The following is a 56,606-nucleotide window of genomic DNA, read 5'->3' on the forward strand; positions in this document are numbered from 1 at the left end:
ACCATCTCCTTTAGATGTGACTCACCTCACAATAGCGAGTCCCGGACCGTGCGTGAAGTGCCGGTTCAGAAGCGGATCAGACCGCGCAGGTTCAGTCCGGCGTGCATGTCGGCGTATCCGTGGTTGATGTCCTCGAGTGAGTACTCGCGAGTGACCAGTTCGTCGAGTTTCAGTTGTCCCGTGCGGTGCAGTTCGAGCAGCCGGGGGATGTCGCGGCGAGGGTTCGACGAGCCGAAAAGCGATCCGCGGACCTGCTTTTCGTACAGCGTCAGGTCGAACAACGACAGGTCGACGCTGGTGTCGGTCGGGTGGGGGATGGCTGTCATCACCACTCTGCCGCGTTTGCCGACCAGGCTCAGGGCCTGGGCGACATAAGCGCCTTCGGCGACATCGGTGCTGACAACGCAGACGTCGGCCATCGCGCCGTGGGTGATGTCGGCGATCAGTGCCTGCGCCTCCTCGACATTCGCGGCGGTGTGGGTGGCGCCGAACTCCAACGACCGCGTGCGTTTGTACTCGATCGGATCGAGCGCCACGATCATCCGCGCGCCGGCAATGCGCGCGCCCTGGACCGCGTTGATGCCGATCCCGCCGACGCCCATCACCACCACGACGTCGCCGTCCCGGGTTTCACCGGTACGCACTGCACTCCCATAACCGGTGGTGACACCGCAGCCGACAAGTGCGGCGGTGTCCAGCGCGACCGACGGATCGACTGTGACCACCGACGACGCCGGCACCACCGTGTACTCCGAAAACGTTCCGAGCACACACATCTGGCCCAGTTCCCGACCCCGGGCATGGAAGCGGAAGGTGCCGTCGAGTTGTGGCCCGGCGATGATCGCGGCGCCCAGTACGCACAGATTGCTCATTCCGCGGGCGCAGGGGTCGCAACGGCCGCACGCCGGAATGAAGCTCAGTACCACCGGGTCGCCCTCGGCGACGTCGTGGACGCCGGGACCGACGTCCACCACCACGCCTGCGCCTTCGTGTCCGCCGACCACCGGAAGCTGCATCGGCATGTCTCCGGTGACCAGATGGTCGTCGGAGTGGCACAGTCCGCTGGCGGTGAGCCGGACCAATACCTCGTCCTGCTTGGGCCCGTCGAGTTCGACCTCTTCGACCTCCCATTTATGGTGCAGACCCCACAGCACTGCGGCTCTGGTCTTCATGCGATCTCCTTGCTTTCAGCGCTTCTCGGGTGTCCAGGTGGCGGGCAGACGGTTGATGCCGTTGATGAAGTTGGCGATCTGAAACTCGGGCTGCGGCGCGCAGATGTCCGGGATGCGGGTGTAGACCTCGGTGAGCAGTGACCGCAGCATCGTCCTGGCAAGTGCTCCGCCGAGGCAGAAATGTGGACCGCCGCCACCGAATGCGATGTGTGGGTTGGGGTTTCGCGCGATATCGAAGGTGAACGGATCGGTGAAGACGTCCTCATCGCGATTGCCGGAGATGTACCACAACACGACCTTGTCGCCGGCCTTGATCTCCGAGCCCCGCACCGTGACGTCCTGGGTTGCGGTGCGGCGCATGTGCAGCAGCGGCGACGACCATCGCAGCACCTCCTCGACCGCGGGGTCGATCCGCCCCTCGATGTCCTCGACAAGAAGCGCCTTCTGATCCGGGAACCGCGAGAACGCGTAGATCGCCTGGGCGGAGGCGTGCCGGGTGGTGTCGTTGGAGGCGACGGCCAACAGCACGAAGAACGCCTTGAGTTCGTCGTCGGTCATCTTCTTGCCGTCGAACTCGGCCTGCACCATCCAGGTGAGGAGGTCTTCCCCGGGCTCGGCTCGACGTTGCGGGATCAGCTGCGCCGCAACCGCATGCAGGTCCATGACTGCGCCCATGAACAGTTCGAGCTCGCTCTGGTCACCACGGACTCGTGGATCGGTCCAGCCGAGCAACCGCTGGGCGGCGTTGGTCGCCTGATCGCGGATCTCTCCTTCGGGCAGACCGAAGAAACTCCCGAAGATGCGCGCGGGCAGCTTCACCGACACGAGTTCGACGAAGTCGCCCTCGCCGAGATGCGACATCTCGGTGACAAGGTCGCGTGCGTGCCCGCGAATCCAGCTTTCCAGCCGGCGCATGTTCTTGGGTTTGAACGCGTCCATCGTGATGCCGCGCAGCTGGGCGTGCCTCGGTGCGTCCATCGCGATGAACGACTGGGCGACCTCTCTGGCTTCGGGGGCGAAGTCCTCCATCGTGATGCCTTGGGCCGACGAGAATATCTCCGGATGGCGGCTCGCCATCCGAATGTCCTCCTGCTTGGTCAACGACCAGAACCCGTGAGTGTTGAGTTCCGGGGGCAGCAGGTCGGATTCCGCGGGACGGCTCCACGGCACCGGGTTCTCCCTGCGCAGGACGGCGAAGGCTTGATCGCGTTCGTCGGGGTGTTTGGCCCAGAACGACCGGGCGCTCAGGTCGATGTCACCGTGGGTGGGCGCGGTGGTGGGGGCGGTCATCGGCGTCCTCTCGTCACCGCCGCGTGCGTCGGTGTGGTTCGCGTCACGTCGGCGTCGCACCCATGGTCACCATCGCCGGGCCCACACGGGACCGGCGCGCGTGCCAATCGCTGGCCTGCGGGGGCCAGTGTCAGGACTCGATGGGCGCCCGGAAAGTCACGGACAGGCCGCCGCCGTCGCGCGTGGCGAAGTCGACGCGACCGCCCATCGCTTCGACGATCTGCTGCACGATCCACAGACCCAAGCCGGCGGTGCCGCGTTGGCCGCCGGCGCTGACGTACTTTGCCGTCAGTTCGCCGAGGTTTTCGGGGGGAATGCCCGGCCCGCGGTCGAGCACCGCAATCACCAGTTCGTTGCCGTCGCGGGCGCAGGTGACGTCGACCGGGGCGTCTCGGCTGTGCCGGGATGCGTTCTCCAACAAGTTGGTCAGCACCCGCCGGAGTCCCTGGGCGTTGATGACGACTGCGTCGAGGTCACCGATCGACGTCACCCGCAGCCGAGGAGCAGTGAGGCCGACAGCATCGCCTGCCGAGGTGACGACATCGCGGACGTCCACGCGCCGGATCCGGCCGGAGGAGAACGTGGGCCGCCGGCTCAACGCGACGTCGGAGAGCGCCTCGATCATGTCGGCCAGATGATGCACGTGGCGCTCCGCCAGCTGCAGACCGGCGTCGCGGTCGGCGGGCGACATCGGCGACGCCGAGGTGAGAGCGCTCATCAGCGCCTCGAGCGAGGCGATCGGGGTGCGGAACTCGTGAACGAGGACCTGAAGGCCGTCCTGCTGGGACTGATAGGACCGCAGCAGCCTTGCGCGCAGGTCCCGTTCTTCTTCGGCGGCGGCGTGCTCGGCCTCGGCCTCCACCAGTGCGTGTACCCGGGAGCGGTGCTCGCGCTCGGCCAGCGCCGAAAGCCCCGCGGTAATGATCGCGATACAGACGACGAAGAACGCCCACCAGCCGGTCTGCACCCCCGGAGCTACCGAGAACGGGTCCTGGGGTGAGGCTTTCAGCGCGATAGGGATGAACGCGGCGCTGAACAGGACTGCCGCCGTGAGTGCCTCGGCGAACGAGAGCCGGGCCGCCGAGGCGACGATGACGGCGACCGGCACCGCCACGACCGGGCTGTACGCACCGCCGGTGAGTGCGACAACGGCCAGGGTGAAACCCGAGTCCAGGATGGTGATCAGCCAGGAATAGCGGGTGCGCCGCACTTCCAACTGGGCATTGGCCAGCAGTACCGCGGCATACACGAGTGCGGCGCCCAGGACCGCGAACGTCGCCTGCGCATGCTCGCGGGCCCAGGCCGGGCCGATGAGCAGGACGACCCCGATCGACACGACGATCGCGGTTCGCACCGCGACCACGATGCGGGCCAGGGCGTAGCCGTCGTCGGTATTGGTCAATCGATCGAGCGGTCTCACCCGGCTGACCCTAAGGTTGGGTCTAGCATCGCGGCAATGAATGGCAGGGCCGGGGGAGCGAAGATCGTCGTGGTCATCGTCGATGACCACGAGCTGTTCGCCCAGGGCCTGGCCTTGCTGCTCACCCGCGAGTGGGGCGAGTTGTTCACCGTCGGCGGCCAGACCACGTATGTCGAAGAAGCCGCCGACCTGGTGGTCGGTTGCCAGGCGGACGTCGCCATCATCGACCTCACGATGCCGCCACTCGGCGGAGTGGCCGCGATCCGGCACATCAAGGCGCGCCATCCTACGACCCGGATCCTGGCGTTGTCGGGCACCGACGACATGGGCCTGGCCGAAGAGGCGTTACGTGCCGGCGCCGACGGTTTCCTTCCGAAGACCGCACGGCCGGAAGCACTGGCCGGGCCGTTGTGGACGATCGCCGAAGGTCTGTGCGTGCTGGACCGGACACTTCTCGATGCGCTGCTGACCACCACCCGTAGGCCGCCGTCGGCGCTGTTGGACGGTCTCTCCGACCAGGACCTGCGGTTGTGGACTCTGCTGGCCACCGGGATGGAGACCACCGACATCGCGGCCCGGCTGCTGGTCTCGGAGCGCACCGCCAAGCGCATGGTCGCTGCGCTGCTGCACAAGCTGGGAGTGACCAACCGGATCGCCGCGGCGGCCATGGCAGGTCGCTACCGCCTGCTCGACGACCTCGCCGACGCCGAGCGGCTCAGCTGACGCTGATCGCCAGGGCCGGGCACATCGCGGCAGCCCGGATCGCGCGATCACGTTCGCAGTCAGGCGGATTGGGGTCCAGCACGACGACCTGATCGGCCCCGTCGGGAAGATCGAACAGATCCGGTGCGGCCATCAGGCATTGCCCGTGGCCTTCACACAGCCGGTAATCGACGGTGATGTGCATGGCGTCAGTATCGGCTTGACGCCAGGGGTGCGGGCGGTCCGCGCGCGCCAGATCTGGCCTGGCCGGGCCACTCTCACTGCTCGAAGCGGTAACCCATGCCGGCCTCGGTCAGCAGGTGCCGCGGGTGCGACGGGTCGTCCTCGAGCTTGCGGCGCAGCTGCGCCAGATACACCCGCAGATAATGGGTCTCCTTGGCATACGCCTGGCCCCACACCTCTTTGAGCAACTCCTCGCGGCCCACCAGCTTGCCGCGGTTGCGCACCAGCATCTCGAGCATGCCCCATTCGGTGGGGGTCAGGTGAACCTCGGCGCCGTTCTTGATCACCTTCTTGGCGGCCAGATCGACTGTGAACGAATCGGTTTCGATCACCGGCTCGTCGGTCTCAGACGCCGCCGCGCCCCGGCGCACCGCCGCGCGCAACCGGGCCAGGAACTCGTCCATCCCGAACGGCTTGGTCACGTAGTCGTCGGCGCCGGCGTCGAGCGCGTCCACTTTTTCCGCGGAGTCGGTGCGGGCCGACAGCACGATCACCGGTGCGGTCAGCCAGCCACGTAGCCCACCGAGCACCTCGATGCCGTCCATATCGGGCAGTCCGAGGTCCAGCACGATCACGTCGGGCCGCTGCTCGGCAGCGGCCTTCAGCGCCGCCGCGCCGGTGGCGGCGGTGATCACCTCATATCCGCGCACGCTCAGGTTGATCCGCAACGCCCGCAGGATCTGCGGCTCGTCGTCGATCACCAGCACCTTGATCTTGCTCACGGCCGGTCTCCCGGCGGCGCGGCGAGGTCGACGATCACGGTCAGGCCGCCGCCGGGGGTGTCGGTGGCCGATATCGTGCCGCCCATTGCTTCGACGAATCCGCGAGCCACCGAAAGGCCCAGTCCGACACCGTATTTGTTGTTCCGGTCGCCGAGGCGCTGGAACGGCTCGAACAACTGCTCCTCGCTGCCGCGGGGGACGCCGGGCCCTTCGTCGATCACGTTGATGAGCATTCGCACCCCGACACGGCCCGCGTTGATCCGCACGATCGACTCGGGGGCGTACCGCAGAGCGTTGTCGACCAGGTTCGCCAGCACCCGCTCCAGCAGTCCGGCATCGGCCAGGGCCACCGCATCGCCGACGTCGACCTTCACCCGGTCCAGCCCTTTGGCGCCGAATCCGGTGGAGCCGCGGCCGATGCTCAGCAGTGCACGCTGGACCACCTCTTCGAGATACACCCGCTTGAGTTCGGGACGGACAACGCCTGCCGCCAGTCGCGACGAATCGAGCAGGTTGTCCACCAGAGCGGTCAGCTGGTCCACCGACTCCTCCACGGTGGCCAGCAGTTCGGCGGTGTCCTCTTCGGAGAAGCCGATGTCGTCGGAGCGCAGGCTCGACACCGCGGCCTTGGCCCCGGCCAGCGGAGTGCGCAGGTCGTGGCTGACCGCCGACAGCAGTGAGCGGCGCAGTTCGTCGGCCTTCTCGATCGCCTCGGCCTTGCTGGCTTCCTCGGTGAGTTCGCGCTGGCGGACCAGTCCGGCGGCCTGCTTGGCGACGGCGGTGAGAACTCGCCGGTCGCGGGCGGGCAGACTGCGCCCGGACATCAGCATCCAGAACTCGTCGTCACCGACCTCGATGGCGGTGTCGGCGGAATCGACTGTGACACAGGGGTCTTTGCCGACACACGCGACGATCTGCTCATCCCCATCGCGCACCCGCAGGATGCTCACCGCCCGCTGCGAGTAGGTTTCCCGGACCCGTTCGAGCAGTGTCGCCAGGTCCGCGCCGCGCAGCACCGAGCCGGCGAACAACGTCAGCAGCTCGGCTTCCTGAGAAGCGTGCCTGGCTTCGCGTTGTCTGCTGGCGGCTCGGTCGACCAACACCGCGACCGCGACGCCGAGCATCAACAGCACGAGTTCGGTGATCGCCGCGTCCGGTTCGGCGATCGTGAAGGTGTAGCGCGGCTCGGTGAGGAAGTAATTGAGCAGCAGACCCGACAGCATCGCCGACAGCACCGCCGGCGCCACCCCGCCGAGGAGTGCGACGATCAGCACACCGACCACGAACAGCGCGCTCTCGCCACCGATGGTCAGGTACTTGTCGAGGAACAACGCGGTCAGTGCACAGATGACCGAGGGCACGATGACGGCGGCGAGCCAGGAGATCACCCGGCGCTCACGCGGCGACGCCGAGCGCACCGAAAGTCCGCGTTTGGACTCCTCGTGGGTGACCATGTGAACGTCGATCTTGCCGGAATCCTGGACGATCGCCGCGCCGATGCCCTCGTCGAAGACGCGGGCCCACCGCGACCGGCGCGACGTGCCGATCACCAGCTGGGTGGCGTTCATCTCACGGGCGAAGTCCAGCAACGCCTTTCCCACGTCGTCGCCGACGACGGTGTGCACGGTGGCGCCCAGGCTCGCGGCCAGCTCGCGGACCTTGCCCATCTGCGGCGCGGACACCCCTGACAACCCGTCGCCGCGCACCACGTGCACGATCATCAGCTCGGCGCTGGACTTGGAGGCGATCCGGGACGCCCTGCGCACCAACGTTTCCGACTCCGGTCCACCGGTGACGGCGACGACGACGCGTTCCCGGGCTTCCCAGGTGGCGGTGATCTTGTTGTCGGCCCGGTACTTGGCCAGGGCGGCGTCGACCTGATCGGCCAGCCACAGCAGGGCCAGCTCGCGCAGCGCGGTCAGGTTGCCCCGGCGGAAGTAGTTCGACAGCGCGGCGTCGACCTTCTCCGGTGCGTAGACGTTGCCGTGAGAAAGCCTGCGCCGCAAAGCCTCCGGAGTGATATCTACCAACTCGATCTGCGAGGCGGCGCGGACGATCTCGTCGGGCACGGTCTCCTGCTGCTCGATGCCGGTGATCTGCGCGACGACGTCGTTGAGGCTCTCCAGGTGTTGGACGTTGACCGTCGAGATCACGGAGATGCCGGCCTCGAGCAGCTCCTCGACGTCCTGCCAGCGTTTGGGATTCTTGCTGCCCGGGGTGTTGGTATGCGCCAGTTCGTCGACCAGCACGACCTGCGGCTTGCGGGCGAGTACGGCGGGCACATCGAGTTCGGGGAACCTGGTGCCGCGATAGTCGATGTAGCGCGGCGCGATGACCTCGATGCCGCTCAGCAGTTCGGCAGTCTTCTTCCGGCCGTGCGTCTCGACCACGGCGGCCACCAGATCGGTGCCGCGCTCCAGACGGCGGTGCGCCTCGCCGAGCATCGCGAACGTCTTGCCCACGCCCGGGGCGGCACCGAGGTAGATGCGCAACTCGCCTCGCTTCGGCCGGGGGCCGGGCGAGGCGGGCTGCGAGTCGCTCTCGGACGACGTGTCCGGCGGCGGCTCGCCGCCGGACGTCACGCGTGGCGGTTGGAGGGAGTCCACGCCTCTATTATTCGCAGATCGATCCACCGCTCGATCAGCTCTTCATCGGGAACTTCTCGTCCAGCGCAACGTTGAGCTCGAGGACGTTGACACGTGGCTCACCGAAGACACCGAGTGTGCGCCCGTCGGTGTGGTCGGCGACAAGACCCCGAACCTCATCGGCGCTGACACCGCGGGCCTTGGCGACGCGCGCGATCTGCAGATCGGCGTAGGCGGGCGAGATGTTCGGGTCGAGGCCGCTGCCGCTGGCGGTGACCGCGTCGGCGGGTACCGCGGGCGCACCGGCCGCACCCTTGATCGGGACGATCTGGCCGGTCGAGTAGTCCTCGCCGAACTTGGCGCATTCCACCCGCACGCCCTCGTAGGTCGCGAGGAACGGCGTTGTCGTGCTCTGGCACGGCTCGTTGACGCTGACGACCTTGGTGGGGGCCGCGACGTTTCCGCGGGCGTCGCGCGGCCCGATCACCGACAACACCGCGCCGACACCGTCGCCGGTGCAGAACGGGCGCATGCCGTCGACGCCCTCGAGGTCGCCGATCGCCTTGCTGCGCGAGCAGACCAGGGACAGCAGGCTGGCCTTGTAGCCGTTGGAATCCGCGGGAGCGGTGGGATCACCAGGGGTGTCCACGATGCTCTCCGGGCCCAGGTTCGACGCGCTGGTGGCCAGCGGGTCGTATCCGTTGCCGGCCGCCGACGGACGGCTCTGGAAATACTGCGGCAGCGGGTTGCCCTTCTCGTCGGCGAACGATTGGCCGATCAGGCTGGAGCCCAACAGCTTTCCGTTCACCTCGATGATCGAACCGTCGGCCTTGTCCTTGAGTCCGGGGATCTGAGCCACCAGCCAGATGAACAGCGGATAGCCGACTCCGACGATGACGGTGAGTACCAGCAGCGCGCGTAGCGCCGCCCAGTGTTGACGAACGAGAGTGGAGAAGTTCATGTCACATCCCTGGCAAGAATTGGACGACGAGGTCGATCAGTTTGATCCCGATGAAGGGAGCGATGATCCCGCCGAGGCCGTAGATGTAGAGGTTGCGGCTCAGCAGCTTGGAGGCGCTGCTCGGCGTGTATTGAACGCCCCTCAGCGACAACGGAATCAGCGCGATGATGACGAGTGCGTTGAAGATGACCGCGGACAGGATGGCCGACTGCGGGCTGTGCAGCCGCATGATGTTCAGCAGGTCCAGGCCGGGGAACAGCGCGACGAACATCGCCGGAATGATCGCGAAGTACTTGGCGATGTCGTTGGCGATCGAGAACGTGGTCAGCGCGCCGCGGGTGATCAACAGCTGCTTGCCGATCTCGACGATCTCGATGAGCTTCGTCGGGTCGGAGTCCAGATCGACCATGTTGCCGGCCTCTTTGGCCGCCGACGTGCCGGTGTTCATCGCCACCCCCACGTCGGCCTGTGCGAGCGCGGGCGCGTCGTTGGTGCCGTCGCCGGTCATCGCGACGAGCTTGCCGCCCTCCTGCTCCTGCTTGATCAGCGCGAGCTTGTCCTCCGGGGTGGCCTCGGCAAGAAAGTCGTCCACCCCGGCCTCATCGGCGATCGCCTTGGCGGTCAACGGATTATCGCCGGTGATCATCACCGTGCGGATGCCCATCTTGCGCATCTCGTCGAAGCGCTCCCGCATGCCCTGCTTGACGACATCCTTGAGATGGATGACACCCAGGACCTCCGCCTTCTCGTCGACCACCTGTCCGACGACCAGCGGAGTACCACCGGCCGCGGAGATGCCGTCGACGATGTCGCCGAGCTGGGCCGGTACGGAACCGCCCTGGTCGCGTACCCACTGCGCGACGGTACTGGCCGCACCCTTGCGCAGCAGGTGCCCGTTCTCCAGGTCGACACCGGACATCCTTGTGGCGGCCGAGAATTCGACCCAGCTCGCATTGACGAGTTCGCCGGGGGTGCGCGCCCGCAGGCCGAAATTCGACTTGGCGAACACCACGATGGACCGTCCCTCGGGGGTTTCGTCGGCCAGGCTGGACAACTGTGCCGCGTCGGCGAGTTGCTCCGGGGTGACGCCGTCCAGCGGAACGAAGTCCGCCGCCTGCCGGTTGCCGAGTGTGATCGTGCCGGTCTTGTCCAGCAGCAGGGTGTTGACATCGCCGGCGGCTTCGACCGCGCGGCCGGACATGGCCAGGACGTTGCGTTGCACCAACCGGTCCATGCCTGCGATACCGATGGCCGACAGCAGCGCGCCGATGGTCGTCGGGATCAGGCACACCAGCAGTGAGACCATGACGATGCCGGACACACCGTCGGCTGTCAGGGACAGCGAGTCGGGCACACCGGGATTGTTGGCCTTGGAGAAGATCGCCAACGGCTGCAATGTCGCCACCGCGAAGATGAAGATCATCGTCAGCGCGGCGAGCAGGATGTTCAGCGCTATCTCGTTGGGCGTTTTCTGCCGGTTGGCGCCCTCGACGAGCGCGATCATCCGGTCGATGAAGCTCTCGCCGGGCTTCTGGGTGATCTTGACGACGATGCGGTCACTCAACACGGTGGTGCCGCCGGTCACCGCGGAGCGATCGCCGCCGGACTCGCGGATTACCGGCGCGGATTCTCCGGTGATAGCCGACTCGTCCACCGAGGCAATGCCTTCCAGCACATCGCCGTCGCCGGGTATCACCTGGCCGGCTTCAACCACCACGGTGTCACCCTGGCGAAGCAACGGCGCCGCGACTTCTTCTTCACGCCCAGGCTGACCCGGCTCCCATCCGATGAGTCGGCGAGCCATGGTGTCGGCCTTGGTCTTTCGCAGCGACTCGGCCTGCGCCTTGCCGCGGCCTTCGGCCACCGCCTCAGCCAGGTTGGCGAAGATCACGGTCAGCCACAGCCAGAACACGATGAGCCAGCCGAACCAGTTCGGGTCGACGATCGCGAGGATGGTGCTCCAGACCGCGCCGATCTCCACGATCAGCATGACTGGGTTGCGCCACAGCGTGCGCGGGTCGAGCTTGCGGAGCGCGTCGGGCAACGACGTCAGGAGCATCCTGGGGTCGAGAAGTCCGCCCTGCACCTGTTTCTTCTTGGCGCCCGTATCGAGACGGGGCTCAACTGCGGTAACGGTCATGGTCAGTGAATTCCTTCAGCAAGGGGCCCGAGCGCAAGCATGGGCAGGAAGGTCAGGGCCACCAGGATGAGTGTCACGCCGGCGACCATGCCGACGAACTGGGGCCGATGCGTGGGCAGGGTGCCGATCGACTCGGGGGTGTGGCCCTGTCTGGCAAGGGCCCCGGCGAGTGCGAGCACCAGGATGATCGGCAGGAATCGGCCGAACACCATCGCCAACCCCAGAGCCGTGTTGTACCACTCGGTGTTGACGCTGATGCCGGCGAACGCCGAACCGTTGTTGTTGGCCGCGGAAGTGAAGGCGTACAACACTTCCGACAAACCGTGCGGCCCGGTGTTCAACATTCCTGCTCGCTGGCCGGGCATGGCCATCGCGATCGCGGTACCGGTCAGCACGATCAACGGCGTCACAAGGAAATAGCTTGCGGCCAGCTTGATTTCGCGAGGGGTGATCTTCTTGCCCAGGTACTCCGGGGTGCGTCCGACCATCAGGCCGGCAACGAAGACGGTGATGACAGCCAGGATCAGCATGCCGTACAGGCCCGACCCGGTACCACCGGGCGCGACCTCACCGAGCTGCATGTTGAACAATGTCATCATGCCGCCGAGGCTGGTGTAGGAGTCGTGGAACGAATCCACGGCGCCGGTCGAGGTGAGTGTGGTGGCGTCGGCGAAGACGGCCGAGTTCGCAACTCCGAACCGCTGTTCGACACCTTCCATGGCCGACCCGACGGCGGTGGGCACGGTGCCGTGGCCCTGTAACTGGAACTGGAGCATCAGCGTGACACTGATCAGTGCGAGCAAGCCCATCACCGCGGCGATCGCGTAGCCCTGCTTGCGGCTGTCGACCATGCGTCCGAAGGTGCGCGGCAGCGAGAAGCTGATCACCAGCAGCAGAAAGATCTCCACCCAGTTGGTCCAGGTGGTGGGGTTCTCGAACGGATGCGACGAGTTGGCGTTATAGAACCCACCGCCGTTGGTGCCCAGCTCTTTGATGGCCTCCTGGCTGGCCACCGGGCCGCCGGTGATGGTCTGTTGCGCGCCGGCCAGGGTGTTGACCACCTGGTCGTGCAGATGGAAGTTCTGGATCGCACCGCCGGCGATCAGAATGATCGCGGCTACAACTGAAATCGGGAGCAGGATCCGCAGGGTGCCGCGAACGAGGTCGACCCAGAAGTTGCCCAGTTCGGTGGCGTTGCGGCGGGCGAAGCCGCGCACCAGCGCGACCGCGACGGCCATCCCGACTGCGGCGGAGACGAAGTTCTGCACTGCCAGGCCGGCCATCTGAACGAGGTGGCCCTGGGTGGATTCACCCGAGTACGCCTGCCAGTTGGTGTTGGTGACGAAGCTGACCGCGGTGTTCCACGCCAGCGCGGGCGTCATCGGGGTGCCGGGGTCGTTGAGATGCAGTGGCAGCTTGCCCTGCACCAGTTGGAAGACGAACAGGAACAGGATGCTGATCGCCGAGAACGCCAGCACACTGCGGGCGTAGGCGCCCCAGGTCTGCTCCGAGCGCGGGTCGGCGCCGATCAGTCGGTAGATGACCCGTTCGACGCGGTTGTTCTTCTCCGACGAGTAGACGCGGTACATGTAGTCGCCCAGCGGCACGTGCACGGCCGCCAGCGCGAGGATCAGCAGGACGAGGAATACGATCCCCGCCGACGTGGTCGTCACTAGAACCTCTCGGGGAACAACAGGGCCGCGGCGACGAACAGCGCCAGCAGCACGGACAAGATCAAGCCGACGACGTTCTCGTAGCTCACAGTCGCTCGACCAGCTTCTGAACCAGGCCGAGCAGAGCGAAGATCGCCACCGTCAGCACGATGTATATGACGACACCCATGTGTCTTCTCCTGTCAGGACAAACCCGCTAGACCCCGCCGCCTGCGTGCAGGGCCTTCACGAAGTTAGATCGCGAATTCACCGGTCACTGCGGCTGTTGACGGTTTCTTTACGGTGCGGTGCGGCACCTTAACGACGTTGTTCCGGCCTCCGTTCCTACCGGGTCCGCCCCGCGGAAATGGTGTAAGGATTCTCGATGCCGGATCAGGTGCTGCAGCAGAGGCCAAAGTCCCTTGAGGCCGTCGGCGCGGTCGCTTCAACGATTCCGGTCGCCGGACTCAGCGAGCCCACAGCGCGATCGGAGCCGTCCCCACGATTGACGGCGCAACGTCGAGGAGAGGGGAAGGAAGAAGGTTTGCGGTGACACTGTCGACAAGTTTTCGGTCCTGGGTCCGGGCCTGTCCGCCGGTCGAGCATCCGGAGATACGCCGGATGATCGGTTGCCGGGACGCATGCGCGCCCGCCGAGGTGTCGTACCCGGCCGGTGCGTTGCGCGACGCGCTGGTGGCACGGTGGGTGCGTGAGCACAGGTGGGCCGTCGATGTCCGCTCTGTCGCGGAGTTGCATTCGGCCATCTCGGTCGGCATCCATCCGGTGCGGATGACCGTCCACGCCGACCGGTTGGGTAGCGGTGGGATTCGCCGGGCGAGTGCTGCCGGTGTGGGCGGGCTGGTGCTCAGCCGTCGCGAGCAGATCGCGACATTGCGCGCCGACCACATTCATCATGTCCTGTTGCGCATGTCCGACGCGACGGTGCGCATCTCCGACAATGTAACGGACGCGGTGATCGGCTGCCGGTCAACGGTTTTGGTCGGACTGCTGTGTGAGATCGGTGCGGCCGGCGGCTGCTCCGCCGCGGTCGGCGGCACGCTCGCCGAGATGGATCACATCCGTCGTCGGCACAATGTCGTGCTGACCCGACTCGTCGTCGGACTCGGCGATGCCCTCCCGGCCGCCGGTAGTTCAGTGGTTCGCCGTGACCTTGCCGAAGAGATCGGTGAATCTGTCGACGACGCCTGCGCAGCGTTGCGTTTCCCGCGTCCCGTGGTTGTCATGGCGGCGTGATCAGGCGTGAAAACCGTTGTCACTGGCCACGTTCGGCGTAGCCGTCCTCGACTTGCTCTTTGAGCGGACCCCACCACCACTCGTTGTCGCGGTACCACGCGATCGTGCTCGTCAGTCCCTCGGTCAGGTCGGTGTGCGCCGGGGTCCAGCCGAGTTCGGTGCGCAGCGCACTGGCGTCGATCGCATAGCGCAGATCGTGGCCGGCCCGGTCGGGGACATGGTCGAAATCGTCGGCGTCACGGTCCATCAGCTGCAGGATGAGCCGTAGCACCGACAGGTTGTCCCGCTCGCCGTCGGCGCCGATCAGGTAACTGGATCCGCTCACGCCGTCTTCCAGGATGCGCCACACCGCGCTGTTGTGGTCCTCGACATGGATCCAATCGCGGACGTTGGCGCCCGTGCCGTACAGCTTGGGCCTGCGGCCGGTCAGGATGTTGGTGATCTGGCGCGGGATGAACTTCTCGATGTGCTGATACGGCCCATAGTTGTTGGAGCAGTTGGAGATTGTCGCGCGCACCCCGTACGACCGCACCCAGGCGCGCACCAGTAGGTCAGCCGAGGCCTTGGTCGCCGAATACGGGCTCGACGGGTTGAACGGAGTCTGCGCGGTGAACCGCTCGTCGCCGTGCAGCGGCAGATCGCCGTACACCTCGTCGGTGGAGACGTGGTGCAACCGCACCTTATGCCTGCGAATGGCTTCCAACACCGAGAACGTGCCGACGACGTTGCTCCGGACGAACGGCGCGGGACCGGCCAGCGCGTTGTCCACATGGGTTTCGGCGGCGAAATGCACCACGGCATCGGACTCGGCGACCAGCGTGTTCACCAACGACTCGTCGACCAGGTCGCCTTCGACCAGCCGGATCTGATCGTCGACGGAGCGCAGCGAGTCGCGGCTGCCGGCATAGGTGAGGGCATCCAGGACGGTCACCGACACCTCGGGCCGCTCCTGCACGGTGCTGTGGACGAAGTTCGCGCCGATGAAACCGGCGCCGCCGGTCACCAACAGCCGCATGACGCCACCCTAACGGGCCGGCGGAACGCTCACCCCTTCGCGGTCAGCCCCAGCGGCCCGGCCAACTCGGTCAATGTCGGCAGCAGCTTGTCCCAGCCGCCGAGCACCTGGATGGTCACGTGGTCGGCGCCGTTGTCGAGGTGTTCGGCCAGCCGCGCGGCGATGGCGTCGGCCGTTCCGTGGGCGACCACGGCGTCGATCAACTTGTCGCTGGCCGGCGGTGCGACGTCGGCGTCGGTGAATCCCAGTCGTTTCCAGTTGTTGACGTAGTTGCTGAGCCCCAGATAGAAGCCGACGCTGTCACGGCCGAGCTCGCGGGCTTCCTCGGCCCCTTGTGCGTCCGGGGTGCTCAGCACCACCTTGTGTTCGGGTGCCAGGAACACCGTCGGACCGACCAGATTGCGCGCCTGCCCGGTGTGCTCGGGGGTGGTCAGGTAGGGATGCGCACCGGCACTGCGTTGTGCGGCCAGATGCAGCACCTTCGGGCCGAGCGCGGCGATCACCCGGCGGCTGGTCGGCACATGCTTGTCGTCGAGTTTGTCGAGATAGTTCACCAGCGCCTCGTAAGGCTTGGTGTACTCCTGGGTGTGCTCCGGGTGCCCGACGCCCACCCCGAGCAGAAACCGCCCCGGATAAGCCTTTTCGATACGGTGGTAGGACTCGGCGACCTCATCGGCCGGTGCGCTCCAGATGTTGACGATCCCGGTGGCGACCGACAGGTCCTCGGTCTGCTCGAGGATCGGCTCGACGAACGACAGGTCGGCGGCCGGTGAACCGCCGACCCACACCGCGCCGTAGCCCAGCCGCTCGATCTCGACTGCCTGGTCCGGTGTGACCGGGCCACCGGTCCACACCCCGTAGCGGCCGAGATCTGGTTTGAGCAGCGACGGATTGGTCACGAGTCCCCCTCGTTACGGTTGGTTGAGTCCCTACGGTTGTTTGAGACCCAGGGGCACGGCCAACGCGGCCAGTGCATCCACCAGCTTGTCAGACGAGGTGAGCACCTGGACGGGCACGTGGTCGGCACCTGCCTCGAGATGCTGGGTGAGCCGGGCCGCGATCGCCTCGGGGGTGCCGTAGGCCACGACGGCGTCGACCAGCCGGTCGCTGCCGGGCTTGGCGACGTCGTCGTCGTTGAATCCCAACCGTTTCCAGCTGTTGAGGTAGTTCTGCAGGTTGAGATAGATGTCCAGGGCCTGCCTGCCGACTGCGCGCGCCTGGTCTGCGTCAGTGGTCAGCACCGCTTTGTGCTCGGGCGCCAGGAACGCCTCAGGTCCGATCAGCTGCCGCGCCTCGGCGGTGTGCTCCGGCGTGGTCAGGTAGGGGTGCGCACCGGCCGCACGGGCGGCCGACAGCTTGAGTACCTGCGGGCCCAGCGCCGCGACAACGCGCCGATTCTCCGGCACCCCGTACTCGTCGAGTTTGTCGAGGTAGCCCCGTAGCGCGTCGATCGGCTTCTGGTATTGCTGGTGCGCCTCGGGATGTCCGACGCCGATGCCGAGGATGAATCGGCCGGGGTATGCCTTCTCGATACGGTGGAACGACTCGGCGACCGGGCCGGCCCCGGCGGTCCAGATGTTGACGATGCCGGTGGCCACCTTGAGTGTGGTGGTGTTCTCCAGAATCGGCTCCACCCAATCCAATTCGGCAGGTGGTGAGCCGCCCACCCACACCGCGCCGTAGCCGAGGGCCTCGATCTCTTTGGCTTGCTGCGGGGTGACCCCGCGACCGAACGACCCGAACCTGCCCAGATCCGGCTTGGTGTCTGTCATCGATCTGTCCTTCCGGTCAGCCCAGCCCGAGCGGGCCTGCGAGATCGGCCAAAGTCGGGACGACCTTGGCCTGCGAGGTGAGCAATTGGATCGGGACGTGGTCGGCGCCGGCCTCGAGGTGCTCGGTGAGCCGCGACGCGATCGTGTCGGGGGTGCCGTAGACGATCAGCGCATCCACGAGCCGGTCGCTGCCGGGGCGGGTGATGTCGTCATCGGTGAAGCCAAGCCGCTTCCAGTTGTTGAGGTAATTGCTCAGCCCGAGATAAAGCTCGAGCGTCTTGCGGCCGACAGCTCGGGCGTGCTCGACGTCGGTGGTCGGGACGACGGGTACCGCGGGCGCCAGGAACGCATCGGGACCGATCAGTTCGCGTGCTCGCGCGGTGTGCTCGGGGGTGACGAGGACAGGGTGGGCGCCGGCGCTGCGCCGGGCCGACAGCTTCAGGACCTGCGGACCCAGCGCGGCCAATGCGCGGTGCTCTCGCGGTACGCCCCGCTCGTCCAGCACGTCGAGGTAGGCGTTGAGGGCGGTGATCGGTTTGGTGAACTCGGCGTCGGCCTCGGGATGGCCGACACCGAGGCCAAGCAGGAATCGCCCCGGGTGCGCGTTCTCGATGCGATGGAACGAGGCGGCGACCGCCTCGGGCTTGGCGGTCCAGATGTTGACGATGCCGGTGGCCAGCTTCAGAGTTCTGGTCGCGGCGAGTGCGGGCTCCACCCAGTCGAGCTCGGCGGGCGGCGAGCCCGCCACCCACACCGCGCCGTAACCGAGCGCTTCGATTGCCGAGGCGTCTTCGGGCGTGACGCCCATGCCGAAGGACGCGAACCTACCGAGATCGGGTTTGGCGCTCATGGCCGCTACAACCCGGGCCCGAGTGTGAGCTATTCCGCCGCCGTGGAAAGTTCACCCGGAGTTACCGCGACGGGCGCGGACGCCACCAGCGGCAGCAGGATGGTGAAGCGGGTGTTGCCCGGTTCGGAGTCGACCCGGATATCGCCCTGATGCTTCTCGACGATGATCCGTCGCGCCAAATCCAGGCCGAGGCCGTCGCCCTCACCGAAGGGTTTGGTGGTGAAGAACGCGGTGAAGATCCGGTCGATGATCTCCTCCGGGATGCCCGGGCCGTCGTCACAGATCTCCACCCGGATCCGGTCGTCGCCCTGGCGGGCGGTCCGGATCGTCAGGGTGCCCCGGCCCTTCATCGCCTGGATGGCGTTGTTGATGATGACGTCCCATACCTCATTCAAACCGCCTGGGTAACAAGCGATCTCGGGAATCGACTTGTCCCACTCCTTGACCAGTTTGATGGGCTTGTCGGCGCCGACCTTGTCGCCGAACAGCGTCTTGAGCGTGCTGTGCAGCAGCTCGTGGACATTCGCGACCTGGTATTCGGCGCGGTCCATCTGCGAGTACTTCTTGGCCCCGGCCAGCAGACCCGAGATGCGCTCGCTGGCGTCGGCGATCTCGTTCATCCGCAGCTCGGTGTCGATCGTGTACTTCAGCCAGCCGATCGCGCTCTGCAGCGTGGCCGAGCAGTCCACCGAGTCGATGGACGCCTCGATGCGTTCCAGCCAGTCCACGTCGAGACCGGCTTCGACGAAGGTCGGGGCGTAATCCCAGGCACTGGCGATGCCGTGGTCCTCGAGCCAATCGCCGACCTGGTCTTCGCGGTCGGAGGTCTCGAGCGCGGACAGTTCCTGAACCTTGGACTTGGCGACCTGCTCGGCCACCTCGTCCTGGATCCGGACCAGGGTGCGCAATGCCTCGGGGCTGAACTTGCCGTCGGCGAGCATGGAGAGTTTGTGACGCATCTTGCCGACGCCTTCGCGGAGGTCGGCCACGGCCCGGGCGGTGGCCGCCGCGGGGTTGTTGAGCTGATGGGTGAGGCCGGCCGTGATGGTGCCCAGCGCCAGCAGCTTCTGGCGTTGGCCGATGATCTGACTCTGCCGCCTGCCGCCGACCATATGTCCCTCGAGCAGGTGCACGGCCATCGGGAACTCGGTCTTCATGAACTGCGCGAAGGCTTCGGCATCGAGCACGAAGAACCGCGACGGTTTCGTCACGCGTACCGAGGCCTGATAGACCTGCTCCTCGTTGGGGATGTAGGCCGACCATGCGCCGCAGTAGACGCCGCGCTGCGAGGTGCGAGTGGTCTCGACGTCGACCCCGCCCGAGCGTTTCGACATCACCAGTTCGCCGTCGAGCAGGACGTAGAAGCAGGTGGCCGGTTCGCCCTCGATGACCACCGGGCCGGCCTCGAACGTCGCGATGTGCCCGTTGTCGCACAGCGTCTGCAGCTGTTCGTCGGAGAGCTTCTCGAATAGGAACAGCGTCTTGAGCTCGTCCGGCATGCAGTGTTGACCCATATCCCTATGCCTCCGCCAGGTACCGGTGCACCAACATCACCGCCATCGACCCTTCGCCGACGGCGGCCGCCACCCGTTTTGCGGACTCGGAGCGCACGTCTCCTGCAACAAACACACCGGGCACACTTGTTTCCAGGTGGTGCGGCGGGCGGTCCAGCGTCCATCCGGCCACGTTGAGCAGGTCGGGTCCGGCGAGGACGAAGCCGTGGTCGTCGACGGCGACGACCTCTTTGAGCCAGTCGGTGCGGGGCTCGGCGCCGATGAAGCAGCACATCCGGCTGGCTTCGACGGTCTCGCGCTGACCGGTCTGCCGGTTCTCCAGGATCAGGCCGGTCAGATGGTCGTCCTCGCCGAGGGTGTCCACCACCTCGGTGCAGGTGCGCACGGTGATCGTCGGGTTCTTCTCGATCTGCTGGATCAGGTAGTGCGACATCGACGCTTCCAGCGAGGGCCCGCGCACCAGCATGGTGACCGAGCGCGCCTCGCGAGACATGAACATCGCGGCCTGCCCGGCCGAGTTGGCGCCGCCCACGATGTAGACATCCTCGCCCTTGCACTCGGACGCATCGGACACCGAGGCGCCGTAGTAGACGCCGCGCCCGACGTAGTTGCATGCCGGATCGTCGGGGTTGTCCCAGCAGCCGGTGACCTGCAGCTGGCGGTAGGCCACCCCGGTCGCCAGGATGACGGCGCGGGCGGCGATGGTGCTGCCGTCCTCGAACTCGATGGTGCGTGCGGTGCCCGCTTCACCGGCGGAGAGCTTGATCGCCTTGCGGGTGGTGATCACCTCGGCGCCGAAGCGCTCCGCCTGCCTGCGGGCCGACGTGGTGAGTTCGGCGCCGGAGACGCCGGTGGGGAAGCCGAGGTAGTTCTCGATCCGGGAGCTGCGGCCGGCTTGGCCGCCGGTGGTGGTCTCCTCGATCAGGACCGTCTTGAGTCCTTCGGAGGCGCCGTAGACCGCCGCCGCCAGCCCGGCCGGCCCGCCGCCGATGACGGCGAGGTCGTACATCTCCAGCGACGGGCTGGTGGACAGTCCCAGCATCGCGGCCAGCTCGGCATCGGTCGGGTCGACCAGGATCTGACCCTGTTCGCTGATGACCACCGGCAGCTGGAACTCGTCCAGGCCGCCCGCGTCCAGCAGCTGCTTGCCCTTGGGCTCGTCGGCGTTGAACGCCCGGAACGAATGCAGGTTGCGGGCCAGGAACTGGCGCACCTCCCACGAACGTTCGCTCCACCGGTGCCCGATCACCTTGGTGTGCGGGATGGCCCGGTCACCCGTGGCGTGCCAGGCCTCCAGCAGCGCGTCGATCACCGGGTAGAGCTTTTCCTCCGGCGGATCCCACGGCTTGAGCAGGTAGTGGTCGAGGTCGACGACGTTGATCGCGTCGATCGCGGCGTGGGTGTCGGCGTAGGCCGTCAGCAAAACCCGACGAGCCATCGGGTAGACGTCCATCGCCTCTTCGAGGAACTGGATGCCGCTCATCTGCGGCATCCGGTAGTCCGCGACGAACACCGCGACGGTTTCACCGCGCAGCTTCAATTCGTTGATCGTTTCCAGCGCGTCGAGCCCGGATTCTGCGCGGACGATCCGATACCGCTCGCCGTAGTGACGGCGGAGGTCACGTGCCACGGCACGCGAGACGGCGGGGTCGTCGTCCACGGTGAGAATCACCGGTTTGCGGGGCTGGGGGGCGGGTCCAGTCATCACCGTCAAGTATGCGCCTGGTGTCCAGTGCTTATTAGGGTGGGCTTTGCAGGCTCGGGGTTCCCGCCGCACAGTGTTCGCTTGCAGGTGAAGCTGAGGTCAGAGCCGCTCCGACGCGTTTTGGAGTAGCGCGCCCGAGCGGGTATCGTTGACCAACGGTGCGGATTCCGCGCCGACTCTTGCGTGCCCTGTCTGGGGAAATCCTGGAATTTCCCGCTCCCGGCTCACGTTTTGCAGTCGGGGCGAATGCTGCCCCAAACCGAGAAAGCAGGATCGAAGAGGACATGGCCAAGAAAGACGGTGCCATCGAGGTCGAGGGCCGCGTGGTCGAGCCCCTGCCCAATGCGATGTTTCGCATTGAGCTGGAGAACGGACACAAGGTACTCGCTCACATCAGCGGCAAGATGCGGCAGCACTACATCCGCATCCTTCCCGAGGACCGGGTGGTGGTGGAGTTGTCTCCCTACGACCTGACCCGCGGGCGCATTGTGTACCGGTACAAGTAAGCCCGACCCGATCGCCAGCACTCAAAGACAAACCGACCGAGAACTAGAAGGATCGAACAGCCGTGAAGGTGAACCCGAGCGTCAAGCCGATCTGCGACAAGTGCAGGGTGATCCGCCGGCATGGGCGGGTCATGGTGATCTGCTCTGATCCGCGCCACAAGCAGCGGCAGGGTTAAGCCCTCGACGCACAGCACCACCCACAACTGAATGCAGACCTCCCAGTACCACTGATCGGAACGCCGATCATCCACGTCCGGCACGGAGGCCGGACCCCGAAAGACGGGGAACGGACTGGGATCAGACCTCCGCATAGAGAAGGAATCACTGCCTGATGGCACGTCTCATGGGCGTTGATCTCCCGCGCGACAAGCGCATGGAGATCGCGCTGACCTATATCTACGGCATCGGCCGTACCCGTAGCCAGGAAATCCTGGACGGCACCGGCATCGACCGGGACCTGCGCACCAAGGACCTCACCGATGATCAGGTGACCCAGCTGCGCGACTACATCGAAGGCAACCTCAAGGTCGAGGGCGACCTGCGCCGCGAGGTTCAGGCCGACATTCGCCGCAAGATCGAGATCGGCTGCTACCAGGGCCTGCGGCACCGCCGTGGCCTGCCGGTGCGTGGCCAGCGAACCAAGACCAATGCGCGTACCCGCAAGGGCCCCAAGCGCACCATCGCCGGCAAGAAGAAGGCCAGGTAACCCCGGATGGCACAGGCAAAGAAGGGCACCGGCGCGAAGAAGGGTCAGAAGACCCGTCGCAGGGAAAAGAAGAACATCCCGCTCGGCGCCGCTCACATCAAGAGCACGTTCAACAACACGATCGTCTCGATCACCGATCCCCAGGGCAACGTCATCGCCTGGGCCTCGTCGGGTCACGTCGGCTTCAAGGGGTCGCGTAAGTCCACCCCGTTCGCCGCGCAGCTCGCCGCCGAGAACGCTGCCCGCAAGGCGCAGGAGCACGGCGTGAAGAAGGTCGACGTGTTCGTGAAGGGCCCGGGTTCGGGCCGCGAAACGGCGATCCGCTCGCTGCAGGCTGCCGGCCTCGAGGTCGGCGCCATCTCCGACGTCACTCCGCAGCCGCACAACGGCTGCCGTCCGCCCAAGCGGCGCCGGGTCTAGGGAGGATAAAGAAAAATGGCTCGTTATACCGGACCCGCCACCCGCAAGTCGCGCCGCCTCGGCGTCGACCTGGTCGGTGGAGATCAGTCGTTCGAGAAGCGCCCCTACCCGCCCGGCCAGCACGGCCGCGCGCGGATCAAGGAGAGCGAATACCGTCAGCAGCTGCAGGAGAAGCAGAAGGCTCGCTTCACCTACGGCGTGATGGAGAAGCAGTTCCGCAAGTACTACGAAGAGGCCAACCGGTCCACCGGCAAGACCGGTGAGAACCTGCTCCAGATCCTGGAGACCCGGCTGGACAACGTCGTGTACCGCGCCGGACTGGCCCGTACCCGCCGGATGGCTCGCCAGCTGGTCAGCCACGGCCACTTCACCGTCAACGGTGTCAAGGTGAACATCCCGAGCTACCGGGTGTCGCAGTACGACATCATCGACATCAAGGACAAGTCGCTGAACACCTTCCCGTTCGAGCTGTCCCGGCAGACCGCCGGCGAGCGCCCGATCCCGTCCTGGCTGCAGGTCGTCGGGGAGCGTCAGCGAATCCTCGTCCACCAGTTGCCGACTCGCGAGCAGATCCAGGTTCCGCTCGCCGAGCAGCTGATCGTCGAGTTCTACTCGAAGTAAAGAAGACGACGCAGTCCTCTGCGGGGCCAACCGGTCCCTGTGGATCACTTAACGGCATCAAATAGCGGGTGCCGAGAAGGAGATAGAAAAACCATGCTGATTTCTCAGCGCCCCACACTGAGCGAAGAGGTCATCGCCGAAAACCGGTCGCAGTTCGTCATCGAGCCGCTGGAGCCGGGATTCGGTTACACCCTTGGCAATTCGCTGCGGCGTACGCTGCTGTCGTCGATCCCCGGCGCAGCCGTCACGAGCATCCGCATCGACGGTGTGCTGCACGAGTTCACCACCGTGCCCGGTGTGAAGGAAGACGTCACCGACATCATCCTGAACCTCAAGGGCCTCGTCGTCTCCTCCGAGGAGGACGAGCCGGTCACCATGTACCTGCGCAAGCAGGGCCCGGGTGAGGTCACCGCCGGTGACATCGTCCCGCCCGCCGGCGTGACGGTGCACAACCCGGATATGCACATCGCGACCCTCAACGACAAGGGCAAGCTCGAGGTCGAGCTGGTTGTCGAGCGCGGCCGCGGCTATGTGCCTGCCGTGCAGAACAAAGCCTCGGGTGCCGAAATCGGCCGCATCCCGGTCGATTCCATCTACTCGCCGGTGCTGAAGGTCACCTACAAGGTGGAGGCCACCCGCGTCGAGCAGCGCACCGACTTCGACAAACTGATCCTCGATGTCGAGACCAAGAACTCGATCAGCCCGCGTGACGCCCTGGCGTCGGCCGGCAAGACACTGGTCGAATTGTTCGGTCTGGCACGGGAACTCAACGTCGAGGCCGAGGGCATCGAGATCGGCCCGTCGCCCGCCGAGGCCGATCACATCGCGGCGTTCGCGCTGCCGATCGACGATCTGGACCTGACCGTCCGTTCGTACAACTGCCTCAAGCGTGAAGGTGTGCACACCGTTGGCGAGCTGGTCGCCCGCACGGAGTCCGATCTGCTGGACATCCGTAACTTCGGCCAGAAGTCGATCGACGAGGTCAAGATCAAGTTGCACCAGCTGGGTCTGTCGCTCAAGGACAGCCCGGCCAGCTTCGATCCGTCGGAGGTCGCCGGCTACGACGTCGCCACCGGCACCTGGAACAGCGATGCGGGTTACGACCTGGACGCCGAGCAGGACTACACCGAAACCGAAGAGCTCTAAGTTCACCACCGTCCCGGTCCTACCTGATACGGGGACCGGCCCCATTTAGGAGAAGTCGCAATGCCCAAGCCCACCAAGGGTCCTCGCCTCGGCGGGTCGTCCTCGCACCAGAAGGCGATTCTGGCCAACCTGGCCACCTCGCTCTTCGAGCACGGCCGGATCAAGACCACCGAGCCCAAGGCGCGGGCGTTGCGGCCGTACGCGGAGAAGCTCATCACCCACGCCAAGAAGGGTTCGCTGCACAACCGGCGTGAGGTGATGAAGAAGATCCGTGACAAGGACGTCGTGCACGCTCTCTTCGCCGAGATCGCGCCGTTCTTCGCCGACCGCAACGGCGGCTACACCCGCATCATCAAGGTCGAGCCGCGCAAGGGCGACAACGCCCCGATGGCGGTCATCGAACTGGTTCGGGAAAAGACGGTGACCTCGGAGGCCAACCGGGCTCGCAAGAGCTCGGCCGCCAAGGCTGCGCCGGTGGCTGCCGCTGCCGCGCCGCAGGCTGCGGTGGAGCCCGAAGAGGCCGTTGGGCCGGAGGCCGAAGAGCCGATCGAAGCCGTCGAGGCCGAAGATGCCGGCATCGCCGACGCTCAGACCGCGGAGGCTGCCGAGGAGCAGGCCGAGGAATCCGCCGAGGATTCGGACGCTGACAAGTCCTGACGCTGTGAGTACGAACGAGCCCGTCACCGATAGCGGTGGCGGGCTCGTTCGTCTGCGACTCGACATCGCCTACGACGGAACCGAATTCACTGGTTGGGCGGCACAGGAAGGCCACCGCACGGTCGCGGGTGTCCTCGAGGAAGCGCTCTCGACCGTCTTCCGGGAGCCGGTCCGGGTCTTCGGGGCCGGTCGCACGGACACCGGAGTGCACGCCTCCGGCCAGGTGGCCCACCTCGACGTCCCGACCGACGCCCTGGCCCACGCGTATCCGCGCCACGCCCGGCCCGGAGACGCCGAGTTCCTGCCGCTGGTGCGCCGGCTGGCCCGCTTCCTGCCGCAGGACGTACGGGCACGCGAAATCAGCCGCGCCCCAGCTGGATTCGATGCCCGCTTCTCGGCGTTGCGTCGGCACTACGAATACCGGCTGTCGCTGGCGCCCTACGGTGTCGAGCCGCAGTCCGCGAGGTACGTGACACCCTGGTCGAAGCCGTTGGATGTCGACGCCATGAATTCGGCGTCCCGGCATCTGGTGGGATTGCACGATTTCGCCGCCTTCTGTCGCCACCGGCCCGGTGCGACGACCATCCGCGACCTGCAGCGCCTGGACTGGGTGCGTGACGGCGATGCGGTGACGGCCTACGTCACCGCTGACGCGTTCTGCTGGTCGATGGTGCGATCACTGGTCGGTGCGCTCCTCGCGGTCGGGCAGGGGCGTCGCGAACCATCCTGGTGCGCAACGCTGTTGACCGCGGACGCGCGTTCCAGTGACTTCGCCGCAGCGCCGGCTCGAGGTCTGACGCTCACCGGAGTGGACTACCCGCCGGATGACGAACTCGCCGGGCGCATCAGGATCACCCGCGACCTGCGGACGCTGGACAAGCCTTAAAGCTTGCCCGCAACGAAATCGGCAGCCTGGTCGATCATCCCGGCCTTCTGGTAGGCGGCGGCGAGGTGGTCGGGCCAGTTGGCTTCCCAGGTGTCCGGATCGGCGGGATTGCAGATCGGATCGGCGCCGTGGCACAGCTCGATGGTTCGGTCCCGATACTCGGGGCTGAAATTCGTGATGGGGCCCAGCCATTGGGTTCCGTTGCCGAACAGCGCGACGGCCGCGATGTGGCTCCCGGCGTCCGGGGGCAGCAGAGTCTTGAAACCCATGATCGGGATCGGAACTGCCAGAACCATATCCGTGGCCGCCGCACCCAGCGAGTAGCCACCGAGAACCAAACGCGTATTCGGGCAATTGTTGATGTTGTAGATGATGCGCTGGCTGATGTCATTGGCGCCGATGTCGACCTGGTTGTCGGCGGGATACTTCGCCGCGTAGAGGCCGATGTTGCGGTGGACGCGCGAGCGCAGTGCGCTGACGAACTGATTGCCGATGATTCCCGCGCCGGGGGATTCGAGGCGGCCCCGCGCGAAGATCACCTCCACATCGGGGCAGCCCGCAGCGGAAGCCTGCGGCGCCGCTAGCACTGCATCGCCGGGCAGTGCAGTCGGGCCGAGCGCCATCGCGGCGGCCGCGACGACTACCGTGACCGCACGGGCCAACGTCCCCCGAATACGCATGAATCAGAGCCTGTCTGCGGTGAATTGGGCGGCCTGGTCAACCAGACCCGAGCCGATGTACGCGTCCTGCAGGTGCGAGTTCCAGTTGTCGGCGAGGGTGCTCGGATCGATCCCGTTGCAGATCGGGTCGTCCACGTTGCACTGGTCGATGGTCTTGGGCCCGTAGACCGGACTGTTGGCCGCCGACACCGGGCCGAAGATGCTGCGGGTGCCATTGCCGAACAACACCACCGCCGCCACGTGATCGGCGACCGAGGCGGGCAGCGGGGAGTTGAAGCCGAATTGCGCCTTGTTCGAGCCGACTACGACGTCGACCACGGCGGCTCCCAGTGAATAGCCGCCCGGCACCTGACGGGTGTTGGGGCAGTTGGTCGCCATGTACTGCATGTGCCTGCTGAGGTCGTTGGCACCGGGGACGATGTCCCAGTCGGCGATGTAGTTGACCCCGTACACCCCGACGCTCTTCGGGGTCTTGCCGCGCAGCGAATCGACGAACGCCTGGCCGATGCGGCCGATGCCCGGCGGTTCGAAGCGTCCGCGCGCGAAGATCACCTCCGCGTCGGGGCACTCCGCAGCCGATGCCACCGCCGTCGGCAACAGGGTTGCGGCGACGGACATCACCGCCGCCGCCGCGCTCAGAACCGTTTTCGCGCGCATGCCAGCCATGGTAGACGAGCCTGGGAGAATGCTGGCAGCAAATAAAATCGCGCGGCTACAGCAGGCCGGCGAGGAAGCCCGCGGCCTGCGCTGGTGCGTCGGTTCTCTCGTAATCGGTGTGCGCGAACGGATTGCGGCCGCGCGAGCAGATCGGGTCCCCGTCGTTGCAGAAGTCGACGCCCTTGCCTGCGAACGCCCCGCCGGCCGACGTGATCGGGATGCTGAACTTGGTGGAGGGATTGCCGAAAACCGCCAGCCCGGCGACCCGGTTGGCCAGGTTGCCCGGCAGTGGCGGCGCCGAACCGATGTCACCGACCTTATTGCCCAGTGGGGGAATGCCGACCAGCATGTCGACCACCGCGGCACCTTGGGAGTAGCCGCCGAGAACGAACTTCGTCGCCGGGCACGCGGCGGCCATGCTCGCGATGTGATTCGTGGCGTCGGTGGCGCCGTCGGCGGCACCCAGGAAGTCGTAGGTCGCGGGGTAGTCCACCGCATAGGCGCTCACCGAGCGTCCACCGAGTTGACCCTGCAGGTTGTCGACGAGCGCTTGTCCGACACGGCCGATACCGGCGGGCTCGCTGGTGCCGCGGGCGAAGACGACCTCGACGTCCGGGCACGGGCCGGCGGCCTGGGCGGCCGGAGCAACGGCGAACGGTGTCAGGATCGACAGGGCAGCCATCGAGGCAACGCCGAGTTTGCGGGCTGGTGTCACGGTCGAGCGAGCCATGCTGATGAGATCCCCTTGCTTTGCCGGCGTTCGGCTAATAGTCACACACGGGGCTGGGCGGCCCCAACTTCCTCGCCACCTACAGCAGCCCGGCGACGAACGAGGCGGCTTGAACCGCCGACCCGTCACTGTTGTAGATGCGGTGGGCCTGGACGTCGTCGCCACTGCTGCAGATCGGGTCCCCGGCGTTGCACAGATCGATGGCCCGCCCGCCGTAGACGGCGCTGCTGGTCAAGGGCAGACCGACCTTGGTGGTGGGGTTGCCGAAGACGGCCAGCGCGGCGATGTGGTCCGGCACGTTCGGCGGCAGCGGGTTGTTGAAGCCGACCGCAGGGAAGGGCACCGAGGTGATGATGTCGATGATCGCCGCGCCCTGCGAGTACCCGCCCAGCACCAATCGGGTGTTCGGGCAGTCGTTCACCACACCCTGGATGAACGCACTCGCATCGTTGGCGCCGTTGGCGGCGGCCAGGAAGTCGTAGCTGGCGGGGTAGTTCACGGCGTAGACACCCATCGAGCGGTTGCCGATCTTGCCGCGCAGCGAGTTGACGAATGCCTGCCCGACCCGCCCGATGCCCGGCGGCTCGTCGGTCCCGCGGGCGAACACCACCTGCACGTCATTGCAGGCCGCCGCCGCGGTCGGCAGTGCGGCAGGGCTGACCAGCGCGAACATTGCGGTGAGGACGGCAGCGGAGGCGGCCAGCAGGAGACGCTTCGGCGCAGCGGTTGATGTCACATCTGGATGTTACAGATGAGAGCGGAGTTTCATTCCCGACGTTTGCTTGCGCGCCGCGAAATCAGCCCCGCGCGGCGACTTCCTCGATCGGTCCGGCATCGGGCCACGTCGCTGCGGTGACCTCCGCGCTGCGGTCACCCTGGCGGGCCAGTGCCAGGCCTGCAAGCACCACCACACCGCCGACAGCTTGTACTGCGGTAACCGCTTCACCCAGCAGCACCCACGCCGACAGCACGGCGAACAGCACTTCGCCGAGGCCGACCAGAGAGGCGAAACTCGGGCGCAACCGCGCCACCCCGCTGATGCCCAGCGTGTAGGCGATCGCGGTGGCTACCACGGCCAGCATCAGCACCGGAACCCACCAGGGCACGGTCAACCCGGCGACAACGGCGTCGTTGGCGGTGAAGATCAGCGGCATGACGCCGGTCAGGCCCAGCAGCAGCACGGCGATCGTGCCGACCACGAGGCCGCCGGCGGCCAGGGTGATCGAGCTCAGTCCGCTGCCGTCGGCACTGACCGCATCGGACATCATGAAGTAGCAGGCCGCGCAGACCGCCGCGCCCAATCCCCACAGGACGCCGGCCGTGTTGATGTGCGCGCCCTCGAAGACGTTGAGCACCAGCATGATTCCGGCCACGGCGAGCGCCACTCCGGTCAGTGTCATGGTGCGGGGGCGCCGGCGGGTGGTTCCCCAGATCCAGCCCACGACGAGGATGGGTGCGGTGTATTCGAGCAACAACGCCACGCCGACCGACAGGTGAGAGACGGCGTTGTAGTAGCAGAGTTGGGCCCCGGCGATCGGGATGAGCCCGTAGGCCACCACGACACGGGCGTGCGTGCGGGCCTCGCGGACCCAACCGGGTTTGACGATGGTGGCGAAGATCGCCATCACGAGCGCGCCGCCGGCGAGTCGGGCGGTCACGGCGGCGGTCGGTGACCAACCGGCGCCCATCAGTGATTTGGCGAATGGCCCGGACATGCCGAACGTGAATGCCGATCCGATGGCGAACATCAGCCCAAGCCGGAAGTGGTCGTGGGTGCGGACCGGCGTCGACATGAGGCACTCTCCGGATGTAATGAGTAAAATAGATGTTGGTCATGACACTACGTCCGGAGGAAGTCATGAGTCAAATGCTTTTCAGTCATGACACAGAGCTCACGTTGCGTGCTGCGTGTGCGCTGATCAACAGCGACCGCGTCGACGGCGAGCAGCTGGGCGACCAGCCCGCTCTGGACCACTACTTGGACAGCTACGGCTGGACCGGCCGGCGCGATCGCGATGACGCCGAGGTGTCGGCGGTGCACACGCTGCGGAACCGGCTGGGCCGGATCTGGGCAGCCGCCGCCGACGAGGAACGCGCCGTCGGGCAGATCAACGCGTTGCTGTCCGACACCCGCGCAGCCCCGTGGCTGACCCGCCACCCCGAGATGCCCGAGTGGCACCTACACCTGGCGTCCATCCATGATCCGCTGGCCCAGCGGATGGGTGCCGAGATGGCGATGTCACTGGCCGACCTGGTGCGCGCCGGTGAACTGCGCCGGCTCAAGATCTGTGCGGCCCCGGACTGTGAGGCGGTGTTGATCGACCTGTCCCGCAACCGCTCCCGGATGTTCTGCGACACCGGCAACTGCGGCAATCGTCAGCACGTCGCCGCCTACCGGGAGCGCCGCTCGAAAGAGGGGGCTGTTGATGAGTGACATCGCCTCGTAGGCGGGTGTTCTAGCGTCACCCAAATGGCGGCCCGCCCACCACTTCGAGCTCACTTCAGTGCGCAGCGATTCCTGGTGCGCCGCCTGGAGTACGCGGTCCTGGCGCGGCAGATGCCGGCCCGGCACGACCCCGTGCGGGCCAGGAAGCTGTCGCTCGTGATCGGCTGCGGTGTGGCAGGGGTTGGCCTGGTGCTCGACACGATCCTGGGATCGACGGCCCGCCACGTCATCCCCGTCGACGCGACGGTGGTGATGGTGCGACAGTCCGGCGCCCTGTTCGTCAGGATCGACGACCGTCTCCGCCCGGTGGCGAACCTGACGTCGGCCCGCGTGATCCTGGGTTCGCCGGCCACCCCGCGACTGGTCGACGACGCCGCGCTCGGCGATACGCCTACCGGTCCGATCTTGGGAATCCCCGGCGCGCCTGCATCATTCGGACGGGTGACGGCGCCCCGCGAGGTCAGATGGACGGTGTGCGACGACGCAGACGGGAACACCACCGTCGCCGTCGGCGACGACTCCATGCCGCCCCACCTGGATCCGCGCGCCGCCGTCGTCGCCACAGTGGCGCACGGTGACGGGTCGGCCTACCTGCTGTACGACGGCACACGCGCCATGCTCGATCCCGGCGACCCGGCCACCGCGCGCGCCTTGCGGATCACCGAAACGACACTGCGCACGGTGTCCCCGACCGTGCTGAACACGATCCCCGAAGTACCGGCGATCGGTGCCCCCCGGATCGCCGGAATGGGACAACCATCCGGCGTGGCCGGTGTCGCGGTCGGAACCGTCCTGCGCGTCGTCGGCACCGAGTCACCCGAGTACTACGTCGCGTTGCCGGCTGGGCTTCAGCGCATCGGTCGGCTGGCCGCCGAACTCATCCGGTTCAGCGACCCGGCCGCGCAGGCCGAGATCACCGAAGTGCCACCCGAACTGATCGCGCGCAGCCCGCTCGTCGACACCCTGCCGGTCGGCGCATATCCCGATGAGCCGCCCGCACTCCTCGGTGCCGGTGACGACGATGTCTGTGCGACCTGGATGTCCGGACACAGTGGAGTCGCCGTCGGACCACACCCCGGCGGTCACCCCGGCACAGTCACCCTGGCCGGATCCGACGGGGACGGCCCCGCCGTCGACAGCGTGCGGATGACCTCCGGAACCAGCCTTGATGTCACCGGCGGGCCGGGGACGGGGCGCTACCTCGTCACCAGCGCGGGAGTTCGTTTCCCCGTGCCCGATTCGGCGACCGCCGCGCTCGGGCTCAGCGGTGCGCCTGCCCCGGCACCGTGGTCGATCGTCGGCGTACTGCCTGCCGGTCCCCAACTGGATCGAGATGCCGCCCTAGTCGGCCGCGACGTCCTCGGTGCGGCGCCGTAGTCGCACCGATGCCGCAACAATGCCGGCCACGCACAGCGCCGCCGCGCTTCCCGCGACCGCGTAACGGTGGTTGTCCGCGGGCCGGGTCGGCAGTGGAACCGCCGCCCGCACTGCCTGATGCGCCGGCGGCGTGTTGGTGTGATCGCTGAGTGCGGCCAGCGGGTCGATCACGCCGTTGCCCACCGCGGCGTTCCAGCCTGGCGCGGGGTGATGTGCGGTGGCCTCGATGCGCGTCATCACCTGGCGGGCCGAGAGCCTCGGGAAGCGTGACCGAACCAGGGCCACCACGCCGGCGACGATAGGGGCGGCGTAGCTCGTACCTGACATCGAGGCCTGTCCCGCCGGCGTCGGCAAGGCGTTGATGACGCCATCGCCGTCTGGATCCAGGGACACGATGTTCTCGCCCGGGGCCGCGACGTCGACCCATGGGCCGTTGAGGCTGAACTCCGATGGCGCGCCGTCGGGGCCCACCGAGCCGACCGTCAGGACGTAGTCGTCGTACCACGCCGGGCTCGCGATCACACTCGGCTGTGCCGTGGTGTTCTGAGCAGGGCACTGGCCATCGCCGCCGACATTTCCCGCGGCGACGACCACCACGGAATCCTTGACATCGACCGCGTACGACAGCGCGGCGCCGAGGGCGCGGTCGTCCAGACTCGACTCGGCACAGGCCACCGACGAGATGTTGATCACCGACGCGCCCATGTCCGCGGCTGTCCGCACCGCCATGGCCAGAGTGCTGACGTCTCCGAAGCCGAGGTCACCGGGATCGGCCACGGGACCGAACTTGTTGCTGGACTGTCGGATTCCGATCAGGGTGGCCTCCGGAGCGATCCCGGTGAACCCCGTCCTATCCGTCTGATCTGGTGCGGCGGCGATGATGCCCGCGACGACGGTACCGTGTCCGTCGCAGTCCTGTCTGCCATCGCCGGTCGACACATAGTCGCCGCCCGCAACCACATCCGGCAATCGACGATGCGCGGCGATCCCGGTATCGATCACCGCGACGCGCTGACCCGCTCCACGCGTCAGCCGCCAGACCGCTGTCGCGTCGAAACCGGCCAAGTGCGATGCCGATGAGCCGGCGCCGGCTTGAAGGGGAACCGTGCACGGCCGGCGTTGTTCGGTCGGCCGGGGTGGGGCGGGCGGAGCCGGTGACGGCAGCAGTGAATTGTCGATCGGAGGCGGGACGACGGCGAATGTGGGTGGCGCACAATGTATCAACATGAGCAGCGACGTTGCGAAGGCGGATGCGATCCGCACGGTGAGCCTCACCAGGCCGCACCGATCTCAGCGAGCCCGCCGAACATGCCCGCTGCCGCGCAGCCGCCGGGTACGACCGCCGCACCGAGCATCAGCTCCACGATCGAGACCGCCCGGCGAACCGCCGGGGAGGTGCACGCCGATCCTCGATGCCCAGCCCACACCGCCCCGGCGCCGATGAACGCAAGGGCCCCGCACAGCCATGGGATGCAGTGCGGTGCGGCGACGGCGCACAAGCCGGCGAGCGCGGTCACCGTGATCCCGGACGAAATGCCCTGCACGACAGTTCGATACAGTGCGCTCTCCTGAACGAGCCGGATAGTCAGCAGCGCTGCGATGATGGTGAGGAAGATCGCCGCAGAAAGTGGATGTGAGGTGGTCGCTGCCGTGACGGCCGCCCCGAGAGCCGCCGCCACGGCCGCCGTCGCCACGACCAGCGTCAGCCGGTGATGAGCCAGTCGCGCCCTGGCGTTGAGGTCAGCATCGTCAAGGCCGGCCCTCGCCAGGCCGGAACTGTGGATCGACAGCCGCGCCGACGCCGCCAGCACAGCCACTGATCCGATAGCCAGCATCGGCCCACTGGCCTCGGCGGCCCAGCACCCTGCCACCGCACCCATGGCCGGTACTGCCGCCGCCATCGCCACAACAGCCAGCGGAAGGAAAACCTCAGGGGCACAGCCCAACAGGCGCCAGGCCACCAGCGAGGTCGACCCGATCGCGGCCATCGCCACGAGGAACGTCGGCATCGCGGGCGGGCCCAACGGAAGCAGGGCTGCACTCAGACCAGCGAAGACAACAGCCAGTACGCCGAGGCTCACCACCGTCACCCGGCCGGCAGCTGATCGGCACGCGGTGGCCGCACCGGTCAGCGCCAGAAGCGCTGCGATTGCGGCGATTACGGGATGCTGGCCTGCAGTCGGGTCTAGAACCGCGCGTCCCAGCAATACCAGCACTGTCGCGGCTGCCCACGCCAGCACGCAGTGACCGCCGCCGCACCGGGTGGGTCGCCACGTGGGTTCCGGCAACGCCGCAATCGCATCGGCAACCGCGCTACTCGCGTCGAACCGGGTGATCGGCGCCGTCCGCTCGGCCGTGGTGAGGATCAGGAGTTCACCGTCGTGGATAGCCGCTTGCGCGAGTGTCGTCTGCGGATCGAGCCGTTGCCCACAGACGCGGGTCAGATGCGGATCGGCGCCGCTGAACTCCGCCGCGCCGATCACATCGACCACGGCGGGTATCAGCTCGGCGATCGGTATGCCGGCGGGCAGGGTGACGTCTGTTTCCCGGTCGGTGGTACGGATCGACACCCGGTAGGTCTGGTCGGCAGCAGTCATGACAGCGGACGTTAGTGATCTCGCGGGGGTGTCGAACTCCGCTGTCCACAGGTGAATTGCCGGCCTGGGCCGACGGTGTCTACCGTCCGGGCATGAATCGGGCTGCCCGGTCGGTGATCGACTTTCCGACCGACGATCTGGTCGTCGATGCGTTGCCTCGTACCGAGCCGAGGTCGAGTGTGTCGCGGCTCGTGCCGCTTCTGACGGTCGGCGCGGTGGTGGCCATCGGTGCCGTGATGTGGGGGTCCGGGGCTGCTTCACGCGGCCCGACCGCAGTGCTGCTGCCGGTCATGATGGCGGCGTCTGTGGTCGGCATGGCGCTGCAGGCCGGTACCCGGCGACCGGGCCGCGGGGCCGACCGCCAACGCAGGCGCTATCTGAATCATCTCGATCAGCTCAGCGAGCAACTGCGGGAAACGGTGCAGCGCCAACGATCAGCATTGCTGGCGGGACATCCGGAGCCGGCGGTGTTGTGGACCCTGGCCGGCGGCCCACGGATGTGGGAGCGCAGCGATCAGGATCCGGACTTCTGCCATGTCCGGGTCGGCGTCGGCCGACACCGGCTGGCTCGCCGGATCGTCGTGCCGCCCGTCGGTCCCGCGGATGAGCTGGACCCGGTGACCGCCGATGCGTTGCGGCGCTTCGTGCACCACCACGCGACGGTCGACGATGTGCCGGTCACGATCGCGCTGCCCAGGGTTGATGTGCTGGCCGTCGACGGCGATCCGTCGAGTGCGCGTGCCCTGGTCCGTGCAATGCTCTGCCAGCTGGCCGTGCTGCACAACCCGACGAACCTGATGATCACAGCGGATGTCAGCGCAGAACATCGGCAGCAGTGGGACTGGCTGAAGTGGCTGCCGCACAACGATAGACGCGACCCCGGGGGCGGGTATCGGATCGTCATCGTCGACGGAGCGGATCACCGAATGCATGTGGGGCCCGGCACCACCGTCATCGCCGTCGGGCCGGTGGAACACGACCCGGAACCACGATCCCTGCGGGTCGACGGGGACACCCTCGCGGTGCGCAGTGGCGCGGGCATCGAGGAGTTCGCCACCGCCGATGCCATGACGATCATGCAGGCGCGGACGTGTGCGCGACGCCTGGCGCGGTACCGCCGCCAGGACAGCGGATTCGGCGTGAGTTGCCCCGAGTCGGACGTTCTCTGGCCAGAGTTACCGCCGGCCGAGCGACTCCGGGTCGAGCTCGGCGCAGCAGTGGACGGCGAACCGGTCGCGCTCGACATCAAAGAGCCCGCCGACAGTGGCCACGGTCCGCACGGGCTGTGCGTCGGTGCGACGGGCTCGGGAAAATCCGAACTGTTGCGCACGATCGCGGCAGGGCTCATTGCCCGCCATTCGCCGGACGATGTCAATCTCGTCCTCATCGACTTCAAAGGCGGCGCGACGTTTCTCGGCCTGGAACGCCTGCACCATGTCGCCGCCGTCATCACCAACCTGGCCGACGCCGCGCCTCTGGTGGCGCGCGCAAAGGATGCGCTCGGCGGCGAGATCAACCGTCGTCAGGAGCTCCTCCGGCGAGCGGGAAATGCGGTCAATCTCGCCGCGTACCGGCGACGTCGACTCGTGGATCCCAGCCTGCCCCCGCTACCGACATTGTTCGTCATCGTCGACGAGTTCGCCGAATTACTCACCCATCAGCCAGATTTCGCGGATCTGTTCGCGATGATCGGGCGGGTCGGCCGCTCACTGGGCGTCCATCTGTTGCTGGCGAGCCAGCGCCTGGACGAGGGTCGCCTGCGCGGCCTCGAATCGCATCTGTCGTATCGCATCTGCCTCAAGACCGCGACGGCCGCGGAATCGCGAGCGGTACTCGGCGTCACTGATGCCGCCGAGCTTGCGGCCACCCCGGGGGCCGCACTGCTGCGCACCGGAGACGGGCAGTTGGTGCGCTTTCAGGCGACGTACCTCGGTGGGCCGGCACCCAGCAGTGTCAAGACAGCGAAAGCCGCATCCGTGGCGCTGTTCACCCGGGAACCCGTCGCGCCGTCACTGCCCGACGACGCCGCCGGATCGCATCGAACCGCGCTCGATGCGATCATCGACCGGTTCAGTGGCCGTGGAACGCCGGCGCACCGGATGTGGCTTCCGCCGCTCACCAGATCGGTGAACCTTGCTGAGCTGCCGCACGGTCCGGGTCGCGATCGTGCGGTGGCGATCGGCGTGATCGACCTGCCGTTCGAGCAGCGACAGGCACCCATGACCGTCGACCTCAGCGGCGCACTCGGCAATGTTGCGGTCGTCGGAACGTCACAAAGCGGAAAGTCCACGACGGTGCGGTCGCTGCTCACTGCGATGTCTGCGTGTCACGATGCGCGACGGATCCAGTTCTACTGCATCGACTTCGGTGGCGGCACCCTCGATTCGCTGCGACGGTTGCCCCACGTGGGATCGGTCGCCGGCCGGGGCGAGACCGAGTTGGTGCGCCGGACGGTCAGCCACGTCGGCGCCATTTTGTCCGCTCGGGAGAACAGGGTCGATGTCGACCCGTACGGTGAGGTCTTCCTTGTCGTGGACGGTTGGTCGAGCCTGCGGGAGGAATACCCCGATCTCGAGGGAGCGATCGCCGGCATCGCTTCCCGCGGTCTGTCGTTCGGGATCCACCTGGTCCTCACCGCCGGTCGGTGGGCCGACATCCGGCCCTCGCTCAAGGACCAGATCGGCACCAGAATCGAACTGCGACTGGGGGACCCGATCGACTCGGAGATGGATCGCAAGCAGGCGGCGCTCGTTCCGATCGACGTGCCGGGGCGCGGCATCACCCGCGACGGCAACCACTTCCTGATCGCCATCCCGGACGGCGGTGACATCGTCTGCGACCGGTCGTGGCAGGCGCCGCCCGTTCGACTGCTGCCCGGACACATCGACCACACCGCGGTCGTCGAGATGGCACCCGCCGACATGGACGGCGTTCTGCTCGGTCTTGGTGAAGACCAGTTCGCCCCGGCGGCTGTGGACTTCCGTCGCCAGGCGCACCTGCTGGTCCTCGGCGACCGGGAGTGCGGGAAGACCGCGGCGCTACGGACACTGTGTCGCGAGATGCTCCGCGCCACGACAACGCAACCCGCATTGCTGTTCATCGTCGACTACCGGCGTGGCCTGCTCGATGTCGCCGATGCGGACCACGTGCTCGACTACGTGTTCTCCGAACACCGACTCGCCCAACGACTTCCCGGCATCATTTCACTGCTGCAGACCAGATTGCCCACCGCCGACACCACGATCGAGCAGCTCCGGGCGAGATCGTGGTGGACCGGACCGGAGATCTACGTCGTGGTCGACGACTACGACGTGGTCGCCGTCACGTCACCGGATGCGTTGAGTCCGCTGCTCGCACTGCTGCCGCACGCCGCCGACATCGGGCTGCACATGGTGATCGCCCGACGCTGCGCGGGATCTGCGCGGTCGATGTTCGAACCCCTTCTGGCGCACGTCCGGGACAGCGGGTGCGGCGCGCTGCTGATGAGCGGCAGCTCCGACGAGGGTCCGCTGATCGGCCACCACCGCGCAACCGAGCGCTCGCCCGGCCGCGGACTGCTGGTGACGCGGGCCGGCTCCGAGCTGGTCCAGGTCGGGTGGAGCCCACCGTGACGGTGCTGGAAGTCGGTCCCGCACTGGTCACCCGGTTGACGCCGCGCCCTCAGCGAACGGGGGAGCAGGAGTTGGTCATGGCCGCACTCGCCGGCATCGACGACACGGTGGTGCTGTTTCGCGAACGTCCGGTCGCCGTCGCCGACCTGTGGCGAAAGATCTTCGCCGACAGTGTCGAGGAACGCTGCGAGACAATGACTGTCGTGCACCCGTCATGGTGGGCACATCACCGGGTGTCCCGACTTGTCGATGCTGCGGCGACAGTCGCCACCGAGGTTCTCGCGCTGCCCCGCGCCGCGATGCTGGCCGCAGGCGAGGCCGCCACCGTCATCGAGATCGCCGACGAATTCGTGGCCGTCATCTGCGACGGCCGCGATCCGGTGACACGCATTCGTCCGGACCATCCACTGGATCTCGCCGAGATCATCGAGACACCCGATCGTGCGGCCGTTCTCATCGACGCTCCACCGGGAGTAAGCGGTGCGGCGGAGTACGCCGAGAGCCTGCGTACCGCACTGTGTCGGCGCGGCAAGGATGCGCGGATGGTACGGATGCCCGCCATCCCCGACCCGTCCGAGCCGAAGTCGACGGTCGAACCCGGCCCTGCCCCACGGCGACAGGTGCGGGGGGCGGCAGCCGTGGCGGCCGGCATGGCGTTGACACTGTGCGCTATTGGAATGGCCGCGGTCCGCACGGGTCCGGCGGCGCGGACTCCCGACGGCATCTACATCGTCGAAGGCCGCGTCACGCTGCGGATCCCGCCGGACTGGGTGGTCACCCGCGTCACGGCCGGCCCTGGTTCGCGCCGCGTCCAGGCCAGCTCGCCGGCCGATTCGAACACGGCCCTGCACATCACCCAATCCTATTCTCCTGAAGAAACGTTGGATCAGGCCGCCGCGACGCTGAGCAAGGCTATCGCTGAGCAGCCGCGCGGTGTGTTCGTCGACTTCAACCCCGCGGACCGGCGTGGCGGGCGCCCAGCAGTCACCTACCGGGAAGTCCGCATCGCCCGCGAGATCCGGTGGGCGGTGATCCACGACGGGTCGACCCGCATCAGCATCGGTTGCCAGACTGCGCAAGGCCGGCTCGACTCGATCACCGAGCCTTGCGAGCAAGCCATTGAATCCGCGCACGAAATCAGTGGAACCGGAACGGGCTCGTGAGCGTCGAAACCATTGTAAGACTGGATAACTCGATCCGAAGGACGACACGTGACGACACTGAGCACCGACTTCGACCTGATGCGCTCCGTCGCCGCGGCGGCCGACACCCGCAATGACGAGATACGGGTTTTGTTGCGCGGCTTCATCACCCGCATGGAGTCTGTACCGCCCACAGTCTGGGGCGGATCGGCGGCCGCCCGATTCCAGACCGTCGTGGCGCACTGGAACAACGAGTCCACCAAGCTGTCGCAGGCGCTTGCGGGGATCGCCGACACGATCAGAAACAACGAACACCAACTGCGTGAGGCCGCGCAACTGCACGCGCAGCGCATCGCTGCCGTCACCGAGCACCTCTAGGTAAGGAGCATCTCCGTGGACCCCGTCCTCTCTTACGATTTCGCCGAGATCGACGCGGCGGTACTCGCCGACATCCAGAGCACGTCCGCGCGACTCGGCGCGGCCCTGGACGATCTCAGCCGGCAGATCGCGCCGCTCCAGCAGGTGTGGACCCGTGACGCCGCGGCGGCATATCAGGCCGAACAGGCGCAGTGGCACCAATCCGCGTCGGCGTTGCGCGACATCCTGGTCCGACTGGGGGTTGCTGTGCGTGACGGGGCGGCCGACGTGGCCGATGCCGACCGTCGCGCCGCCGGGATGTGGGGCTGACGGCGTCCCTCGATCTCTGTGCGGCCCCCGCGGAGGAGAGCCAACGGGGCCGCACAGTCATCCCGGACGATCGCATCCGATGCTCACATGACTGTCGAGATCTGGCGTATCGTGACCGCACGCGCGCCGGTCTCCGGTGACCGCACGCAGGAGTGTGATCGCCGATGGGCATATCCAGAACGACGCGAACCGGTGCCGGTGACGCCCGGCCGTCGGCGCTTTTGCGCGCGGTCCATGAGCTGTTCGTCGCCGGCGAGGTCGACGCCAGCTACCTGGAATCGAGCTCGCTGCGACCGATCGTCGCCAAGAGCTGGCAACGCAGCCTGGCCAAGGGTGTCGACCCGGACGGTGCGGCCCAACCCTCCCCGGTGGGGGAGAAATTGGCCCGCCTGCGTGAGGCGCATCCGCTGGCACCCGCACTGCCCGTGATCCGCAGGCTGCTCGTCGACGATGCCGCCGGGTCCGGGGTGGTCGTCGCCGTCAGCGGTGCCGACGGCACGCTGCTGTGGGTGGAGGGTGACCCCAACGCCTGCCGGCGTGCGGAGGCCATGAACTTTGTGCCGGGGGCGGACTGGAGTGAGCGCGGCGCCGGGACGAACGCGCCCGGTACCGCGCTGGCTGTGGACGCTGAGCTGCAGATTCACGGGTCTGAGCACTTCTCCCGGGTGGTGCAACCGTGGAGTTGTACGGCGGTGCCCGTGCATGACCCCACCACCGGTGCCCTGCTCGGCGCACTCGACCTGACCGGCGGATCGCGGGTCGCCACCCCGCAGGCCCTGGCGCTCGTGCGCGCCACCGTCGTCGCCGTCGAAACGCACCTGGCGCTGCTGCGGCTGACCGGCGGACCCGTCGAAGCCGCGCAGCCACGACCCCGGCTGACCGTGCTCGGATCTGAACGCCCGCGCTGGCTGGTCACCGACGAGTTCGGGCACCTGCGCGCCACCACACTGACCGGTAGGCACGCCGACATCCTGGTGCTGTTGAGCCGTCACCCCGAAGGTCTGAGCGCTGACCATCTGGCGATGCTGCTCGACGACAAGGACCTGGACGTCGTGACGGTGCGTGCCGAGATGTCGCGGCTGCGCAAGGTCGTCGGCGCAGACGCCATCGAGTCGCGACCGTATCGGCTGATGGTGCCGATCACCACCGACATCGGCGAGGTGTACGAGGCCCTCGATGCCGGAGATGTGACCGCGGCGCTCGATCGGTATCCGGGACCGCTTCTGCCACAGTCGATCTCACCGGCAGTCGGGAGATTGCGCACAGAGTTGGCCATGACATTGCGGGGCGCGGCGTTGGCGACCGGCGACCCCGCGGTGTTGCGCCGTTGGCTGGACAGCCCGGACGGCCGCGACGACCGGGACGGGTGGCGCGCGTTGCACGACGGCACCCTGCCCGGCTCCGTGCAGCAGGCCCAGGCCCGCGGCAAGCTGGCCGGACTGGACTTCGACCTGGCGTGAGCCGCGCGTGCAACGGTGCGCGAACGAGTGCAACCGTGCTGCAACCCCGTACTGCCTACCTTCAGTGACGACCGACACATTTCGTCGTCTTGACCAGGTAGGAGAACACCATGACCGTATACGCGAGGCCCGGTACGGAGGGCTCGCTGATGTCCTTTGCGGCCCGCTACGAGAACTTCATCGGTGGTGACTGGGTCGCTCCGGTGGGCGGTTTGTACTTCGAGAACCGCACGCCGGTGACCGGTGAGGTGTTCTGCGAGGTGGCGCGTTCCACCGAGGCCGATATCGAGCTGGCCCTGGACGCCGCCCACGCCGCGGCACCCGCCTGGGGGAAGACGTCCGCAGCCGAGCGGGCTCAAGTCCTCAACAAGATCGCTGACCGTATCGAGGCGAATCTGGAGTCGATCGCGCTGGCCGAGTCGTGGGACAACGGCAAGCCGATCCGGGAAACGCTCAACGCCGATATTCCGTTGGCGGTCGACCACTTCCGCTATTACGCCGGCGCGATCCGCGCCCAGGAAGGCTCGCTGTCTCAGATCGATGAGGACACCGTGGCCTATCACTTCCACGAGCCGTTGGGGGTGGTGGGGCAGATCATTCCGTGGAATTTCCCGATCCTGATGGCGGTGTGGAAGCTGGCGCCGGCGTTGGCCGCGGGTAACGCGGTGGTGCTCAAGCCGGCCGAGCAGACCCCCGCTTCGGTGCTGTATCTGATCTCGTTGATCGCCGACCTGCTGCCCGCCGGAGTTCTCAACGTGGTCAACGGCTTTGGTGTGGAGGCCGGCAAACCGCTGGCGTCGAGCAACCGGATCGCCAAGATCGCGTTCACCGGCGAGACCACCACCGGTCGGCTGATCATGCAATACGCCAGCCAGAACCTGATCCCGGTCACCCTGGAGTTGGGCGGCAAGAGCCCGAATATCTTCTTCTCCGACGTGCTCGCCGCCAACGACGACTACCAGGACAAGGCATTGGAGGGGTTCACGATGTTCGCCCTCAACCAGGGCGAAGTCTGCACCTGCCCGTCCCGCAGCCTGATTCAGGCCGACATCTACGACGAGTTCCTGGCCATGGCGGCCATCCGCACCAAGGCGGTCCGGCAGGGCGATCCGCTCGACACCGAAACCATGATCGGGGCGCAGGCCTCCAACGATCAGCTCGAAAAGATCCTGTCCTACATCGAGATCGGCAAAAGCGAAGGCGCCCAGATCGTCACCGGCGGTGAACGTGCCGAGCTCGGTGGCGACCTCAATGGCGGATACTACGTCCAGCCCACGATCTTCACCGGGGACAACGCGATGCGCGTCTTCCAGGAAGAGATCTTCGGACCCGTCGTCGCCGTCACATCATTCACCGATTACGACGACGCCATCCGCATCGCCAACGACACCCTCTACGGCCTCGGCGCCGGAGTCTGGAGTCGCAACGGCAACACCGCCTACCGCGCCGGCCGCGACATCAAAGCCGGCCGGGTGTGGACCAACTGCTATCACCAGTACCCCGCCCACGCCGCGTTCGGCGGCTACAAGCAGTCCGGCATCGGCCGGGAAAACCATCTGATGATGCTCGACCACTACCAACAGACCAAGAATCTCCTCGTCTCCTACTCCAACACAGCCCAAGGCTTCTTCTGAGCGCTCGCGCGACGAAGCGAAGACACCGTTGAGGCCGACAACCACTTTCACGAAAGGACATGACCATGACACAGACACTTGGCGCACCCGCCACATCGACCGACACCGACACCATGCGCGCCGCAGTCGTCACCGAATTCGGTGCACCGCTGCACGTCACCGACCTCGACCTGCCCACTCCCGGCCCCGGGGAAGCTCTGGTCAAACTGGAGACCTCCGGGGTCTGCCACACCGATCTGCATGCCGCCCATGGTGATTGGCCGGTCAAACCGGCACCGCCGTTCATCCCGGGCCACGAGGGTTACGGCACTGTCGTCGCGCTCGGCGAGGGCGTCTCCGACCTGGAACTGGGTGACAAGGTGGGCAACGCCTGGCTGTGGTCGGCGTGCGGCAGCTGCGAATACTGCCGCACCGGCTGGGAGACATTGTGCGAGAGCCAGCGCAACGGCGGTTACAGCGTCAACGGCAGCTTCGGTACCTACATGCTGGTGAATGCGGCCTACGCCGCCCGGATTCCGGATGGCATCGACCCACTCGAGGTGGCACCCATCCTGTGCGCCGGCGTCACCGTCTACAAGGGCCTCAAGGTCACTGACACCCGGCCCGGCCAGTGGGTCGCGATTTCCGGTATCGGCGGCCTCGGACACATCGCTGTGCAGTATGCCCGCGCGATGGGACTGCGTGTGGTCGCCGTCGACATCGACGACGCGAAACTCGCACTGGCCGAACGGCTCGGTGCCGAGGTGACCGTCAACGCCAGGACCTCCGACGTCGTCGACGAAGTGCAGAAAGCCACCGGCGGTGTCCACGCCGTGCTTGTCACGGCGGTGCACCCGCAGGCGTTCGGCCAGGCGATCGGGCTGACCCGGCGCGGTGGAACCATCGTCTTCAACGGCCTGCCGCCGGGCGACTTCCCCGCACCGATCTTCGACATCGTGTTGAAGGGCTTGACGATTCGCGGCTCCATCGTCGGCACCCGGCAGGACATGGCCGAGGCGCTCGACTTCTACGCCCGCGGGTTGATCCATCCCACCGTCGAGGCCGCCAAGCTCGACGACATCAACGAGGTGTTCGGTCGGATGGAGCGGGGCCAGATCGACGGCCGCGTCGTCATCGACTACCGCTGAGTCTCCAGCAGCCTGCGAACGGCCTCGATGCCGACCAGACGGATATCGTCGCGTCGGATCGTCGCCCACCGCCCCGGCGTCATGGCGAAACCCACCATGGTGTCGGGGCGGTCGCGTCGGAGCTCGCGCGTTCTGACGGTCTCGGTGTAGGGCAGTGACCGGGTCACCGCCAACGACGCGGCGTTGTCGTGCCAGGCTCGGGTGACCGCGAGATCGGCGTCGAAACCGGCGAAGATCAGATGCAGAGCCGCCTGGCGGAGCTCTTTACCGAGGCCCCGACCCTGATGAGCCAGGCCGAGCCATGAGCCGGTGGTCAACCGGCGATTGTTCGGAAAGTCCTCGGCGTGAACCGAACACATTCCGACCACCTTGTCCTCGACGAGGACAGCGAGGTCCAGGTTCCACCGCGCAGGCGACAGTTCGGCGCGGTTGCGCCAGTAGAACTGCAGGGCGTTGCGCTCCAGCGCAGGGGAGGGCACATCGGTCCAGGGTTCGGTGAACGGCATGACCGCCGGATCGTGAATGCCCTTGGCCGCCAACGTTGCCAGCGCCGTCCCCAGTTCGTCGTCGACGTAGCGCAGCCCGAGGCGCGGCGTCACCACCTGCAGGTCGGCCGGCGGCCAGACATCAGCCATGACACAAGAGGACCACAGCGCGGGGCGGGTCCGAAAGTGATTTATCCGCGCAGCTGTGGAAGCACGTCGGACTCCCAGGCGGCGAAGAAGCCGTCCAAGTCCGGGCCGATCTGCTGGACGTAGAGCTCGTCGACGCCGGCGTCGATGTACTCACGTGCTCGCGTGACGTGCTTGTCGGGGTCCGGACCGCAGATGATCGACTCGCCGACCGTCTCCCGCGGCACCAGGTCCATCAACGCTTCAAAGTCCTTGGGCCGCGGCAGGGTTTGCGCGCTCTGCCCCGGGAGGCCATCGTTGGCCCACAGCCGATGTGCGACCTCCAGCGCCTTGTCGGCGTCGCGATCCCAGGTGACCTTCATACCGGCCTGCACCGGCTTGTCCCCGCCGCCGGAGTTGCGGAATGTCTGCACCAGATCGGCCTCCGGGGTCACCAGGACATAGCCGTCGCCGATACGGCCTGCCAGCTCGGCGGCCTGCGGTCCGAAGCCCGACACGTAGATCGGCACAGGCTGCTCTGGCCGGGTGTAGATGCGGGCCTCCTGCACCTCGTAATGCACACCGTGGTGGCTCACCTCGTTGCCGCGGTGCAACAGCCGGATCACCTCGACAGCCTCCTCGAGCATTTCCAGCCGAACGCCGACCGATGGCCACGGGTCGCCGAGGATGTGTTCGTTCAGAGCCTCACCGCTACCGACGCCCAACACGAACTTGCCGTCGAGCTGAACGGCGGCGGTCGCCGCGGCCTGGGCGATGATCGCCGGGTGGATCCGCATGGTCGGGCAGGTCACCGCCGTCGAGACGGGAAGTGAGGTGGCTTCCGACAACGCGCCGATAACACCCCACACGAACGCGCTCTGACCCTGCTCGTCGTTCCACGGGTGGAAATGATCCGAGATCCAGAGACTTTCGAATCCGGCCGCCTCCGCGCGCTTGGCCTGATCGACGAGTTCTGAGGGGCAGTACTGTTCAGAGGACAAGAAGTATCCGATTTTCGCCATGACGGCGAAGTACCCATTGCGGGCAAGGCTATTCGCTGGCCTGCCGCAGGGTCTCAGCCATCTGGCGCTGATCGGCGCCGCGCTCGACCTCGCTTCCTGAGGTACGGCAAGATGCCAGGAAATGAGCACACCTAACGGACCTCAGTCGGTCTTCTGCGTCGGCAACACCGGAGTCAGTGAGGCCGGCATCTCGTTGGATCAACAGGTGAATCAGACGCTCGTCGACCATCGCGGTCTGCTGGAGATGCCTGCCTACGCGGTGATGGCCGAATCCGTCACGAGCGGCGCCTACTGGTACACGTTCGCCGAACCGGTCGCCACCGTGCAATCGTGGCTGGCGCTGACCGCCGGCGTCCGCCCCACAGTGGGAGATCGGCTGCACGCCATCTCGGCCATGGCTCACCGCGACGACGCCCAGGGCACGGCGACCATGACCATCACCAACGGCTCGCACGACGTCGTCTGCTCGGGCGTTGCCCGCGCCGTCCGGGTCGGCCGCAGCTCCGAAGCACTGCGCGCACTGGACAAGGACGCGATCGCTGAACCCGTCACGACGCTGCCCGGCCCGCCCGACATCGATACAGCAGTCTCGGCCATCGATCCGGACTGGGACGGCCGGCGCATCCTGACCGCGATCAGCAGCGGCGAGATCGCCCGCGGTCCCTTGAGTGAACTGCTGGCTCTGAGGGTCGAGAGTGCAGACGAACCGATCCTGACCATCGACCCGCAACCGTGGATGGCCAATCCCCTCGGCGCCATCCAGGGCGGGGTCATCGCCTCGATCATCGGCCAAGCCTGCTGGTTGGCAGGCCAGGCACACACCGGCGCGGGTGATCGCTACACCCTGGCTGACCTCTCGGTTTACTACTTCCGGTCGCCGCCGGTCGACGGTCGGTCCCTCACGCTGGCCACCGTCACCGAACGGGTGGGGCGCCGGATGGGGACGGTCTCGGCGACCATGACCGACGCCGCGGGCACCCACTATGTCCGCGCCGTCGCCAACATCGCCTACGAGCGGGGATGAGCGTTTTGACCTGCCCGGATCGTCGCAGGTAAGCTGCCACGTTGGCGTGCGGTACGCCGCGGTTCGCCCCGCGGGGTAAGCGGGGTTCTCGGGTCAGTGTTGGTCGCCGAGGAGCAACCCCACCGTCACGTTCCGACCGACACCCGGGTCACACCGGGATCCACACGGGGTAGAAACCCGAAAGAGAGAGGTAGCGCTGTGCCTACGTACACGCCGAAGGCGGGTGACACCACGCGTTCGTGGTACGTCATCGACGCCACCGACGTGGTGCTCGGCCGGCTCGCCGTCGCGGCAGCAAACCTGTTGCGCGGCAAGCACAAGCCGACATTCACGCCGAATGTCGACGGTGGCGATTTCGTCATCGTCATCAACGCCGACAAGATCGCCGTCAGTGGCGACAAGCTCCAGTCCAAGATGGCCTACCGTCACTCGGGTTACCCCGGTGGTCTGCGGGCGCGCACTCTTGGCGACGAGATGGAAAAGCATGCCGATCGTGTGGTCGAGAAGGCCATCGTCGGGATGCTGCCGCACAACAAGCTGAGCCGGCAGATTCAGAAGAAGCTCAAGGTCTACGCGGGCCCGGATCATCCGCACGCCGCCCAGCAGCCGATTCCGTTCGAGATCAAGCAGGTGGCCCAGTGAGCGAAACGACAGACGTGACCGAGGTCGTCGAGACCGAAGTGATCGAGGCCCTGGACGCCCCCGAGACCTCCGAGGCCCCCGAGGACGCTGCCGAGGGCACCCCGCGTGCACCGGTGATCATCGACCGTCCGATCCAGACCGTCGGCCGCCGCAAGGAGGCTGTGGTGCGGGTTCGGCTGGTGCCGGGCACCGGCCAGTTCAACCTCGACGGCCGCAGCCTGGAGGCCTACTTCCCGAACAAGGTGCACCAGCAGCTGATCAAGGCTCCGCTGGTGACCGTTGACCGGGTGGACAGCTTCGACATCTACGCCCACCTCGACGGCGGCGGCCCCTCGGGTCAGGCCGGTGCGCTTCGCCTGGCGATCGCCCGGGCGCTGATCCTGGTTCAGCCTGAGGACCGGCCTGCGCTGAAGAAGGCCGGCTTCCTCACCCGTGACCCGCGTGCCATCGAGCGCAAGAAGTACGGCCTCAAGAAGGCCCGTAAGGCGCCGCAGTACAGCAAGCGCTGACCTGTCGCGTACATCTACGCAACGGCCCACCGGGCGTCGCCAGTCTTTCGGCTGGAGGCGCCCGGTGCGTCGTTTGTGGCCCCCAGCGTCGTCTATGACCTGGGTCACACGCCGTGTTGCCTGCTCAGCGCGCATGTCGCGGCGGATTATCAAGTTCTGGTTTGAGCCAACTGCCCTTCGGAAAGCCTTCTAGAGGCCGACGGCAACGTTCGGCCGCCCGAGGTAGGAGGCGGGACCCTTCGGGGGGTCGGTGTTCTCCTTCGGGGCTGTGAGGTGAGCGATCTGCTCCCGCAGCTCTGATTCCCTGCCATCACGCAGAAGAAAAGGAGCGAATATGAACACGTTCACGAAGACGGCCGCTGGTGCGTTGCTTGGCGGCTCGCTGCTCGTCGCGAGTGGTTTCGGACTCGCGAACGCGGCTCCCGAGGCACCGGCGCCGCAGCCTCAGGCGCCGCAGGCGGCCGGCGATCAGCTCAATGTGGGCCTGACCGTCAACGGTGAGCAACTCGGCACGATCCAGAACGTGTCGGTCAGCAGCGCGCAGACCCTGGCCACCAGCGTGTGCCCGGGCGACGACCTGTCGTCGAAGCTGCCGCAGCTCGCCAGCAAGGAGATCTCCACTGTTCCGGTGTGCGCCAGCAGCGCCACGGGTGTGAGCTACACGTTCACCCAGGCCGGACCGGGTAACTCCGAGATGGCTCCCGGTCAGAGCGGACACGGCAACGCGGGTATCGGTGCGACGGCCGTGCCGGCCGCTCCGGAGCCCGCCGAGGCGCCGATGACCGGCAGCCGGTAATCGTCTGTCAGCTGGATAGCAGCAGCGCACTGCCCGCACCCATTCCGGGTGCGGGCAGTGTTCGCCATGGAGCGTCTCGTTGCTGTGTCGGTTTGGTGGCGACACGGCCGTTAACCTGGTTGGTTGTGTTCTGAGCGGCTAGTTGTGAGAAATTTGTCCACATGGGTCGACTGTTCGGGACCGATGGTGTCCGCGGCGTCGCCAACCGAGAACTGACTGCCGAGCTGGGCCTGGCGTTGGGAGCGGCGGCGGCACGCCGGCTCGCGGCAACCAGAAGCACCGGCCGGCGCCTCGCAGTCGTCGGACGTGATCCGCGCGCCAGCGGCGAGATGCTGGAGGCGGCGGTCATCGCCGGCGTGACCAGTGAGGGTGTGGACGCGCTGCGGGTCGGGGTGTTGCCGACGCCGGCGGTCGCTTTTCTGACCGCCGCCTACGGTGCCGACTTCGGCGTGATGATCTCGGCGTCGCACAACGCCATGCCGGACAACGGCATCAAGATCTTCGGTCCCGGCGGACACAAGCTCGACGACGACGCCGAGGATCGCATCGAAGAGCTCGTCGCTCAAGGCCCCGGGCTGCGTCCGGTCGGTGCGGGCATCGGGCGTGTGCTCGATGCGCGCGATGCACTGGAGCGCTACCTGCACCACATCCGCGGTGCGGCACCGGTGCGATTGGACGGGCTGTCGGTCGTCGTCGACTGCGCCAACGGCGCGGCGTTCCAGGCCGCGCCGCGCGCGTACCACGCTGCAGGCGCAAGCGTGATCGCGATCAACGCCGAACCGGACGGCCTCAACATCAACGAAGGCTGCGGCTCAACGCATCTGGAGCAGGTACAGGCCGCGGTGTTGGCCCATGGTGCCGACCTGGGTCTGGCGCACGACGGCGACGCCGATCGCTGCCTGGCGGTCGACGCCGACGGCCGGGTTGTCGACGGTGACGCCATCATGGTGATCCTCGCCCTTGCCTTGCGCGAGGCCGGTGAGCTCGCTTCCGAGACACTGGTGGCCACCGTGATGAGCAATCTCGGGTTGCACATCGCCATGCGCGAGGCCGGAATCACGGTGCGCACCACCGGAGTTGGTGATCGGTATGTCCTGGAGGAACTGCGTGCCGGGGAGTACTCGCTCGGCGGGGAACAGTCCGGCCACATCGTGATGCCTGCGCTGGGAACGACCGGTGACGGGCTTGCCACCGGCTTGCGGTTGATGGCGCGGATGGCCCAGACTGGCTTGTCGCTCGCTGAGCTGGCCGCACCGATGCAGACCCTGCCGCAGGTGCTCATCAATGTCACGGTGGCGGACAAGGCGACGGTCGCCGAGGCGCCTGCGGTGCAGAGCGCGGTGCGCGCGGCCGAGGCCGAACTCGGTGACACCGGGCGAATCCTGTTGCGCCCATCCGGAACTGAACAGATGGTGCGCGTCATGGTAGAAGCCGCTGACGAAGACACCGCCCGGCTGCTGGCGATCCGTGTCGCCGAGTCGGTCAGCGCCCAAGGCTGACAAAAGTTCCGGGAACCTGTCCGGCGCGCCGTGCGTCATAGGGGATATGGGTAACACGCGGGTGGACTGTGGCGGGTTACGGGTTGCCGCGCACCATTTCGACTCCACCGCCGAGGTGCTCGACGGTGCACTGCGGGGACAACTGAGCCGACTGCACTTCGACGGTGCGATGGCAGGCCGTATGCACGTCGCGCACGGGGATGCGGTGCGCGCGGCGCTGGACCGGTTGGCGGCAGCAATGGCCCAGTGGTCGCGGGCGGCTGCGGAAACCGCTGTCGCGCTTCGAGTTACCGCCGACCGCTACGGGGATGCCGAACTGCGCGCGGCGGCGCTGTGACACCGGACGTGGCGGCGCGGCTCGCGGCCGGGCGACCTTCGGTGACCACCACCGCGACCTACGTGGCAGCCTGCCACGCCGTCGGCTATCAGCATCCGGACCTGACTGCGCACGCGGGGCAGATCTTCGAGTGGTACGGCGGCGACGACGGTTTGGATCTGGCCGTGCTCGACGCCGACTGCGCGACGCTGCGGGCCGCATCAGCCGCCGCCGACCAGGCGGTGCGTGTTTCGCGCGACGGGCTGGCCGCCGCGGCGGCGGCATGGGGCGGTGAGTCCGGTTCGGTGGCCGGCGAATTCATCCAGCGACACTGTGCGGCCGCTGCGGCGGTGGCGGATTCGTTGCGGGCCGCGGCGCTGAGCTGTGAGGCGTTGCGCGACGGGCTGTGGCGCGCGGTCGACGAGAAGGTCGGGGCGGCCGTGTCGATCGACGACCGGCGGGCCGGTGAGCGGCCGGCGTGGTTGGCCGCAGCAGCCACCGTGGTGGGCGGGGGAGCGGCCCGCGAGCAGGCGATCGATGTCGTCGCCCACCAGGTCACCCCGTACGTCGACGCCGACATCCGCACCGATTGGCTCTCCGCCATGCGTGCGGCGGCATCGTCGGCGACGGATGCCTATGAGGACGCATTACGACAGTTAAATTCTTCGCCCACACCACATTTCGAGGTTCCGGGCATATTCGGCGGGCCGCCACCTCTGATGGCGGCGCCTGCGTCACCGCATACCACGCCGGCCGGCGCAGCCTCGATGGTATCGCCATCGACTGCGCCGGCCCCGCCGCCGTCCGTCGGCGAGCCCGGGCCGCCCGCCTCGCCCGCGTCCTCGCTTCCCGCGAATACCCCAGCAGCTCAACCACTTCCGACGCCGCCGCCTGGCGAGCCGCCGGTGCCGCCCGCTCTGGGCGCACCTCCCTCGGCGGCGATGCCGACGATGCCCGATGTCGGCGGCGGCTTGTCCGGGCTGGTCGGACAGCTCGCCGATGCTCTCGGAGGGATGTTCGACAGCATGCCGGACAACGCGGTGGACAACGGGCTTCCGGAGCTGGACGACCCCGCCGACGAGCACGAGCCCGAAGACATCCCCGAACCGGAAGATGCTGTGCCCGAGGATGATCCGCTCGTCGAGGAGTCTGAGCCCGCGGGCCGACCGGCTGAGGTTCCGCCGCCCACCCCGGAGGCGGAAGCCGTCGAAGCCGAGCCACCGTCGCCGCCTCAACCCGCGGCTGCGCCGCCGCCGGCACCGCCACCGCCAGTCGGCGAGGAGTCCGATGATCAGACACCGTGCGAGATAGCAGCCGACGAGTTACCGCAGGTCGGCCAGTGACCGAATGTGGCCCTGCGATCAGGGCAGCAGCTGCTGCAACTCCTCGACCCAGCTGATGTATTCGCCTGCGTCAGTGGTGGTCGGCGTGGCCAACAGGGTGGTGACTCCGGCCTCGGCATAGGCGGCGATGCGTTCCTTGACGAAGCCGCGCGGGCCGATGAGGTTCACATTTCGGACGAGCTCGTCGGGCACGGCGGCGATCGCCTCGGCCTTGCGGCCGGACAGGAACAGCTCCTGGATGCGATCGGCCACCTCTCCGTAGCCGTACCGGGTGGCCAGCTTGTGATAGAAATTCTGCCCTTTCGCGCCCATGCCGCCGATGTAGAGCGCCAGGTGCGGTTTGGCCCAGTTCAGTCGGTCCTCGACGTCGTCGCCGATGGCCAGTGATACCCCGGCCATGACGTCGAGCTCGCCGAGTTGGCTGTCGCGCTTGGCTTTTCCGGCCCGTAACGCGTCTCCCCAGACGGCGTCGGCTTTCTCGGGATAGAAGAATATCGGCTGCCAGCCCTCGGCGATCTCGGCGGTCAGCTCGACGTTCTTGGGCCCCAGCGCGGCAATGGTGATCGGAATCCGTTCGCGAACCGGGTGATTGATGAGATGCAGTGGCTTACCCAGTCCGGTGCCCTGGTCGGCGGGCAACGGGATCTGGTAGCTGCGGCCCTGGTGCTGGACCCGCTCGCGGCGCCAGACCTGCCTGCAGATGTCGACGACCTCGCGAGTCCGGCCGAGTGGGGCGTCGAACGGCACCCCGTGAAAGCCCTCCACCACCTGCGGACCGGACGTGCCGATGCCGAGCCGGAAGCGGCCGTCGGACACGAAATCCAGGCCGGCCGCGGTCATCGCCAGCAGGGACGGCGTGCGGGTGTAGATGGGAAAGACGCCCGAGCCGAGCTCGATCGTCGAGGTCTTGGCCGCCAGATAACCGAGTTGGCTGACAGCATCGTAGGAATAGGCCTCGGCGACCAGCGCGATATCCACCCCGGCCTTCTCCAACACCACGATGTGCTCGACGGCCTCACGAAAGCCGCCCGAGTAGTCCAGAAAGATTCCGGTACGCATTCGCACAGTAAAGCACCAACCAGTTGGTTGGGCGACGCCGGGCTATTTCAGCAGCGCGGCGATCTGGTCCTGGGTTGTCACCGGAGGAGCCTCGGGGTCGAGGGCCTCGGTCTTCGGCAGCACCGCGTCCGGGTCGGCGAACTCGTGATACGCCTTGTCGCCGGTCAGGTGAAACAGCAGGAAGCCGGTCAGCAGGGCGCGCACGGTCTTCTGGGTGCGCTTATCGGAACCCGGCATGCCCAGTACCTTGGCGAAGCGGCGCTTCTCGGCCAGCCCGGAGGATTCGGCCTTGCTGACGATGTGCAGCACCGATCCCTTCCACGCGTCGGCCAGGTGCAGGGCGTCGGTGCGCAACGACTGCGGATCATCAGGCGCGCTGAGCACCAGACCGGGCACCTTCAGCGACGCTGCCGGTTGCTGGGCCGGGGGGCGCGTCACCGTCGGGAACAGCGCCGCGACCGCCTTGGGTGCGCCCGAGGCCGCACCGGCCAGCCCCGCCGCGGCGAACACCGCCGCCGAGCCGCCGAAGCCATGTCCGGCCAGGCCCAATTTGGTCGGATGAACGCTGATCTCCCCGGGGCCCAGCCGCACCCCGGTGATGATGTCGAGAGTCGTGCCCAAGTCGACCGACAGGTTCAGCACCGACGGGGCGAGCCCACGCTCGGTGCTGGGGGCGGCCGCGACGATGCCCCAGGACGCGAGGTGCTCCAGCGTTTTCACGTAGTGATCTACATCTGTGAGCCAATCGTGGCCGAAGGCCACACCGGGCAGGTTGAAGCCCGAGGCCGGGGTGAAGACGATGCCGGGTAACCCGGCGAAGGCCAGGTCACCGCGTAGAACGTGATGTGGACCGCGGCGCGTCAGCGCCGCGAAGAGCTTGCGTGTCCGGGCCACCCCATGAACCTAGCGGACGGGCGTAATCAGGGTGCTGCACTACCCTGGGTAAACATGTGCGGAATCGTCGCTTACGTCGGGCATCGTCCCGCCCGAGGTGTCGTGGTCGACGCACTGCGGCGGATGGAGTATCGCGGTTACGACTCGTCCGGGGTCGCGCTGCTCGATGGCAACGGTGGGCTGACCGTGCGTCGCCGTGCCGGCCGGCTGGCCAATCTCGAGGAGGCGCTGGCCGAAACCGAGGCCGACGCGCTCGCCGGCGCCGCGGGAATGGGCCACACCCGGTGGGCAACGCACGGCCGCCCCACCGACCGCAACGCCCACCCGCACCGCGACGCGACGGGCAAGTTCGCCGTCGTCCACAACGGGATCATCGAGAACTTCGTCACGTTGCGCTCCGAACTCGAAGCCGAGGGCGTCGAGTTCGCCAGCGACACCGACAGCGAGGTGGCCGTGCATCTGGTCGCCCACGCGTATCGCCAGGGTCCGACCGCGGGCGATTTCGAGGCGTCGGTGCTGTCGGTGCTGCGCCGGCTGGAGGGGCACTTCACGCTGGTGTTCGCGCATGCCGACGACCCGGGCACGATCATCGCCGCCCGCCGGTCGACCCCGCTGGTGGTCGGTATCGGCGACGGCGAGATGTTCATCGGCTCCGACGTCGCGGCCTTCATCGAGTTCACCAGGGACGCCGTCGAGTTGGGCCAGGACCAGGCGGTGGTGATCACCGCGGACGGTTACTCGATCACCGATTTCGACGGTGCCGACGACACCGCGAACGCTCGGGTTTTCCATATCGACTGGGACCTGTCGGCCGCGGAAAAGGGCGGCTACGACTACTTCATGCTCAAGGAGATCGCCGAGCAGCCGGCGGCGGTCTCCGACACCCTGCTCGGCCACTTCGTTGACGGCCGCATCGTTCTCGACGAACAGCGGCTGAGCGATCAGGAACTCCGCGAGGTCGACAAGGTCTTCATCGTCGCCTGCGGAACGGCATTCCATTCCGGGCTGCTGGCCAAGTACGCGATCGAGCACTGGACCCGCCTGCCGGTTGAGGTCGAACTGGCCAGTGAATTCCGATACCGGGACCCCGTGTTGGATCGCGGCACCCTCGTGATCGCGATCTCGCAGTCGGGCGAGACCGCCGACACCCTGGAGGCCGTCCGGCACGCCAAGAGCCAAAAGGCCAAGGTGCTGGCGATCTGCAACACCAACGGCAGCCAGATCCCGCGTGAGGCGGACGCGGTGCTCTACACCCGCGCCGGACCCGAGGTCGGGGTGGCGGCCACCAAGACGTTCCTGGCCCAGATCGCGGCGAACTACCTGGTCGGATTGGCGTTGGCCCAGGCTCGCGGGACGAAGTATCCCGACGAGGTCGCGCGCGAGTACCACGAACTGGAGTCGATGCCCGAGCAGGTCACCCGGGTGCTCGAGCACCTGGAGCCGATCACGAAGTTGGGTCAGCAGTTCGCGTCGTCGCCGACAGTGCTGTTCCTGGGTCGCCACGTCGGTTATCCGGTGGCCCTCGAGGGCGCGCTCAAGCTGAAGGAATTGGCCTATATGCACGCCGAGGGCTTCGCCGCCGGCGAGCTCAAGCACGGCCCGATCGCGCTCATCGAAGACGGCTTGCCGGTCATCGTGGTGATGCCCTCGCCGAAGAACGCGGCGACGCTGCACGCGAAGCTGCTGAGCAACATCCGCGAGATCCAGGCCCGCGGCGCGGTCACCATCGTGCTTGCCGAAGAGGGCGACGACACAGTGCGACCGTACGCCGACCACATCTTTGAGTTACCCGCTGTGTCAACGCTTTTCCAGCCGCTGCTGTCCACGGTGCCGTTGCAGGTGTTTGCCGCCGCGGTGGCTCGGGCTCGTGGTTTCGACGTGGACAAGCCGCGCAACCTGGCCAAGTCCGTCACGGTCGAATAGCGGGTCAGCCCAGCCGGGTGACGGCGTCCACGATGTCGGCAACCTCGGTGCGGGTGGTGTAGTCGGGATGCACGTCGCTCCACGCGATCACGCCCCGACTGTCGAGTACCAGGACAGTGGGCATCGGCAGCGCATAGCCGCCGTCCGCGTTCGCCTCAGCCAGATCGATGCCGAGCTTCTGGGTCACCGCCCGTGACGCCTCCGACGGTGTGACCACAATGCCGAGTGCCGAGGCGATCTGGTTGCCGGGATCGGACACCACGTCGAAGGTCAGTGCATTGGTCTCCGCGGTCGACAGCGAGCCGTCGGGTTTCTGGGGGCTGATGGCGATCAACGGAATTCCCCGCGCGGCCAACGTCGGGACCAACTGGTCCTGGTATGCCTTCAGTGCGAGATTGCAGTAGGGGCACCACGCCCCACGGTAGAAGACCACAACCGCCGGACGGTTCGCGCGCAGTATGCCGATACTCGTCGGATTCCCCTGTGCGTCAATGAGTTCAGGATCCGGCAGCGGAATGCCGGGCTGCGCGGCGCCGGGCGGCACGCCGTCGTCAACCATGCGCTTCTGGTCGGCGGTGAACACCTCGACCGTGTCGGCGGGCAGGTGACCTGCCATGCTCTCCTGCAGTTGTGCGACCTGGGCGGCGATCGTGGCCGGTTCGGTGGTGGACACGCTGACTCCTTTGTGTTGGCCTTCGTTGATCGTGGCCAAGCAAAAATGGAGTGTCAATGCCAAAACTAGCGGTGCCGAACGGCACCGGCCGCCGCCTCGGTCAGCTGTGCACCGATCTGGGCGATCACGGTGTCCATTGCAGCTGCCAACGCCGCGGTGTCCCGGTTGACTTGGCTGAGCAGGAGCCCGCCCTGGGTGGCGGCAAGCA

56 protein-coding genes (1 of these 56 only partly in view) are annotated in these 56,606 nt (G+C 67.1%); 27 read left to right on the forward strand and 29 right to left on the reverse strand.

The annotated features are described in order from the left end of the window. Positions 1–65: 65 nt before the first annotated feature. The 3 genes from BST42_RS23085 to BST42_RS23095 form a co-directional block, all read right to left on the reverse strand. Positions 66–1,172, reverse strand: coding sequence for an NDMA-dependent alcohol dehydrogenase (locus BST42_RS23085; RefSeq protein WP_083121659.1), 1,107 nt, complete (start codon positions 1,170–1,172; stop codon positions 66–68). A 15-nt stretch (positions 1,173–1,187) separates the two neighbouring features. Continuing rightward, positions 1,188–2,462, reverse strand: a complete 1,275-nt coding sequence (locus tag BST42_RS23090; protein ID WP_083121660.1) for a cytochrome P450 — start codon at positions 2,460–2,462, stop codon at positions 1,188–1,190. A gap of 130 nt (positions 2,463–2,592) precedes the next feature. Beyond that, positions 2,593–3,882 (reverse strand): sensor histidine kinase, encoded by a 1,290-nt coding sequence (locus tag BST42_RS23095; protein ID WP_237159559.1) that lies wholly within the window; start codon positions 3,880–3,882, stop codon positions 2,593–2,595. A 36-nt stretch (positions 3,883–3,918) separates the two neighbouring features. Between BST42_RS23095 and BST42_RS23100 the strand changes: the two genes are divergently transcribed. After that, positions 3,919–4,605 carry a response regulator transcription factor gene (locus tag BST42_RS23100; protein WP_083121661.1) on the forward strand — a complete coding sequence of 229 codons (687 nt, stop codon included), beginning with the start codon at positions 3,919–3,921 and terminating at the stop codon, positions 4,603–4,605. Here BST42_RS23100 and BST42_RS23105 read toward each other — a convergent pair. The 7 genes from BST42_RS23105 to BST42_RS30150 all read right to left on the reverse strand — a co-directional run bounded on the left by BST42_RS23105 (position 4,598) and on the right by BST42_RS30150 (position 12,997). After that, complete coding sequence (locus BST42_RS23105; protein ID WP_083121662.1) at positions 4,598–4,789, reverse strand: ferredoxin; 192 nt, start codon at positions 4,787–4,789, stop codon at positions 4,598–4,600. The two genes, BST42_RS23100 and BST42_RS23105, sit on opposite strands and share 8 nt — an antisense overlap. Before the next feature lie 73 nt (positions 4,790–4,862). Continuing rightward, positions 4,863–5,549, reverse strand: coding sequence for a response regulator (locus BST42_RS23110; protein WP_083121663.1), 687 nt, complete (start codon positions 5,547–5,549; stop codon positions 4,863–4,865). Then, positions 5,546–8,041: a DUF4118 domain-containing protein gene (locus BST42_RS23115; protein ID WP_083121713.1), complete on the reverse strand. Its 2,496-nt coding sequence runs from the start codon at positions 8,039–8,041 to the stop codon at positions 5,546–5,548. Before BST42_RS23115 ends, BST42_RS23110 begins: the two co-directional genes overlap by 4 nt. A gap of 148 nt (positions 8,042–8,189) precedes the next feature. Further along, positions 8,190–9,095, reverse strand: coding sequence for a potassium-transporting ATPase subunit C (locus BST42_RS23120; protein WP_083121664.1), 906 nt, complete (start codon positions 9,093–9,095; stop codon positions 8,190–8,192). Between the two features lies 1 nt (position 9,096). After that, positions 9,097–11,235: a potassium-transporting ATPase subunit KdpB gene (kdpB, locus tag BST42_RS23125; protein WP_083121665.1), complete on the reverse strand. Its 2,139-nt coding sequence runs from the start codon at positions 11,233–11,235 to the stop codon at positions 9,097–9,099. A 2-nt stretch (positions 11,236–11,237) separates the two neighbouring features. Further along, a complete protein-coding gene (gene kdpA / locus BST42_RS23130) occupies positions 11,238–12,908 on the reverse strand; it encodes a potassium-transporting ATPase subunit KdpA (RefSeq protein WP_083121666.1) in 1,671 nt (556 codons plus the stop codon). Then, positions 12,908–12,997 carry a potassium-transporting ATPase subunit F gene (locus BST42_RS30150; protein WP_102808100.1) on the reverse strand — a complete coding sequence of 30 codons (90 nt, stop codon included), beginning with the start codon at positions 12,995–12,997 and terminating at the stop codon, positions 12,908–12,910. Before BST42_RS30150 ends, kdpA begins: the two co-directional genes overlap by 1 nt. Before the next feature lie 439 nt (positions 12,998–13,436). Here BST42_RS30150 and BST42_RS23140 point away from each other — a divergent pair, with 439 nt between their 5' ends. Beyond that, positions 13,437–14,141: a type III PLP-dependent enzyme domain-containing protein gene (locus BST42_RS23140; protein ID WP_133057505.1), complete on the forward strand. Its 705-nt coding sequence runs from the start codon at positions 13,437–13,439 to the stop codon at positions 14,139–14,141. A 19-nt stretch (positions 14,142–14,160) separates the two neighbouring features. Here BST42_RS23140 and rfbB read toward each other — a convergent pair whose 3' ends face one another. Genes rfbB through BST42_RS23170 form a run of 6 tightly spaced genes read right to left on the reverse strand, consistent with a single transcriptional unit; the run spans position 14,161 to position 20,997 of the window. Continuing rightward, entirely contained in the window at positions 14,161–15,156 is a 996-nt protein-coding gene (gene rfbB / locus BST42_RS23145; RefSeq protein WP_083121669.1) for a dTDP-glucose 4,6-dehydratase, read from the reverse strand. Positions 15,157–15,185: 29 nt separating this feature from the next. Continuing rightward, a complete protein-coding gene (locus BST42_RS23150; RefSeq protein ID WP_083121670.1) occupies positions 15,186–16,055 on the reverse strand; it encodes an LLM class F420-dependent oxidoreductase in 870 nt (289 codons plus the stop codon). A 30-nt stretch (positions 16,056–16,085) separates the two neighbouring features. Next, positions 16,086–16,928, reverse strand: a complete 843-nt coding sequence (locus BST42_RS23155) for an LLM class F420-dependent oxidoreductase (protein WP_083121671.1) — start codon at positions 16,926–16,928, stop codon at positions 16,086–16,088. 16 nt (positions 16,929–16,944) lie between these two features. Then, on the reverse strand, positions 16,945–17,778 hold the full coding sequence (locus BST42_RS23160; RefSeq protein ID WP_083121672.1) for an LLM class F420-dependent oxidoreductase: 834 nt from the start codon (positions 17,776–17,778) through the stop codon (positions 16,945–16,947). A 29-nt stretch (positions 17,779–17,807) separates the two neighbouring features. After that, positions 17,808–19,292: an ATP-binding protein gene (locus BST42_RS23165; RefSeq protein WP_083121673.1), complete on the reverse strand. Its 1,485-nt coding sequence runs from the start codon at positions 19,290–19,292 to the stop codon at positions 17,808–17,810. Between the two features lie 4 nt (positions 19,293–19,296). Beyond that, complete coding sequence (locus tag BST42_RS23170) at positions 19,297–20,997, reverse strand: NAD(P)/FAD-dependent oxidoreductase (protein WP_083121674.1); 1,701 nt, start codon at positions 20,995–20,997, stop codon at positions 19,297–19,299. 284 nt (positions 20,998–21,281) lie between these two features. Here BST42_RS23170 and infA point away from each other — a divergent pair, with 284 nt between their 5' ends. From infA to truA, 8 genes are all read left to right on the forward strand, one after another. Next, complete coding sequence (gene infA / locus BST42_RS23175; protein WP_005140011.1) at positions 21,282–21,503, forward strand: translation initiation factor IF-1; 222 nt, start codon at positions 21,282–21,284, stop codon at positions 21,501–21,503. Positions 21,504–21,565: 62 nt separating this feature from the next. After that, positions 21,566–21,679 carry a 50S ribosomal protein L36 gene (rpmJ, locus tag BST42_RS23180; protein WP_003879483.1) on the forward strand — a complete coding sequence of 38 codons (114 nt, stop codon included), beginning with the start codon at positions 21,566–21,568 and terminating at the stop codon, positions 21,677–21,679. 155 nt (positions 21,680–21,834) lie between these two features. Further along, the gene (gene rpsM / locus BST42_RS23185) at positions 21,835–22,209 is read left to right on the forward strand and encodes a 30S ribosomal protein S13 (RefSeq protein ID WP_036340806.1); all 375 of its coding nucleotides are present in this window, start codon (positions 21,835–21,837) and stop codon (positions 22,207–22,209) included. Positions 22,210–22,215: 6 nt separating this feature from the next. Then, complete coding sequence (rpsK, locus tag BST42_RS23190; protein WP_083121675.1) at positions 22,216–22,629, forward strand: 30S ribosomal protein S11; 414 nt, start codon at positions 22,216–22,218, stop codon at positions 22,627–22,629. 15 nt (positions 22,630–22,644) lie between these two features. Further along, positions 22,645–23,250: a 30S ribosomal protein S4 gene (gene rpsD / locus BST42_RS23195; protein ID WP_036340802.1), complete on the forward strand. Its 606-nt coding sequence runs from the start codon at positions 22,645–22,647 to the stop codon at positions 23,248–23,250. A 93-nt stretch (positions 23,251–23,343) separates the two neighbouring features. Then, positions 23,344–24,396: a DNA-directed RNA polymerase subunit alpha gene (locus BST42_RS23200; RefSeq protein ID WP_071949501.1), complete on the forward strand. Its 1,053-nt coding sequence runs from the start codon at positions 23,344–23,346 to the stop codon at positions 24,394–24,396. Between the two features lie 60 nt (positions 24,397–24,456). Next, positions 24,457–25,053 (forward strand): 50S ribosomal protein L17, encoded by a 597-nt coding sequence (gene rplQ / locus BST42_RS23205; protein ID WP_083121676.1) that lies wholly within the window; start codon positions 24,457–24,459, stop codon positions 25,051–25,053. Then, positions 24,965–25,939: a tRNA pseudouridine(38-40) synthase TruA gene (gene truA / locus BST42_RS23210; RefSeq protein ID WP_083121677.1), complete on the forward strand. Its 975-nt coding sequence runs from the start codon at positions 24,965–24,967 to the stop codon at positions 25,937–25,939. Before rplQ ends, truA begins: the two co-directional genes overlap by 89 nt. Here truA and BST42_RS29175 read toward each other — a convergent pair. From BST42_RS29175 to BST42_RS23230, 5 genes are all read right to left on the reverse strand, one after another. Next, on the reverse strand, positions 25,936–26,562 hold the full coding sequence (locus BST42_RS29175; protein WP_435406063.1) for a cutinase family protein: 627 nt from the start codon (positions 26,560–26,562) through the stop codon (positions 25,936–25,938). The genes truA and BST42_RS29175 overlap by 4 nt on opposite strands. A gap of 60 nt (positions 26,563–26,622) precedes the next feature. After that, entirely contained in the window at positions 26,623–27,285 is a 663-nt protein-coding gene (locus tag BST42_RS29180; RefSeq protein WP_435406062.1) for a cutinase family protein, read from the reverse strand. Between the two features lie 46 nt (positions 27,286–27,331). After that, positions 27,332–28,006 carry a cutinase family protein gene (locus BST42_RS23220; protein WP_083121678.1) on the reverse strand — a complete coding sequence of 225 codons (675 nt, stop codon included), beginning with the start codon at positions 28,004–28,006 and terminating at the stop codon, positions 27,332–27,334. Between the two features lie 79 nt (positions 28,007–28,085). After that, a complete protein-coding gene (locus tag BST42_RS23225) occupies positions 28,086–28,679 on the reverse strand; it encodes a cutinase family protein (RefSeq protein ID WP_083121714.1) in 594 nt (197 codons plus the stop codon). A gap of 124 nt (positions 28,680–28,803) precedes the next feature. Beyond that, positions 28,804–29,799, reverse strand: a complete 996-nt coding sequence (locus BST42_RS23230; protein ID WP_083121679.1) for an EamA family transporter — start codon at positions 29,797–29,799, stop codon at positions 28,804–28,806. Between the two features lie 74 nt (positions 29,800–29,873). Between BST42_RS23230 and BST42_RS23235 the strand changes: the two genes are divergently transcribed. Then, positions 29,874–30,440 (forward strand): CGNR zinc finger domain-containing protein, encoded by a 567-nt coding sequence (locus tag BST42_RS23235; protein WP_083121715.1) that lies wholly within the window; start codon positions 29,874–29,876, stop codon positions 30,438–30,440. Between the two features lie 36 nt (positions 30,441–30,476). Beyond that, positions 30,477–31,829 carry a type VII secretion protein EccB gene (gene eccB / locus BST42_RS23240; RefSeq protein ID WP_083121680.1) on the forward strand — a complete coding sequence of 451 codons (1,353 nt, stop codon included), beginning with the start codon at positions 30,477–30,479 and terminating at the stop codon, positions 31,827–31,829. Here the strand turns inward: eccB and mycP are convergent. Both mycP and eccD read right to left on the reverse strand, forming a co-directional pair. Next, entirely contained in the window at positions 31,794–33,056 is a 1,263-nt protein-coding gene (gene mycP / locus BST42_RS23245) for a type VII secretion-associated serine protease mycosin (protein WP_083121716.1), read from the reverse strand. The two genes, eccB and mycP, sit on opposite strands and share 36 nt — an antisense overlap. Positions 33,057–33,100: 44 nt before the next feature. Continuing rightward, positions 33,101–34,426, reverse strand: coding sequence for a type VII secretion integral membrane protein EccD (gene eccD, locus BST42_RS23250; protein ID WP_083121681.1), 1,326 nt, complete (start codon positions 34,424–34,426; stop codon positions 33,101–33,103). 92 nt (positions 34,427–34,518) lie between these two features. On the opposite strand from eccD, the gene eccCb reads away from it, so the two are divergent. The 7 genes from eccCb to adhP all read left to right on the forward strand — a co-directional run bounded on the left by eccCb (position 34,519) and on the right by adhP (position 44,087). Then, positions 34,519–38,037 (forward strand): type VII secretion protein EccCb, encoded by a 3,519-nt coding sequence (gene eccCb, locus BST42_RS23255; protein WP_083121682.1) that lies wholly within the window; start codon positions 34,519–34,521, stop codon positions 38,035–38,037. Further along, positions 38,034–39,200: a type VII secretion-associated protein gene (locus BST42_RS23260; protein ID WP_133057506.1), complete on the forward strand. Its 1,167-nt coding sequence runs from the start codon at positions 38,034–38,036 to the stop codon at positions 39,198–39,200. Before eccCb ends, BST42_RS23260 begins: the two co-directional genes overlap by 4 nt. Before the next feature lie 48 nt (positions 39,201–39,248). Beyond that, positions 39,249–39,557, forward strand: a complete 309-nt coding sequence (locus BST42_RS23265; RefSeq protein ID WP_083121684.1) for a WXG100 family type VII secretion target — start codon at positions 39,249–39,251, stop codon at positions 39,555–39,557. A gap of 15 nt (positions 39,558–39,572) precedes the next feature. Next, positions 39,573–39,866 carry a WXG100 family type VII secretion target gene (locus tag BST42_RS23270; RefSeq protein WP_083121685.1) on the forward strand — a complete coding sequence of 98 codons (294 nt, stop codon included), beginning with the start codon at positions 39,573–39,575 and terminating at the stop codon, positions 39,864–39,866. A gap of 164 nt (positions 39,867–40,030) precedes the next feature. After that, positions 40,031–41,326, forward strand: coding sequence for a GAF domain-containing protein (locus tag BST42_RS23275; RefSeq protein ID WP_083121686.1), 1,296 nt, complete (start codon positions 40,031–40,033; stop codon positions 41,324–41,326). Positions 41,327–41,436: 110 nt separating this feature from the next. Further along, positions 41,437–42,960, forward strand: coding sequence for an acetaldehyde dehydrogenase ExaC (gene exaC / locus BST42_RS23280; RefSeq protein ID WP_083121687.1), 1,524 nt, complete (start codon positions 41,437–41,439; stop codon positions 42,958–42,960). A 65-nt stretch (positions 42,961–43,025) separates the two neighbouring features. Beyond that, positions 43,026–44,087: an alcohol dehydrogenase AdhP gene (adhP, locus tag BST42_RS23285; protein WP_083121717.1), complete on the forward strand. Its 1,062-nt coding sequence runs from the start codon at positions 43,026–43,028 to the stop codon at positions 44,085–44,087. Here adhP and BST42_RS23290 read toward each other — a convergent pair. Together BST42_RS23290 and BST42_RS23295 are read right to left on the reverse strand one after the other, a co-directional pair. Further along, entirely contained in the window at positions 44,078–44,722 is a 645-nt protein-coding gene (locus tag BST42_RS23290; protein ID WP_083121688.1) for a GNAT family N-acetyltransferase, read from the reverse strand. The genes adhP and BST42_RS23290 overlap by 10 nt on opposite strands. Before the next feature lie 41 nt (positions 44,723–44,763). After that, on the reverse strand, positions 44,764–45,720 hold the full coding sequence (locus BST42_RS23295; protein WP_083121689.1) for a TIGR03557 family F420-dependent LLM class oxidoreductase: 957 nt from the start codon (positions 45,718–45,720) through the stop codon (positions 44,764–44,766). Between the two features lie 121 nt (positions 45,721–45,841). On the opposite strand from BST42_RS23295, the gene BST42_RS23300 reads away from it, so the two are divergent. The 7 genes from BST42_RS23300 (at position 45,842) to BST42_RS23330 (ending at position 51,849) form a co-directional block, all read left to right on the forward strand. Then, the gene (locus BST42_RS23300) at positions 45,842–46,744 is read left to right on the forward strand and encodes a PaaI family thioesterase (RefSeq protein WP_083121690.1); all 903 of its coding nucleotides are present in this window, start codon (positions 45,842–45,844) and stop codon (positions 46,742–46,744) included. A 198-nt stretch (positions 46,745–46,942) separates the two neighbouring features. Continuing rightward, on the forward strand, positions 46,943–47,386 hold the full coding sequence (rplM, locus tag BST42_RS23305) for a 50S ribosomal protein L13 (RefSeq protein WP_036340754.1): 444 nt from the start codon (positions 46,943–46,945) through the stop codon (positions 47,384–47,386). Positions 47,387–47,400: 14 nt separating this feature from the next. Beyond that, a complete protein-coding gene (gene rpsI, locus BST42_RS23310; RefSeq protein WP_083121718.1) occupies positions 47,401–47,895 on the forward strand; it encodes a 30S ribosomal protein S9 in 495 nt (164 codons plus the stop codon). 334 nt (positions 47,896–48,229) lie between these two features. Beyond that, on the forward strand, positions 48,230–48,691 hold the full coding sequence (locus BST42_RS23315; RefSeq protein WP_083121691.1) for a hypothetical protein: 462 nt from the start codon (positions 48,230–48,232) through the stop codon (positions 48,689–48,691). Positions 48,692–48,852: 161 nt separating this feature from the next. Next, positions 48,853–50,190, forward strand: a complete 1,338-nt coding sequence (glmM, locus tag BST42_RS23320) for a phosphoglucosamine mutase (protein ID WP_083121692.1) — start codon at positions 48,853–48,855, stop codon at positions 50,188–50,190. Positions 50,191–50,236: 46 nt separating this feature from the next. Then, entirely contained in the window at positions 50,237–50,527 is a 291-nt protein-coding gene (locus BST42_RS23325) for a type VII secretion target (RefSeq protein ID WP_083121693.1), read from the forward strand. Positions 50,528–50,568: 41 nt separating this feature from the next. Continuing rightward, positions 50,569–51,849 (forward strand): hypothetical protein, encoded by a 1,281-nt coding sequence (locus BST42_RS23330; protein WP_133057507.1) that lies wholly within the window; start codon positions 50,569–50,571, stop codon positions 51,847–51,849. Positions 51,850–51,867: 18 nt separating this feature from the next. Here BST42_RS23330 and BST42_RS23335 read toward each other — a convergent pair whose 3' ends face one another. Together BST42_RS23335 and BST42_RS23340 are read right to left on the reverse strand one after the other, a co-directional pair. Beyond that, positions 51,868–52,908 carry an LLM class F420-dependent oxidoreductase gene (locus tag BST42_RS23335; protein ID WP_083121695.1) on the reverse strand — a complete coding sequence of 347 codons (1,041 nt, stop codon included), beginning with the start codon at positions 52,906–52,908 and terminating at the stop codon, positions 51,868–51,870. Positions 52,909–52,950: 42 nt separating this feature from the next. Beyond that, the gene (locus BST42_RS23340) at positions 52,951–53,802 is read right to left on the reverse strand and encodes a dienelactone hydrolase family protein (protein WP_083121696.1); all 852 of its coding nucleotides are present in this window, start codon (positions 53,800–53,802) and stop codon (positions 52,951–52,953) included. 54 nt (positions 53,803–53,856) lie between these two features. Here BST42_RS23340 and glmS point away from each other — a divergent pair, with 54 nt between their 5' ends. Next, entirely contained in the window at positions 53,857–55,725 is a 1,869-nt protein-coding gene (gene glmS, locus BST42_RS23345) for a glutamine--fructose-6-phosphate transaminase (isomerizing) (RefSeq protein ID WP_083121697.1), read from the forward strand. 4 nt (positions 55,726–55,729) lie between these two features. Here glmS and BST42_RS23350 read toward each other — a convergent pair whose 3' ends face one another. Together BST42_RS23350 and BST42_RS23355 are read right to left on the reverse strand one after the other, a co-directional pair. Further along, entirely contained in the window at positions 55,730–56,398 is a 669-nt protein-coding gene (locus tag BST42_RS23350; protein WP_207569562.1) for a peroxiredoxin-like family protein, read from the reverse strand. Positions 56,399–56,463: 65 nt separating this feature from the next. Further along, positions 56,464–56,606: the 3' end of a TetR/AcrR family transcriptional regulator gene (locus tag BST42_RS23355; protein WP_237159561.1), read on the reverse strand. 529 nt of this gene lie beyond the right edge of the window; 143 of the gene's 672 nt are visible here — the last part of the coding sequence; its start codon lies off the right edge, out of view; it ends in the stop codon at positions 56,464–56,466.

Source organism: Mycolicibacterium rhodesiae (assembly GCF_002086695.1).
GTDB lineage: Bacteria > Actinomycetota > Actinomycetes > Mycobacteriales > Mycobacteriaceae > Mycobacterium > Mycobacterium rhodesiae.

What these genes read in the sequence shown, in the direction of transcription:
- rpsM (WP_036340806.1), top strand. Translation starts at nt 21,835, where the DNA reads ATGGCACGTCTCATGGGCGTTGATCTCCCGCGCGACAAGCGCATGGAG.
- mycP (WP_083121716.1), bottom strand. Translation starts at nt 33,056, where the DNA reads ATGTTGATACATTGTGCGCCACCCACATTCGCCGTCGTCCCGCCTCCG.
- BST42_RS23120 (WP_083121664.1), bottom strand. Translation starts at nt 9,095, where the DNA reads ATGAACTTCTCCACTCTCGTTCGTCAACACTGGGCGGCGCTACGCGCG.
- BST42_RS23200 (WP_071949501.1), top strand. Translation starts at nt 23,344, where the DNA reads ATGCTGATTTCTCAGCGCCCCACACTGAGCGAAGAGGTCATCGCCGAA.
- BST42_RS23160 (WP_083121672.1), bottom strand. Translation starts at nt 17,778, where the DNA reads ATGAGCGCCAAACCCGATCTCGGTAGGTTCGCGTCCTTCGGCATGGGC.
- BST42_RS23155 (WP_083121671.1), bottom strand. Translation starts at nt 16,928, where the DNA reads ATGACAGACACCAAGCCGGATCTGGGCAGGTTCGGGTCGTTCGGTCGC.
- infA (WP_005140011.1), top strand. Translation starts at nt 21,282, where the DNA reads ATGGCCAAGAAAGACGGTGCCATCGAGGTCGAGGGCCGCGTGGTCGAG.
- BST42_RS23170 (WP_083121674.1), bottom strand. Translation starts at nt 20,997, where the DNA reads ATGACTGGACCCGCCCCCCAGCCCCGCAAACCGGTGATTCTCACCGTG.
- BST42_RS23275 (WP_083121686.1), top strand. Translation starts at nt 40,031, where the DNA reads ATGGGCATATCCAGAACGACGCGAACCGGTGCCGGTGACGCCCGGCCG.
- BST42_RS23235 (WP_083121715.1), top strand. Translation starts at nt 29,874, where the DNA reads ATGCTTTTCAGTCATGACACAGAGCTCACGTTGCGTGCTGCGTGTGCG.
- BST42_RS23105 (WP_083121662.1), bottom strand. Translation starts at nt 4,789, where the DNA reads ATGCACATCACCGTCGATTACCGGCTGTGTGAAGGCCACGGGCAATGC.
- BST42_RS23090 (WP_083121660.1), bottom strand. Translation starts at nt 2,462, where the DNA reads ATGACCGCCCCCACCACCGCGCCCACCCACGGTGACATCGACCTGAGC.
- BST42_RS29175 (WP_435406063.1), bottom strand. Translation starts at nt 26,562, where the DNA reads ATGGCGCTCGGCCCGACTGCACTGCCCGGCGATGCAGTGCTAGCGGCG.
- rplQ (WP_083121676.1), top strand. Translation starts at nt 24,457, where the DNA reads ATGCCCAAGCCCACCAAGGGTCCTCGCCTCGGCGGGTCGTCCTCGCAC.
- BST42_RS23295 (WP_083121689.1), bottom strand. Translation starts at nt 45,720, where the DNA reads ATGGCGAAAATCGGATACTTCTTGTCCTCTGAACAGTACTGCCCCTCA.
- eccCb (WP_083121682.1), top strand. Translation starts at nt 34,519, where the DNA reads ATGAATCGGGCTGCCCGGTCGGTGATCGACTTTCCGACCGACGATCTG.
- BST42_RS23290 (WP_083121688.1), bottom strand. Translation starts at nt 44,722, where the DNA reads ATGGCTGATGTCTGGCCGCCGGCCGACCTGCAGGTGGTGACGCCGCGC.
- BST42_RS23165 (WP_083121673.1), bottom strand. Translation starts at nt 19,292, where the DNA reads ATGGGTCAACACTGCATGCCGGACGAGCTCAAGACGCTGTTCCTATTC.
- glmM (WP_083121692.1), top strand. Translation starts at nt 48,853, where the DNA reads ATGGGTCGACTGTTCGGGACCGATGGTGTCCGCGGCGTCGCCAACCGA.
- adhP (WP_083121717.1), top strand. Translation starts at nt 43,026, where the DNA reads ATGACACAGACACTTGGCGCACCCGCCACATCGACCGACACCGACACC.
- glmS (WP_083121697.1), top strand. Translation starts at nt 53,857, where the DNA reads ATGTGCGGAATCGTCGCTTACGTCGGGCATCGTCCCGCCCGAGGTGTC.
- BST42_RS23325 (WP_083121693.1), top strand. Translation starts at nt 50,237, where the DNA reads ATGGGTAACACGCGGGTGGACTGTGGCGGGTTACGGGTTGCCGCGCAC.
- rpsD (WP_036340802.1), top strand. Translation starts at nt 22,645, where the DNA reads ATGGCTCGTTATACCGGACCCGCCACCCGCAAGTCGCGCCGCCTCGGC.
- BST42_RS23085 (WP_083121659.1), bottom strand. Translation starts at nt 1,172, where the DNA reads ATGAAGACCAGAGCCGCAGTGCTGTGGGGTCTGCACCATAAATGGGAG.
- BST42_RS23335 (WP_083121695.1), bottom strand. Translation starts at nt 52,908, where the DNA reads ATGCGTACCGGAATCTTTCTGGACTACTCGGGCGGCTTTCGTGAGGCC.
- eccB (WP_083121680.1), top strand. Translation starts at nt 30,477, where the DNA reads ATGGCGGCCCGCCCACCACTTCGAGCTCACTTCAGTGCGCAGCGATTC.
- BST42_RS23100 (WP_083121661.1), top strand. Translation starts at nt 3,919, where the DNA reads ATGAATGGCAGGGCCGGGGGAGCGAAGATCGTCGTGGTCATCGTCGAT.
- BST42_RS23220 (WP_083121678.1), bottom strand. Translation starts at nt 28,006, where the DNA reads ATGGCTCGCTCGACCGTGACACCAGCCCGCAAACTCGGCGTTGCCTCG.
- kdpB (WP_083121665.1), bottom strand. Translation starts at nt 11,235, where the DNA reads ATGACCGTTACCGCAGTTGAGCCCCGTCTCGATACGGGCGCCAAGAAG.
- exaC (WP_083121687.1), top strand. Translation starts at nt 41,437, where the DNA reads ATGACCGTATACGCGAGGCCCGGTACGGAGGGCTCGCTGATGTCCTTT.
- rpsK (WP_083121675.1), top strand. Translation starts at nt 22,216, where the DNA reads ATGGCACAGGCAAAGAAGGGCACCGGCGCGAAGAAGGGTCAGAAGACC.
- BST42_RS29180 (WP_435406062.1), bottom strand. Translation starts at nt 27,285, where the DNA reads ATGGCTGGCATGCGCGCGAAAACGGTTCTGAGCGCGGCGGCGGCGGTG.
- BST42_RS23315 (WP_083121691.1), top strand. Translation starts at nt 48,230, where the DNA reads ATGAACACGTTCACGAAGACGGCCGCTGGTGCGTTGCTTGGCGGCTCG.
- BST42_RS23300 (WP_083121690.1), top strand. Translation starts at nt 45,842, where the DNA reads ATGAGCACACCTAACGGACCTCAGTCGGTCTTCTGCGTCGGCAACACC.
- eccD (WP_083121681.1), bottom strand. Translation starts at nt 34,426, where the DNA reads ATGACTGCTGCCGACCAGACCTACCGGGTGTCGATCCGTACCACCGAC.
- BST42_RS23230 (WP_083121679.1), bottom strand. Translation starts at nt 29,799, where the DNA reads ATGTCGACGCCGGTCCGCACCCACGACCACTTCCGGCTTGGGCTGATG.
- BST42_RS23225 (WP_083121714.1), bottom strand. Translation starts at nt 28,679, where the DNA reads ATGTTCGCGCTGGTCAGCCCTGCCGCACTGCCGACCGCGGCGGCGGCC.
- rfbB (WP_083121669.1), bottom strand. Translation starts at nt 15,156, where the DNA reads ATGCGGCTGTTGGTGACCGGCGGCGCCGGTTTCATCGGCGCGAACTTC.
- truA (WP_083121677.1), top strand. Translation starts at nt 24,965, where the DNA reads ATGCCGGCATCGCCGACGCTCAGACCGCGGAGGCTGCCGAGGAGCAGG.